Source organism: Streptococcus pseudopneumoniae (genome assembly GCF_001072925.1).
Lineage (GTDB): Bacteria > Bacillota > Bacilli > Lactobacillales > Streptococcaceae > Streptococcus > Streptococcus pseudopneumoniae_Q.
Genome location: NZ_JVHE01000082.1, coordinates 1 through 42097 on the forward strand (window position 1 = coordinate 1; position 42097 = coordinate 42097).

A 42097-nucleotide genomic window follows, 5' to 3' on the forward strand; every position below is an offset into this window, starting at 1 on the left:
TTTTTTCCCGAGCCTTGAAATGAGAGAGCGAGGCATGATTTTGTAAATCATTTTTTCCCGAGCTAAGAAATAAGAAAGCGAGGTATGAGTTTGCAGATTTTTAATCTTTCTAAAGCGGACGTTTGTTGGGCATACCAGCCTTTCTTGGGTATTTATTTGGAGTTTCTTTTTTCTTCTCGACAATAGTAATGTATCGAGGGTCTCCGTTAGGAAGTGTGTAACTGAGATTATCTTCAACCTTACTAAAGAGAAGGTTAAGGGCATTTTTTGCCTCGGTCAATTCCTCTGGGGCATTGCTGGCCTTCAGTGCTAGCAATTTTCCACCGACTTTTAAGTAGGGAATAGTCAACTCGGACAAGACCTGCATACGGGCAACAGCACGAGCCGTAACGATATCAAACTGAGCACGGAAGTTCTTATCTTGGGCGAAGTCTTCTGCACGTCCGTGATAGAAGTGGACATTTTCTAACCCTAGTTCTTGGGCTAATAGATTTAGAAAGTTAATTCGTTTATTAAGGGAATCAATAATGGTCACATCTAGCTGAGGATAGAGAATCTTCATAGGGAGGCTAGGAAAACCTGCTCCAGCACCAATGTCTAAGAGTTTAATGGGCTGGTTTTCAATCAATCCCTGTAAAATAGGAGCGATGGAATCATAGAAGTGTTTGAGATAGACTTCTTCTTTTTCTGTAATAGCAGTTAGGTTGATTTTTTCATTCCATTCGACCAAGAGTTCAAAATAACGCTCAAATTGAACTTTTTGCTGGTCAGAAAGATTGATATTTTGTTCAGCTAGTAGTTGATAAAATGTTTCTGGTTTCATAGTAGTTTCCTTCTTTAGTATCATCTTATTTTACCACAAAAAGATGGAAATTTGATATACTGGTACTAATCTAAAAGCAGAAAGGAATTATATGATGACTTGGATTATTCTTGGAGTTCTTGCTCTTATTGTTACTTTCGTAATTGTTAGTTATAACGGTTTGGTTAAAAATCGCATGCAAACTAAGGAGGCATGGAGTCAGATTGATGTTCAGTTGAAACGTCGTAACGATCTCTTGCCAAACTTGATTGAGACCGTGAAAGGATATGCAAAGTATGAAGGTTCAACGCTTGAAAAAGTTGCAGAACTTCGTAATCAAGTAGCCGCAGCAACTTCACCAGCAGAAGCTATGAAGGCTAGTGATGCTCTTACACGTCAGGTTTCAGGAATCTTTGCAGTTGCAGAAAATTATCCAGACCTAAAAGCGAGTGGCAACTTTGCACAATTGCAAGAGGAACTAACTAATACTGAAAATAAAATCTCATACTCTCGCCAACTTTATAATAGTGTTGTTAGCAATTATAATATCAAATTGGAGACTTTCCCAAGTAACCTAGTTGCTGGACTCTTTGGTTTTAAAGTGGCTGATTTCCTTCAGACTCCTGAAGAAGAAAAGGCAGTACCCAAGGTTGATTTTAGTGGTTTAGGTGACTAAGATGCTGTATGATCAAATCGCGAGTAATAAGCGAAGAACTTGGATTTTACTACTAGTATTCTTTTTACTTTTGGCTTTGGTTGGATATGCAGTTGGTTACCTCTTTATGCGGTCTGGTCTTGGTGGCTTAGTTATCGCTCTGATTATCGGCTTTATCTATGCCTTGTCCATGATTTTTCAATCAACAGAGATAGTCATGAGTATGAATGGTGCGCGTGAGGTGAATGAGCAGACTGCACCAACCCTCTATCATGTTGTGGAAGATATGGCTATGGTGGCGCAGATCCCTATGCCACGTGTCTTCATCATCGATGATGCCAGCTTAAATGCCTTTGCTACGGGTTCAAATCCCCAAAATGCAGCAGTAGCAGCAACTTCAGGACTCCTTGCGATTATGAATCGTGAAGAGTTAGAGGCGGTTATTGGTCATGAAGTCAGTCACATTCGTAACTATGATATCCGCATTTCTACTATCGCGGTTGCCCTTGCCAGTGCCATTACGCTTTTATCAAGTATGGCTGGACGCATGATGTGGTGGGGAGGTGCAGGCCGTGGTCGTAGAAGTGATGATCGAGATAGTGGTGGACTTGAAATTATTATGCTAGTTGTTTCTCTCCTAGCAATTGTTTTGGCGCCCCTAGCAGCAACCTTGGTACAACTAGCCATCTCTCGTCAACGAGAATTTTTAGCAGATGCTTCAAGTGTAGAGTTGACTCGTAATGCTCAAGGGATGATCAATGCCCTTCGTAAGCTGGACAATAGTCAGCCTATGAGTCGTCATGTGGATGATGCTAGCAGTGCACTTTACATCAACGATCCTCAAAAACGAGGTGGCTTGCAAAAACTCTTCTATACCCATCCGCCAATCTCAGAACGGATTGAGCGTCTGAAACATATGTAAAAACATCCAGAGATTTTCCTCTGGATGTTTACTATTTTCTACAGTTATAAATCTTGTAAATCAACTATTTCCAAACCATTCTCTGTCAAACGATAGATACTCCTGCAGACTTCTTTTAAGAAACGTCGATCATGTGAAACAGTGATGAGGCCCCCAGGGTAATTGGCAAAGAGTTTTCTGATTTCGGGTTGAGAAGTTGGAGAAAAGTTTCGTGTGGGTTCATCCAGAAGGAGAAAGTTTGGTTTTCGCAGAACTAAATTCAAAAGAAGGAGTTTGCCTTGTTGACCTCCAGATAAGGAGTGGATTTGGTGGTGCATTTCTGGAAAGCTGAAATTAAGGCTGGCTAAGTGAGATTGAATTTTCTGTAATTCCTTTTTGTGTCCAGTTTGGCTGAGAAATTCTACTGGAGATAAATCCAATTGCAATGTTTCTTGGTAATTTTGTGGCATAAATCCAAGTGAAATCTCACTTTTGCTACTTAGTAGTTGTTGCAACTTGGCTAACAGAGTCGATTTGCCAATTCCATTGGGACCGATGATGCCGATTTTATCTTGCCCCCAAACAGTTAGTTGGAGTTTTTGAGACAAAATTCGTTGGCCAATGGATAAAGTCTCCTTTTCCAGTCGAAGTAAGACTTTAGAAGCTGCTAATGGCTCTATATCTGAAAAGAACAGTTGGATTTCTTCCTCTTCAAGTGGCTTTTGGGTCATGGACTGAGCTGCTTTTTCGTAGCGTTTTTCTTGAGAAAGAACATTTTTCATCTTTTTAGCCAGTAGTCGTCCGGCAGTACTGTCTTTGGTAGCTCGAAGTGCAGTTTCTACCTTTTGCTTGACTCGGCGATGCTTTTCCATGGTTTTATCATAGGATCGTTGGTCGTTGGCAGCTTGCTGGCTTTGTCTGGCAAAGTTAGCCTTTCTCTGTTCACTATAGCGATCATAGTCTAAGTGCTCGACTAGGGTTTCAGCTTCCTTTCGATGCTTGACCAGTCGCAAGTGGATAATGGTGTCTGCAGTTTGAGAGAGGAAGTCTTCATCATGAGAAATGAAAATAACGGTCTGCCTGATCTTCTGAATCTGAATTTTTAGCCAATCAACTGTCTCAAGATCTAGGTCATTTGAAGGTTCATCTAAAAATAGAATCTCAAAGGGTTTGGATAATTCATGGATGAGCTGAATTTTCAAAGCTTCGCCACCCGAGAGGCTACCAATCTCTTGGTCACTAGCAAAACGACTGCTATCAAAGTGCAATTCCTCAGCCAAACGATAGAGAATACTGAAGTCCAAATCAGCAGACTCTAAAAAGAAGTAGTCCTGTAGAGATTTTTTCTTCAATTCTTCAGGGAGATGTTGGGGAATGTAGGCCAAGGACTGAAGGTCAGACTGGATTTCTCCACTGATTGAGAAATCAGCTAATCTTTCGCCCATTAAAGTTTTAAGTAAGGTTGATTTTCCATTTCCTTCTTCGCCGATAATAGCGACCTTTTCTCCGTCTTGGATAGTAATATTTAAATCGGAAATAAGGTCTCGTAGGTCTTTATTTTGTGTTATAGTTAGATGATTAATTTTTATCATATCATTGCCCTTTCTAAATTTGGATAATACATAACAAAAGCTCTACTTTACCTAGTAGAGCCAATTGTCTATGTCAAAAAATCCTCTTTTAAAAGGGCTGCAAAAAGCAGCAGAAAAAAGAGCACACAAAAAGAGACAGAAACAAGATCTACTAAATAAAGGTTCTTTATTTGATAGACTTAGTTGTTCATGTCTCCCTTACCTCCGAAAATTATTATGTTTATTTTATACCTTTTGGAACACTTTGTCAAAAGAAATGAGAAATTCAAATCTTTCTAGAAACCAAAAACGGGTCCATAGAGAGTCAAAACGTGTTTGACTTGATCGTAGTGGAATTTGTCATAGTTTCGCCAAGCTGTGCGAGCTTCTTCATTGAGTTTAAGGGTGCCAAGTCCAATCAAGAGACTGGTACTTTGGTAAAATTTCTCCAGATCAATTAAGATAGAGTTATCTAGTTTCTCTGTCTTTTTAAGTTGTTTGAGTAGCTCGTCAATATTTTGTTGCAAGCGCAGATCATCAGGCAATCCTTGTTTGCAAGTTTGGTAAGCTTTGTTTAACTCGGAAATGAGTTGATAAGCTTCTAAGATTAGTTCTTTGTCTTCCATATGAGCGTCCTCCTTTGCTCATGTATTGATGTCTATAGTATAGCACAAAAAGAAAAATTGTAATAATAAATATATCAAAAAATAGTGAAAAATATTTAAAATGTTTAGATACCTTGTTTGAACTTTTTTCATGGTATAATCAAGATAGTAAATCTTTATGGAGGAAGTATGAAATTAAATATTCAAGAAATTCGTAAGCAGCCTGAAGGTTTGCACTTTGAGCAAACTTTAGACTTAGCAGCTGACTTGCGTGCCCGTAATCAAGAAATTTTAGATGTAAAAGATATTGTCGCTATTGGAAAAGTTCAGTACGAAGACCTTATGTTTTTCCTAGATTATCAGTTGTCTTATACAATCGTTCTAGCCTCTAGCCGTAGCATGGAACCTGTAGAATTGAAAGAGTCTTATCCAGTGACAGAAGTCTTTATGGAAGGTGCTACCAATCAACTGGATCAAGAAGTGCTAGATGATGACTTGGTTTTACCGATTGAAAATGGGGAAATTGACCTGGCTGAAAGTGTTTCAGATAATATCTTGCTCAACATTCCAATCAAGGTCTTAACAGCTGAAGAAGAAGCTGGCCAGGGCTTTGTTTCTGGAAATGACTGGCAAATCATGTCCGAGGAAGAGTACCAAGCCCAACAAGCAGTCAAGAAAGAAGAAAATAGTCCTTTTGCAGGTTTGCAAGGACTGTTTGACGGAGACGAATAGATGGTTTTATCCAAGAAACGTGCCCGTCATGTCATTGAGGAAATCATTGCTCTTTTTCCAGATGCAAAACCAAGTCTAGATTTTCGTAATCATTTTGAACTTCTGGTTGCTGTTATGCTGTCTGCTCAGACGACAGATGCGGCAGTCAACAAGGCTACACCAGGACTTTTTGCAGCTTTTCCAACCCCACAAGCCATGGCAGAAGCAAGTGAGAGTGAGATTGCTAAACATATTTCTCGTCTAGGTCTCTATCGCAATAAGGCTAAGTTTCTTAAGAAATGTGCCCAGCAGTTATTAGACGATTTTGACGGCCAAGTCCCTCAGACTAGGGAAGAATTAGAGAGTTTGGCAGGAGTTGGCCGAAAAACCGCTAACGTAGTTTTGAGCGTAGGATTCGGTATTCCAGCCTTTGCAGTAGATACTCACGTAGAGCGAATCTGTAAACACCACGATATTGTAAAAAAATCAGCTACGCCACTTGAGGTCGAAAAACGTGTCATGGATGTTTTGCCACCAGAAGAATGGCTAGCAGCTCATCAGGCTATGATTTACTTTGGTCGTGCTATCTGTCATCCGAAAAATCCAGAATGCGATCACTATCCACAGTTATACGATTTTAGTTCGTTATAAAATTGATTTCTTGTGTTTTTTCTTGCATCGATTACTACTTTGTGATATAGTAGTAGCAATCAAATATTCCTTTAATCCTGTCCCGTGAGGCAGGCAAGGAGCTCGATTAAGTAGAAGAGTAAGTCTATACTGTTTACAGTAAGGCTCGCTTAGTTATACATTCTCAAGTCTCCTTGAAAAAGGAGACTTTTCTTTTTGGAGGTTTGTCATGAAGACAAAAGAAGTTGTAGACGAATTAACCGTCAAGCGAGCGATTACTCGGATTACCTACGAGATTATCGAGCGAAACAAAGATTTGAACAAGATTGTATTGGCTGGGATAAAAACACGAGGTGTCTTCATTGCTCACCGTATCCAAGAGCGTTTGGAACAATTAGAAAATATCTCTGTCCCTGTTGTAGAATTAGATACCAAACCTTTCCGCGACGATGTCAAAAGCGGTGAAGATACTTCTATAATCTCTGTTGATGTGACAGAACGTGAGGTCATCTTGGTGGACGATGTGCTTTACACAGGTCGGACCATCCGAGCAGCTATTGATAACATCGTTACCCATGGCCGTCCTTCTCGTGTGAGTTTAGCTGTTTTAGTTGACCGTGGACATAGAGAATTGCCAATTCGTCCAGACTATGTAGGGAAAAATATCCCAACCAGTCGTTCAGAAGAAATCATCGTAGAGATGACTGAACTAGATGGACAAGATCGTGTTCTTATTACCGAAGAAGCTTAGATAGCCAAAGGAGTTAGACATGTCAGAAAATCAACAAGCCATTCAACATGTAGTCTCAATGGAAGACCTTACTGTAGAACAAGTCATGAAATTGATTAAACGCGGGATCGAATTTAAAAATGGAGCAAAGGCTTCTTATGAAGACCAACACATCGTCTCTAATCTCTTCTTTGAGAGTTCGACTCGTACCCACAAATCTTTTGAAGTAGCAGAGATTAAACTGGGCCTTCAGCTACTGGACTTCGATGTGAAAACAAGTTCAGTCAACAAGGGTGAAACACTCTACGATACAATTTTGACCTTGTCAGCCTTGGGAGTAGATGCCTGTGTCATCCGACATCCAGAGGTAGATTACTACAGAGAGTTGATCGATAGTCCGACGATTACGACTTCGATTATCAATGGTGGCGATGGTTCGGGGCAACACCCAAGCCAGAGCTTGCTTGATTTAATGACGATTTATGAAGAATTTGGACACTTTGAAGGACTCAAGGTAGCCATTGCTGGTGACCTTGACCATTCGCGTGTGGCCAAATCCAATATGCAAATCTTAAAACGCTTAGGAGCAGAACTCTACTTTGCTGGGCCTGAGGAATGGAGAAGTCAAGAGTTTGCAGACTATGGACAGTTTGTAAGCATTGATGAAATCATTGACCAAGTTGATGTGATGATGTTTCTCCGTGTTCAGCATGAGCGTCATGAAAGTGGAACAGTCTTTTCAAAAGAGGGCTATCATGCCCAGCATGGTTTGACTCAAGAACGCTATGATCGCTTGAAAGAGAAGGCTATTCTGATGCATCCTGCTCCTGTAAATCGCGATGTTGAAATTGCTGATCACTTGGTCGAAGCACCAAAATCACGTATTGTTCAACAAATGACCAATGGTGTCTTTGTCAGAATGGCAATTTTAGAATCTGTACTGACTTACAGAAACGCAAAATAAGACACAAAACGTTAAAAGATGCCTGTGAGCATCCACGAGAGGTGAATTTATGACTAAACGACTTCTAGTTTTAGAAGATGGAACAATTTTTGAAGGAAAAGCCTTTGGGGCTGATATTGATGTAACTGGTGAAATTGTCTTTAATACTGGGATGACTGGTTACCAAGAATCCATTACAGATCAGTCTTACAATGGACAAATCCTAACCTTTACCTATCCCTTGGTTGGGAATTATGGGATTAACCGTGATGACTACGAGTCTATCAGTCCAACCTGTAAAGGTGTAGTAGTATTTGAAGAAGCTCGTAGAGCCAGCAACTGGCGCAACCAGATGACACTGGATGAATTTTTGAAGTCTAAGAAAATCCCTGGTATTTCAGGTATTGATACACGTGCTTTGACAAAAATCATTCGCAAACATGGGACTATGAGAGCGACTCTGACACATGTGGGAGATAGTATCGATCACATCACAGATCAGCTTCAAGCAACTGTTCTACCAATTGACAATATCAAACAGGTTTCTACAAAAACTGCTTACCCAGCTCCAGGAGTAGGTTTGAGCGTGGTACTTGTAGACTTTGGTCTTAAGCATTCAATCTTAAGAGAGTTGTCTAAGAGAGATTGTAATGTAACGGTCGTTCCTTATACTACAACAGCAGAGGAAATCCTCCACCTAAATCCAGACGGAGTTATGTTGTCAAATGGACCGGGAAATCCAGAAGATGTACCAGAAGCACTCGATATGATTCGTGGTATCCTCGGAAAAATTCCAATCTTTGGTATTTGTATGGGGCACCAGCTCTTTGCGATGGCAAATGGTGCCAAGACCTATAAGATGAAGTTTGGTCACCGTGGATTTAACCACGCTGTACGCGAAATTGCGACAGGGCGCGTGGACTTCACGAGTCAAAACCATGGATATGCAGTGAGTCGTGAAGATTTTCCAGACCATTTGATGATTACTCATGAAGAAATCAATGACAAGTCAGTTGAAGGTGTACGTCACAGATACCAACCAGGTTTCTCTGTGCAATTCCACCCAGATGCTGCACCAGGTCCGCACGATGCAAGTTATCTATTTGACGAGTTCATCGAGATGATGGAAGCCTTCAAACAAACAAACTAAAGACGAGTGTGAAATCGTCGGAGAATTTATTTAATGTCGCCCTGTGAGGCGACGAATAGAAAGGAGAAGGGTGAGCCGTATTTGCTGAACTGAATACGGGCTACGGACGGTGCTAAAAAGATAGTTATTCCTAGAACTGACAGTTCTTCGTCATAACTCCTATTTTATCTTTGTCCGCTTGACGCCCTTAATATCTTATAAATGCCTAAACGTACTGATATTCAAAAAATTATGGTGATTGGTTCTGGTCCGATTATTATTGGTCAGGCTGCTGAGTTTGACTATGCTGGGACTCAGGCTTGCTTGTCTTTGAAAGAGGAAGGGTATGAGGTTGTCTTAGTAAACTCAAACCCTGCAACTATCATGACTGATAAGGAAATTGCAGACAAGGTTTATATCGAACCGATTACACTTGAGTTTGTGACTCGTATTCTCCGTAAAGAACGTCCAGATGCCTTGCTTCCAACTCTTGGTGGTCAAACAGGGCTTAACATGGCCATGGAATTGTCTAAAAATGGCATTCTTGATGAATTGGGAGTAGAACTTCTCGGGACTAAATTGTCTGCCATAGACCAAGCTGAAGACCGCGATCTCTTTAAACAATTGATGGAAGAATTGAATCAACCTATTCCAGAATCTGAAATTGTTAACACTGTGGAAGAAGCCGTTGCCTTTGCAGCGACAATTGGCTACCCAGTGATCGTCCGTCCAGCCTTTACCCTAGGTGGTACTGGTGGTGGTATGTGTGCCAACGAGGAAGAATTGCGTGAAATCGCTGAAAATGGGTTGAAGCTATCACCTGTTACTCAATGTTTGATTGAGCGTTCGATTGCTGGTTTTAAGGAAATCGAATACGAAGTCATGCGTGACTCGGCTGACAATGCCCTTGTTGTATGTAACATGGAAAACTTTGACCCAGTCGGGATTCATACAGGGGATTCCATCGTATTTGCCCCAGCGCAAACCATGTCAGATTATGAAAATCAAATGCTTCGTGATGCCAGCTTGAGCATTATTCGTGCCCTCAAGATTGAAGGTGGATGTAATGTTCAGCTAGCACTTGATCCCCACAGCTTCAAGTACTATGTTATCGAAGTAAATCCTCGTGTATCTCGTTCGTCAGCCCTTGCTTCCAAGGCGACAGGTTATCCAATCGCAAAATTGGCTGCTAAGATTGCAGTCGGTTTGACCTTAGATGAGGTCATCAACCCAGTTACAGGTTCAACTTATGCCATGTTTGAGCCAGCCCTTGACTACGTGGTTGCCAAAATTCCGCGCTTCCCATTTGACAAGTTTGAAAAGGGTGAACGCCGTCTTGGTACTCAGATGAAAGCGACTGGAGAAGTTATGGCCATTGGTCGTAACATCGAGGAGTCACTTCTGAAAGCTTGTCGCTCACTTGAAATTGGGGTTCACCACAATGAAATGCCTGAGCTTGCAGATGTTTCAGATGATGCCTTGATTGAAAAGGTTGTTAAGGCTCAAGATGACCGTCTCTTCTACGTATCAGAAGCCATTCGTCGTGGTTATACACCTGAGGAAATTGCTGAGCTTACAAAAATCGATATCTTCTATCTGGATAAACTCTTGCATATCTTTGAAATTGAGCAAGAATTGGGCTCACATCCACAAGATCTTGAAGTTTTGAAAACAGCAAAATTGAATGGATTTTCAGACCGTAAGATTGCTGAACTATGGAAAACGACAGCTGACCAAGTTCGCCAGCTTCGTTTGGAAAACAAGATTGTCCCAGTTTACAAGATGGTTGATACCTGTGCGGCAGAATTTGAGTCAGAAACTCCTTACTTCTATTCAACCTATGGTTGGGAAAATGAATCGATCAAGTCTGAAAAGGAATCTGTACTGGTCCTAGGTTCTGGTCCAATCCGTATCGGTCAAGGGGTAGAGTTTGACTACGCAACTGTTCACTCTGTTAAGGCAATCCAAGCTGCTGGCTACGAGGCTATTATCATGAACTCGAACCCAGAGACAGTTTCAACCGACTTCTCTGTATCGGATAAACTTTACTTTGAACCATTAACATTCGAAGATGTCATGAATGTCATCGATTTGGAGAAACCAAAAGGTGTTATCGTTCAGTTTGGTGGTCAAACAGCTATCAACCTTGCTGAGCCATTAGCAAAAGCAGGTGTGACTATCCTGGGTACGCAGGTTGCTGACCTAGACCGTGCCGAAGACCGTGACCTCTTCGAACAAGCCCTCAAAGACTTGGATATTCCACAGCCACCTGGACAGACTGCTACAAACGAAGAAGAAGCAGTACTTGCAGCCCGCAAGATTGGTTTCCCAGTCCTTGTTCGTCCTTCTTATGTCTTGGGTGGACGTGCTATGGAAATTGTAGAAAACGAAGAAGATCTCCGTTCTTACATGCGCACAGCCGTTAAGGCAAGTCCAGATCATCCAGTTCTTGTAGACTCTTATATCGTCGGTCAAGAGTGTGAAGTCGATGCTATCTCAGATGGACAAAGTGTCCTCATCCCAGGTATCATGGAACATATCGAACGTGCCGGTGTTCACTCAGGTGACTCCATGGCTGTTTACCCTCCACAAACCTTGTCTCAAAAGGTTCAAGAAACAATCGCAGACTACACAAAACGCCTAGCAATCGGCCTTAACTGTCTTGGTATGATGAACATTCAGTTTGTCATCAAGGATGAGAAAGTTTACGTTATTGAGGTGAATCCACGTGCCAGTCGTACCGTACCGTTCCTATCAAAAGTAACCAATATCCCTATGGCTCAGGTAGCGACCAAGCTCATTCTTGGTCAAAGTCTTGAAGAACTTGGTTATCAAGATGGGCTTTACCCAGAAAGTAGTCGTGTTCATATTAAAGCACCAGTCTTCTCATTTACCAAGCTAGCGAAAGTAGATAGCTTGCTTGGCCCTGAAATGAAGTCAACAGGGGAGGTTATGGGTTCTGATACGACTCTTGAAAAAGCTCTCTACAAGGCCTTTGAAGCTTCTTATCTTCACTTGCCAACCTTTGGAAATGTTGTCTTTACTATCGCTGATGATGCCAAGGAAGAAGCTTTGGATTTGGCTCGTCGTTTCCAAAATATTGGTTATGGTATCCTTGCGACTCAAGGAACAGCAGCTTTCTTTGAAAGTCATGGCTTGAAGGCTCAACTCGTTGGTAAGATTGGTGATGATGAACATGATATCCCAAGCTATGTTCGTAAAGGGAAAATCCAAGCTATCATCAACACAGTTGGTACTAAGCGAACTGCTGATGAAGATGGTGAACAAATCCGCCGTTCAGCTATTGAACACGGAGTTCCTCTCTTTACAGCTTTGGATACAGCGGATGCTATGCTTAAGGTACTTGAAAGCCGTAGCTTCGTTACAGAAGCCATTTAGTTTCTTGTTAAATGATCTAAGTAGCTTTTATCCAGCGTCAAAAGACGCTGGTTTTTCCTCTTTTATAGAGAAATCGAGTTAGAAATAATAGTTACAGTTCACCATTAAATGTCAAAGTTTATCAATAGATTTATCATTATCGTTAATGAGTAGACTTATTCTGACTTTCCCTAAAATTTTGTTGAATTTTCTTAAGTTTTTATCATATTTTTTATAATTAAGGTGCCTTAAGAAAAATAATGAAAAAACTAAATGTTTTTCATATAGTTTTCATTTTTTGTGTTATAATTAAGGTGCCTTAAGAAAAATATTAAGGTGCCTTAAGAAAAATAATGAAAAAACTAAATGTTTTTCATATAGTTTTCATTGTTTTAATAGTTTAAAGTCAATCTTATTTTTCTCTAATAGAAAATAATGAAAAAGTAGGTTTAGAAAGAGGTAAGTATCTATGTCTTCTCATAAAAAAGTGTCACTCTCTGAGATCAATCAATCTATCGATACTCCAAATAATAATCATTTCTGGCAAAATTTAAAGGCCTTTTTAGGTCCGGGTGCTCTTGTCGCAGTTGGTTATATGGATCCAGGAAACTGGATTACCAGTGTAGTCGGTGGTGCTTCCTATAAGTATAGTCTCTTGTTTGTTATCTTGATTTCATCTCTCATTGCCATGCAACTTCAGCAAATGGCAGGAAAGCTAGGGATTGTAACCCAGATGGACCTGGCTCAAGCAACAGCTCATCACTCACCAAAATGGCTTCGTTATAGTCTATGGGTGATTTTGGAGTTGGCCTTGATGGCGACGGATTTGGCAGAAGTTCTAGGTTCAGCCATTGCACTCAATCTTCTCTTTAAGATTCCGATTATGATAGCCATCCTTTTGACGGTTCTAGATGTCTTTCTCTTATTGCTTTTGATGAAATTTGGCTTTAAGAAGATAGAAGCTATCGTGACCACGCTGATTTTAACGATCTTAGCAATCTTTACTTACCTAGTAGCTTTGTCACATCCAAGTATCCAAGGAATCGTTGAAGGTTATCTGCCAAATGCAACCTTATTTGAGAGTCCTTTGCCTGGTCATGAAAGTCAATTAACCTTGGCGTTAGGTATTGTGGGTGCGACAGTGATGCCCCACAATCTCTATTTGCATTCTTCCTTGTCTCAGACTCGGAAAATCAATCACAAGGACAAGAATGATGTTCGAAAAGCCGTGCGCTTTATGACCTGGGATTCTAATCTCCAATTATCCTTGGCCTTTGTGGTTAACTCCCTCCTTTTAATCTTAGGGGCGGCTCTCTTTTTCGGACATGCATCTGAGATTTCTGCCTTTTCTCAAATGTATAACGCCCTGCAGGATTCAACCATAGCGGGAGCTATAGCTAGCTCAACCTTATCAACCTTGTTTGCCTTGGCCCTATTAGCCAGTGGGCAGAATTCGACTATCACAGGTACCTTGACTGGACAAATCGTTATGGAAGGTTTCTTGCATATGCGATTGCCTCAGTGGTTCATTCGTTTGACGACTCGTCTCTTTGCCTTACTGCCTGTTATGATAGTAGCGGTTCTGTTTGGTCATCAAGAAAAAACCTTGGATCAGTTATTGGTTTATTCACAGGTCTTTCTTTCAATCGCTCTTCCATTTTCAATCTTTCCTTTGATTTATCTAACTTCTAAGAAATCACTGATGGGAGAATTTACCAATGCCAAGTGGAATACTATCCTTGGTTATATTGTTTCCATTATCTTAACTGTTCTCAATGTGAAATTGCTATTTGATATTTTTTAAGACCTTTTAACATGAAGTAGAAAAAATCACCCTAGAGTTGAATTCACTGGATTCCAAAAAGTTAGATAAAGAATATACAAAAGGGATTTCGTCCTGTGCTGTACAGGGTGAAGTCCTTTTTTAAATGTTAAAAATTGTGATTTTATGATAATATAGGTAGAGAATTTGTATTTGTAAGTAATTTTATATCTTAGGAAATTTTTTATTTTCCTCACTGTTTTTACAAAATAATAAGGCAAATTTATTGATATAAATATAAATCTAAAAATTGAATTGGTTTCATAGTATTCTTTTCTTAAAGTAAGGGAGTATTTTACAGGAATATTAAAAGTATTTGTTTTGTTACGAAATGTAAAAACAGTTTACATTTTTACCAATCAAGACATTATAAAAACCATTGAAGATTTACAACAATTTAGTTTCCATAGTTTTGATAAGATAAGAGTAATAGAAGGAGGCTAAATATGAAAGACTACATTTTATATCAAGATAGAGCTATCGTAAAGGTACCACTCTCTAAAATTTATTATGTTACAACTCACCCAACAAAAGCTCATGCTGTTCTTTTTGTAACAGCCGAAGGGAATTTTGAAGCTTCAACCTCACTATCTAAAATTGAAGCAGAAAGTACAGAAGAACTTATTAGATGCCATAGAAAGTTTCTTGTGAATAAAGATAAAATAGCAGGATTTAATCATGAGACAAGAACGATTATGTTTCTGGATGATAGAGTATCAGACATCGCTTGTTCTAGAAGACACTTTACAATATTAAAAAATCAGTGGAAAAATATATAGGAGTGAAGTAGTGAATATTTTTATACTAGAAGATAATTTTTTACAACAGACTAGAATTGAAACTATTGTCAAAAAAATTTTGGTGGATAATAAGGTTGAGTATAGGCATTTTGAGGTTTATGGAAAACCTCAACAGCTTTTAGAGGACATTTCAGAGAGAGGAAATCATCAATTATTTTTACTTGATATTGAAATAAAAGATGATGACAAAAGAGGATTAGACGTTGCTAGAGAAATTAGAAAACTTGATTCTCAAGCAGTGATTGCTTTTGTAACATCACATTCTGAGTTTATGCCTGTATCTTTTGAATATTTAGTATCAGCTATTGATTTCATTGATAAAGAATTACCTGAACCATTATTTATCAAACGAATTGAAAATGTTATTTCAAGTGTTAGAGATAATCAAAGAAGAACAGTATCTGAGGACTCTTTTATATTTACAGGATCCAAAGCTCAAATTCAAGTCCCTTTTAAAGATTTATTGTATATTGAAACATCAACAATTGCTCATAAGTTGACTCTCTATTCCAAACGAGACATAGTTGAATTTTATGGACAATTGTCAGATATTCTTAAACAGGAACCACGTTTATTTCAATGTCATAGATCATTTATCGTAAATCCTTATAATATATCTTTAATTGATAAAGAAAATCGATTAGTTCATTTTCAGAACGGGTCCTCTTGTATTGTCTCTAGATTAAAAATTCGTCCACTTATGAAAGCTATCGAAAGACTTCATGACTAAGGAGATTTAGATGATATTTTTTCTAAATATTATAGGTGTTTTTCTATTGTTATGTATCCATACTAAGGTTGTAGGTGAGAAATTAAATCTAAAAAAAGTAGTAATGTCCATTATTCTGTTCCATCTTTTATCATTCCTATTTATTGTTTTATTTAAATCAACTGGATTTTACTTTCTTGGGTCATTATTGCTTTATCCCACCTTTTTTATCCTATATACTTTGTCTATTAGTAAATTAAGAAGTAAGGTTTCTTTATTACTTTTTTACTCATTATTTCCACTTGGATTTTGGGATGTCATCAGAAATTTTTTAGGTTACTTTATAATTTCTAAGATTCCAATATTGTATAGACTATATGAAACTAATCTAGGAACAATGATTTTCTCTTTATTAGCTGAAATTATTGTGTTTTTTCTTATTAGTCTCTTTCGATATAATTTTAGTCATTTAAAAATAAAGAACTTGGATAGAAAGACAAAATTTATTTTAATTACTGCGGATATTTTAATGCTAGCCTATTTTATCTTACCATCTTATATAAACTACAGTGATAAAGTAAGTTGGGATAGAATGTTGGATTATAAAGAATTATTGACAGCAGTTTACTTTTTATTGTTTATTTGTTTTGTTAATCTCTTGGATAGAAGATTACTTCAAGAACTACAGGAGAAAGTCGTTCTACAAAAAGAAATTCAATTGCAAAATCTTAGTAATTATAGTCAACAAGTTGAGGGGCTGTATCAAGAAATTAGAAGCTTTAGACATGATTATGCTAATATTTTATCGAGCTTAAAAATAGGTATAGATCAAAAAGATATTAATCTGGTTTCTCAAGTCTATGATAGTGTTTTGAAAAATTCTGGTGAAAAATTAAAAGGTAAGCGTTTTGATGTAGCACATCTAAGAAATATCAATGATTTGGCGCTAAAGAGTTTACTATTATCTAAGTTATCGGAGGCCCAAAACTTATCCGTTCCAGTTTCCCTGGAGATTGGTGAACAGTTCTCTATAAAAAATATGGAACAAATTGACTTCTTAACAATTACTTCTATCTTGTTAGATAATGCTATTGAGTCCGCAGCAGAAGGAGGAATAGCAGTTTGTTTCCTTGAGGATACAGAATGGAATAAATTAGTCATGATTGTAAAAAATTCTACTTTAGAAAGAGAGATAGAATTGAGAGATATATTCAAGCGTGACAATTCTTCAAAAGAAGAAGGTCGGGGTATAGGATTGGCCAATGTTCGGAGAATTTTAAAATCTTATCCAAATGTATGCCTGAAAACCACAAGTAAAAATTATGTTTTTACACAGATTTTGGAAATAGAACTTTAAAAGAACGGCCACTCTTAGGATATTCTATTGAATATTTTAAGGAGTGCCTCAAGCTTACTTGATTTGCGCTGTAGGGTGCTACCGTAGGTAGCCATTTAGCTTCTGAATTGAGATCACCAAAATAGTTTAAAAAAGAAGAGGTTTTACTATGTCAAATGAAACTATGATTCAACTTATACTCATTGCAATTTGTTGTGTATACATTATTTTTAATACTAAGTCTGATAAAAATCCAAAGAGAGGATATCGTACAGCTTTGTACCTTTTCGTTATGGCTGGTATTATATCCTATATTATGAAATATCTAAATTGGTTAGATTTTTTCTTACTAATAACTCCGATAATGTGTCTATTTAAATTTGAAGATAAGTGGAGTTAGCAACATTTGACTCTTCATTAGGCTATCAGCTCTTTTGATATTAATGTATTTTAAAAAGTTTTGAGCATGTTACATAGAGGCTGGGCAAAACCCTACTTCTAACTATCAAAAAACGAGTATTCCGTAGTTGGAGATACTCGTTTTCTTATGTCATGGTTTATAATTAAAATAAAATGAATGGTTACAAATCATGAAAAAATACGTTTCGTGATGAAAAAAGTACATTTAAAGACTTTGCGGTAAAAATCTCTTCTTTCCTGCTATACTGAACTTGTCAAGGTTACAATCTGACAAAAATATCTATTATATAGGAGTTATTATTCCATAATGAAAAAACAAGAGATATTAAATCTTATTGATAACTTATTATTGTCTGATGAAGTTTCTCATGATGTTCAATTAAAAAAATATTTTTGAATGGACAAACCTCAATAAAAAATGATGAATTTGGAGCTATAGGTAGATTAAGTAATGACTTGTCTATTTATTTGATGACTCATCAATATCTGGCGCCGAAAAATGTGATAGAATTTGCTGGCTTAATTGCAAAGATACCTCATCAAGAGAGAGGTAAAGGAGCTTTCTTAAATATGCTCGCTATGACACTTGCTAATTTAAAGTGAGTTAAAGAATCTATCTGCTATCTGGAATCGAATATAGTTTATTTACTATCAAGGTGCCGATTCAAATAAACAATATTACATAGGAGGTGTTTATCATGAATACAAAGTAATAGAAGAATTCAGAGTGTTTAATCTAAAGTAGAAGAAAGGAATTTATAAGTCTGTTGCGTACTATTTTGATATTTACAGAAAATAGTAAACACGACTTGCAATTAAATTGGAATTCTGGAAATAGAATTTGTAGGAACTGATGTTACATCACGATGGCTGTTATAAGAGCAGCTGGTGGTGCTTATGGATTTAGACAGTAATGAAAGTGTATTAAGATGAATCAACAATTTAGAACTCAATGTTTAGATGCAATCGCAAAATTTGAATCTAGTTTTAAAGAAATGAACTTACCTCAACAACAATATTTTCACGCTTATAGTCTGGTTAGTAAAATAGTCTCTGAAATGAAATTAGATGGTGTTGCATTTGCTCAATCTTTCAGATATTTTTATGAATTCTTTAGTCGCGAATTATTTCCAGGGGGAATTGTTTTATCTGAACAAGCTCGTAAAGATTTTAGTAGAGTATCAGATTTGGCGAATTCTGCGGAGTTACTAAGAACAATCCATAGTCCTATTAAAATATTTTGGTAAATAGAGAATGTATTATAATGACATGAATTGCAACTTGATTTTAAATTAGCTATTTACTAAACGTTTCAAAGTTAGATGATGACCATAAAAAACGCATAATATCAAGTGTTGACAAACATTGATATTATGCGTTTTTTATGCAGAGATTTACTGGATTATTTCCTTGTGGTGAGTTTTTGTCAAGCAAATTTTGCAATCCTAAATCTAAATGAAAAATCCATTATAAAAAGCTGCATCAAGATGCAGCCACACTATAGCTACGGAAGACATGGGATTCGAACCCACGCACGCTTTCACACGCCTACCGCGTTTCCAACACGGCCTCTTAAGCCTCTTGAGTAATCTTCCAATACTTACTAAAATAGTTTATCATAAAGGCAAGTATCTTGCAAATAAAATTCAAACAATTGGCAAAATGATAGAAAATGAAAGAAAATGACAAAAAGTGCTTGACTTTGATTTTTTTTGTGTTAGAATGATTATTGTAATCGTTAACAGGAGGTGAGTAAGTGCTAAAAACTGAGAGAAAAAAGTTGATTTTAGAGGAGCTGAGTAAACATAAAGTCGTAACTTTAGAGAAATTAGTAGGCTTGCTAGATACTTCAGAATCAACAGTTAGACGTGATTTAGATGAATTGGAGTCTGAAAATAAACTTCGCCGAGTTCATGGAGGAGCAGAGTTGCCTCACTCCTTGCAAGAAGAAGAAACCATTCAAGAAAAATCTGTCAAAAACCTTCAAGAGAAAAAATTGATTGCGCAAAAGGCAGCTTCCCTCATCAAAGAAAAAGATGTTATCTTTGTGGATGCAGGAAGTACAACAGCCTTTCTCATTAAGGAATTGGAGCGAAAAGACATTACTGTTGTGACTAACTCCATTCACCATGCGGTTCAATTAGTGGATAAGCAAATCCCGACAGTTATTATTGGCGGTGGGGTTAAAATGACAACTGATGCCAGCATCGGTGGTGTCGCGCTTAATCAGATTAACCAACTTCACTTTGATCGTGCCTTTATCGGAATGAACGGTGTGGATGAAGGTTATTATACAACTCCAGATATGGAGGAGGGAGCTGTTAAGCGTGCTATTCTAGAAAATGCCAAACAAACCTATGTCTTGGCGGATTCGTCTAAGGTTGGTCAGTCTTGTTTCGCTAAGGTCGCCCCTATAAAACGAGCTATTGTCATTACAAGCAAGGGTCACGAACTCTTGTCAGCTATCAAAGAGAAAACGGAGGTTATCGAAGTATGATTTATACAGTCACACTAAATCCATCTATTGACTACATTGTCCGTCTGGATAAAGTGGAAGTTGGTAGTGTCAATCGTATGGACAGTGATGATAAGTTTGCTGGTGGTAAGGGAATCAATGTTAGCCGTGTCTTGAAACGCTTGGATATTCCAAATACAGCGACAGGCTTCATCGGTGGCTTTACAGGTAAATTTATCACTGATACTTTGGCTGAAGAGCAAATTGAAACACGATTTGTCCAAGTGGCAGAAGATACGCGTATCAACGTCAAGATAAAAGCAGATCAAGAAACAGAAATCAATGGGACTGGTCCTACTGTTGAAGCTGAACAACTTGAAGAGTTAAAAGCTATTCTTTCAAGTTTAACAGCAGAAGATACAGTTGTCTTTGCGGGTTCGAGTGCAAAAAACTTAGGCAATGTCATTTATAAGGATTTGATTGCCTTGACTCGTCAGACAGGCGCTCAAGTAGTCTGTGACTTTGAAGGTCAAACCTTGATTGATAGTTTGGATTATCAACCACTTTTGGTCAAACCAAATAATCATGAACTGGGAGCTATCTTTGGAGTTAAGCTTGAAAGCCTTGATGAAATAGAGAAATACGCTCGAGAGTTGCTGACTAAAGGTGCTCAAAACGTGATTATTTCTATGGCTGGTGATGGTGCCCTTTTGGTAACATCAGATGGAGCATACTTTGCTAAACCGATCAAGGGAACAGTGAAAAACTCAGTTGGTGCTGGTGACTCTATGGTTGCTGGATTTACGGGTGAGTTTGTCAAATCAAAAGACGCAGTAGAAGCCTTCAAGTGGGGAGTGGCATGTGGAACAGCAACCACCTTCTCAGATGATTTAGCAACTGCAGCATTTATTAAAGAGACTTATGAAAAAGTTGAGGTAGAAAAAAGATGAAAATTCAGGATTTATTGAGAAAAGATGTGATGTTGCTTGATTTGCAAGCAACTGAAAAAACAGCAGCTATCGAAGAAATGATTCATAGCTTGGTTGAACACGAATACGTGACAGATTTTGAAACTTTTAAAGAAGGAATCTTAGCGCGTGAAGCTTTGACTTCTACAGGTTTGGGTGATGGTATTGCAATGCCACACAGCAAAAATGCTGCTGTCAAAGAAGCAACTGTTCTCTTTGCTAAATCAAACAAGGGTGTTGACTACGAAAGTTTAGATGGACAACCAACTGACCTCTTCTTTATGATTGCTGCTCCAGAAGGTGCCAATGATACTCACTTGGCCGCCTTGGCAGAATTGTCACAATATTTGATGAAAGACGGCTTTGCTGACAAACTTCGTCAAGTAACATCAGCTGATCAAGTTATTGACCTCTTTAACCAAGCTTCAGAAAAAGCTCAAGAACCAGTACAAGCTCCTGCGAATGAATCTGGTGACTTTATCGTTGCTGTAACTGCTTGTACAACAGGAATTGCCCACACATACATGGCACAAGAAGCTCTTCAAAAAGTGGCCGCGGAAATGGGTGTCGGTATCAAGGTTGAAACCAATGGTGCTAGCGGTGTTGGCAACAAATTGACAGCAGAAGATATCCGCAATGCCAAAGCTGTTATCATCGCTGCAGATAAAGCAGTTGAAATGGATCGTTTCGATGGCAAACCATTGGTAAATCGTCCAGTTGCAGATGGTATTCGTAAGACAGAAGAGTTGATTAACTTGGCTCTTTCTGGTAATGCTGAAGTATATCGTGCTGCTAATGGAGCGCAAGCTTCAACAGCATCTAATGAAAAACAAAGTCTCGGTGGTGCCTTCTACAAACACTTGATGAGTGGTGTATCACAAATGTTGCCATTCGTTATTGGTGGTGGTATCATGATTGCCCTTGCCTTCTTGATTGATGGTGCTATGGGTGTGCCAAACGATAGCCTCGGAAATCTTGGATCTTACCATGAACTCGCTTCTATGTTCATGAAAATTGGTGGTGCGGCCTTTGGTTTGATGCTTCCAGTATTTGCAGGATATGTTGCTTACTCAATCGCTGAAAAACCAGGTTTGGTAGCAGGTTTCGTAGCTGGAGCTATTGCCAAAGAAGGTTTTGCCTTTGGTAAAATCCCTTACGCTCAAGGTGGTGAAGCAACTTCAGCTCTTGCAGGTGTATCATCAGGTTTCCTAGGAGCCCTTGTTGGTGGATTTATCGCTGGTGCCTTGGTACTCTTGGTTAAGAAATACGTGAAGGTTCCTCGCTCACTTGAAGGTGCTAAATCAATCCTTCTCTTGCCACTTTTTGGAACAATCTTGACAGGATTTGTTATGCTGGCTGTGAACATCCCTATGGCTGCTATCAACACCGGTATGAACAACTTCCTTGGTGGTCTTGAAGGTGGTTCGGCTGTTCTTCTAGGAGTCGTTCTTGGAGGAATGATGGCTGTCGATATGGGTGGACCTGTCAATAAAGCAGCTTATGTCTTTGGTACTGGTACTCTTGCAGCAACAGTGTCAACAGGTGGTTCAGTAGCTATGGCAGCAGTTATGGCTGGAGGAATGGTTCCACCACTTGCAATCTTTGTCGCAACTCTTCTCTTCAAAGATAAATTCACCAAGGAAGAACGCAACTCTGGTTTGACTAACATTGTTATGGGATTGTCATTCATCACTGAAGGTGCGATTCCGTTTGGTGCAGCTGACCCAGCTCGTGCTATCCCAAGCTTTATCCTTGGTTCAGCAGTAGCAGGTGGACTGGTTGGTCTTGCAGGAATCAAACTGATGGCACCTCACGGAGGAATCTTCGTTATCGCTCTTACAACAAATGCCCTTCTTTACCTTGTCTTTGTCTTGGTAGGAGCACTTGTTAGTGGTGTAGTTTACGGTTACCTTCGTAAACCATTAGATAAATAATCACAAACACATTCAAATGACTGAACACGAAAGTGGGCAGTCATTTTTTTGATAATGAAGTTAGGGAGACCTATCTTTAAAGTGATATAATAGAAGTAGATATTAGAGAATTTTTCTTCATCCAAATGATAGAATGCTAAAGTTCTACAAATACCTTAGAGGAGAAAAGTGTCATGAGTGATTCTAGAAAAGAAGAGATCGACAAATTTGTGAAAGAAAATATCCCTCACCAAAATCTTACAAAAGAAGAGTTACAAGAGACCTATGCCAGCTTGGTGGAGGAGAATTTTCCTGATTCTAAACGAATTCATTTTATAGCTGATTTAGGTAGGAGCCCAGAACTTGCCTTTCATTTTGAGCTCATTTGCAAAGATTGGGAGGAAGAAACTGACCTGAATTTTGAAGCGAGTTTTGACCAGCATGGGCAGGGGGGAATAGACTATCTGTTGGAAATTCTCGATCAAGAGAAAGCAGAGGGTCAACGCGTTTTGATTGTATATCTTCTAGCGAAGATCCTCTCCAAAACAAGACATAGAGATTTTTATGCGTCTTCTTGCAAGCAACTACTTCCAGTTATGCTCTCTCTTTTGCCTAATTCTGAAGTTTCAAATCGTAGAAAGCTAATCATTGCCCTTGGTTGGATTGGTTCAACAAGTGAGATAGAAATCTTAGGACAACATCTCTTGACTGACAAAGATGCACTTTGTCGTGCCTGGTCTGCCAGTAGTTTGATGCAATTATCTTTTCATCAAGTTGAAAAAGAAGTCTTGATAGAGAAAACAAAGGATTTGTTTGGTGAAGCTATTGCAGAAGAAAAGGACTTTCGGGCTTGTGCTCTGATGATAGAAGCAGCTCAAGTTTTATTTGGGAAAAAATGGATTCCTACATCTGCTGTAGAGAAGTTGGAAATTGAAAAGATTGAGAAGGCAAGAAAATCAGCAATTAGATTTTTGAAGAAGTAGTGAGACAAGGTTGTTGAAAAATCACATAGAATAGAAAATTCAGAAATATCAACGAAAGATGATTGTGTCTAGTAGATGCAGTCATTTTTTTGATTTCTCTAGATGTTTCTGAAATATGGTATAATAGAAGCATGGCAAACAAAAATACAAGTAAAACAAGACGGAGACCGTCAAAAGTTGAATTAGAAAGAAAGCAAGCTATCCAACGGATGTTAATTTCCTTAGTCATAGCTTTTTGCTTAATGTTCGCTGCCCTGAAATTAGGAGCAGTGGGACTCACCCTTTATAATCTCATTCGTCTATTAGTAGGAAGTCTGGCCTATCTGGTCATTTTTGTCGTCCTAGTCTATCTTTTTTTCTTCAAATGGATTCGGAAGCAAGAAGGTCTGATCTCAGGTTTTCTTTGCATTTTTTCAGGCTTATTGCTGATTTTTGAAGCTTATCTTGTATGGAAATATGGCTTAGAGCAGTCTGTCTTTAAGGGAACTTTAGCCCAAGTTTTGACAGATTTGACAGGTTTTCGTGTGACTAGCTTTGCTGGGGGAGGGCTGCTAGGTGTTGCCCTTTATATTCCAGTCGCCTTTCTTTTTTCAAATATTGGTACTTACTTTATCGGAGCCATCTTAATCTTGATCGGTGCTCTTCTAGTTAGTCCCTGGTCTGTCTACGACGTTGCTGATTTTCTTGGAGCACGTTTTTCGCTTTGGATGGAGCGACGCGAGCTGAAGAAACAAGAACGCTTCATCAAACGGGAAGAAGAAAAAGCGCGTAAGGAGATAGAAGAGCAGGAAAGACTTGAGAAAGAACAAGAGGAGCAAGCCTTGTTGGACATACCTCCTGTTGATATGGAAACTGGCGAGATTTTAGAAGCGCCCCCTGTTCATTTTGATGATTTACCACCTCTTCCTGAGGAAGAATGGATAGAACCTGAAATTATTCTCCCTCAAGCAGACTATGATCTTCCTAGCGAAGTTGATATTCCAGAGGAAGCTGAGTTCTTAGATGATGAGGATGTTGAGGTAGATTTTTCTGCTAAAAAAGCTTTAGAGTACAAACTCCCCAGCTTGCAACTCTTCGCACCCGATAAGCCAAAAGATCAGTCAAAAGAAAAGAAAATCGTACGAGAAAATATCAAAATTTTGGAAGAAACCTTTGCGAGTTTCGGTATCAAGGTAACGGTTGAACGTGCTGAAATCGGTCCATCAGTTACCAAGTACGAAGTCAAGCCAGCAGTTGGTGTTCGTGTTAATCGCATTTCCAATCTAGCAGATGACTTGGCTCTGGCCTTGGCTGCGAAAGATGTCCGTATCGAAGCTCCAATTCCAGGGAAATCCTTGGTCGGGATTGAAGTACCTAACTCTGAAATTGCGACCGTATCTTTCCGAGAACTCTGGGAACAGTCCCAAACTAAACCTGAAAATCTGCTAGAAATTCCTCTTGGAAAAGCCGTTAACGGAACTGCACGTAGTTTTGATTTGGCTAAAATGCCTCACTTGCTAGTAGCTGGTTCGACAGGTTCTGGTAAATCTGTTGCAGTCAATGGTATCATTGCAAGTATTCTCATGAAGGCACGTCCAGACCAAGTCAAGTTTATGATGGTGGATCCGAAGATGGTTGAGTTGTCAGTCTATAATGATATTCCTCACCTCTTGATTCCGGTCGTGACGAATCCTCGTAAGGCCAGCAAGGCCCTTCAAAAAGTCGTAGATGAGATGGAAAACCGTTATGAACTCTTTGCCAAAATTGGGGTTCGTAATATTGCTGGTTTCAATGCCAAGGTGGAGGAATTCAACGCTCAATCTGAGTACAAACAAGTACCTCTTCCTTTGATTGTTGTGATTGTCGATGAGTTAGCTGACCTCATGATGGTAGCTAGCAAGGAAGTAGAAGATGCCATTATCCGTCTAGGACAGAAGGCGCGTGCGGCTGGTATCCATATGATCCTTGCGACTCAGCGTCCTTCGGTGGATGTTATTTCTGGTCTGATTAAGGCCAATGTACCGTCACGTGTAGCCTTTGCTGTATCTTCTGGAACGGATTCGCGAACTATCTTAGATGAAAATGGTGCTGAGAAATTGCTTGGTCGAGGGGACATGCTCTTTAAACCAATCGATGAAAACCACCCTGTTCGTCTGCAAGGCTCCTTTATCTCTGATGATGATGTTGAGCGTATTGTTAGTTTTATCAAGGCTCAAGCAGATGCTGATTATGATGAAAGCTTTGATCCCGGAGAGGTTTCTGAGACAGAAGGTGAGTCTGGCACAGGAGATGAAGGTGGAGATCCACTATTTGAAGAAGCTAAGGCTCTGGTCATTGAAACTCAAAAAGCGAGCGCATCCATGATTCAACGTAGATTATCAGTTGGTTTTAACCGAGCAACTCGCTTGATGGAAGAATTAGAGATGGCTGGGGTTATTGGTCCAGCAGAAGGAACGAAGCCACGAAAGGTTTTACAACAATAAAAAACGTAAAAATAGTATAAAAATGCATGGAAACTTTATTGAAAAGTTAGTCAAAAATGGTCTAACTTTTACGATGAAGTTTCCTTTTTATAGCGATTTCTTTAGAAATAAGGCTATCTGAAAATCGTTTCAGACTTGCCTAATAATCGGATTTTACTTTTACTAGTTTTACCTGTTAAAGTATTGATTTTTTAAACTGTTTTTGATATATTAATTTGGTATAGAAAAAATTATATGTTTATCCAGAAGTGTTTAAAAATTGAGGAGGATATTTTTTTAAAATAAAATGCAAACGCTTACCTGGTAAACTGAAAGGAACAAAAAAACCGATGGATAAAGGATTATTTGAAAAACGTTGCAAATATAGTATTCGGAAATTTTCATTAGGGGTTGCTTCTGTTATGATTGGTGCAGCTTTCTTTGGAACTAGCACTGTTCTCGCAGATTCTGCACAAACAGGTTCAACAGCGAATATGCCAGCTGATTTGGCGGCAGCTCTTGCCAATGCTAAAGAGGATGATGGGCATGACTTTGAAGCACCAAAGCCAGGTGAAGATCAAGGCTCTCCTGAAGTAACTGAAGGACCAAAGACTGAAGAAGAATTGCTGGCCAAAGAAAAAGAAACTGCAACAAGCTCAGCAACTTCAGATACTCTTCCTGAAGAACTACGTGGAAAACTTGATAAGGCTGAAGAAAATGGCCGCACTGCCTCAAAAGAAGAACTAGAAAAAGAAGATAAAAGTTTAGTCCCAGAAGATGTTGCTAAAACAAAAAATGGAGAATTAAACTACGGTGCGACTGTCGAAATTAAAAGCCCTGCTGGACTCGGTAGTGGTATCGTTATCGGGGAAAATCTCGTTTTGTCTGTTTCTCATAACTTTATCAAAGATGTTCCAGATGGCAATAATCGTAAGGTAGCTGATAATGTTGAAAGTGATGAAGATGTTTACACAATTTCTTATCAAGGAGCACCAGACGTCAAATTTAGTAAAAATGATGTGAAACACTGGGATCGTGAAGGATTCCTCAAAGGGTATAAAAATGACCTGGCAATCGTGAAACTTCGTACACCTCTCGCAAATGCTCCTGTTGAAGTGACTGATAAGCCTGCGACAACTAAGGTAGGAGATAAGGTCCATGTATTTGGATATCCAAAAGGAGAGCTTGATCCAATTTTGAATACAACTGTTGAGGATATTAATAATCACGGAGAAGGTGTTCGTGGCATTAGCTATCAAGGAAGTGAACCAGGTGCTAGTGGTGGCGGTATTTTCGATGAAAATGGGAAATTGATTGGTATTCACCAAAATGGTGTATCTGGTAAACGTAGTGGAGGTATTCTCTTCTCACCTGCTCAGCTGGAGTGGATTCAAAACTACATCAAGGGTATTGAAACAACGAAACCAGCTGGTCTAGATGCTCTCGATAAACAAGTTGAGGATAAGGAAGAAAAACCAAAAGAGGATAAACCTAAGGAAGATAAGCCAAAAGAAGAAACACCAGCAGAAAATAAACCTGCTGAAAACAAGCCAGCTGAGAATAAACCAGCTGAATCAAAAGAAGTTTCTCCAGAATGGAAAACAGTTGAAAATAAAGACCAACAGGGAACAGTAACAATCCGTGAAGAAAACGGAGTTCGTTACAACCAATTAGCTTCAACTGCTCAAAATGACAATGGTAAGAAACCAGCCTTGTTTGAAAAAGATGGTTTGACAGTCGATGCTAATGGAAATGCCACAGTTGATTTGACCTTTAAAGAAGAATCTGAAACAGGTAAATCTCGCTTTGGTGTCTTCATGAAATTTAAAGACACTGATAACAACGTTTTTGTAGGGTACGACCAAGGTGGATGGTTCTGGGAATACAAGTCAAATGGAAGTGGACTTTGGTACCAAGGTGGACGTGTTGCAGCTCCAGTAAATGGTTCTGAAAACCACTTGACCATCAGCCTCAAATCAGATGGACAGCTCAATGCAACTAACAATGATGTCAAACTCTTTGACACAGTGACTTTGCCATCTGCAGTTAATGACAAACTCAAAGATGAGAAGAAAATCGTTCTTAAAGCTGGAACCTATAACAGCAGCGAACGTACCATTGTCAATGTCAAAACTGATGATCAAGAAGGTGTGAAAAACGATCAAGAAGCCGCTGAAAAAGAAAAGGGCGACACAGTAGATGATAGCAATGTCAAATACGACACTATCGAATCTACAGTATTGAAAGCAGTCATCGACCAAGCCTTCCCACGTATTAAAGAGTACGTCCTCAATGGCAACAAGCTTCCAGGTCAAGTGCAACCGATTAATCAAGTTGTGATTAATAAACACGCTGTGACTCCTGAAGTTACCTATAAGAAGGTCAATGCAACGACTGCCGAGTATGAAATGAAACTCCGTGATGAGGAAAACCTCATCAATGCAGATATGACAGTTCGTTTGCAAGTGGTGGACAACCAACTTCACTTTGATGTGACTAAGATTGTCAACCATAACCAAGTTACACCAGGACAAAAGATTGATGACGAACGTAAATTACTTTCTTCAATCAGCTTCCTAGGAAATGCCTTGGTATCTGTTTCAAGCGACCAAGCGGGAGCTAAGTTTGATGGGGCAACCATGTCAAACAATACTCACGTCAGTGGTGATGACCATATCGAAGTAACAAATCCAATGAAAGAATTAGCCAAAGGCTACATGTACGGATTTGTTTCAACAGACAAACTTGCAGCAGGTGTATGGAGTAACTCACAAAATAGCTACGGTGGTGGTTCTTACGACTGGACACGTTTGACAGCTTATAAGAATACGATTGGCAATGCTAACTACGTGGAAATTCATAGCTCTGAATGGCAATGGGAAAAAGCGCACAATGGAGTTGTCTTCCCAGCATACACTCAAGAACTTCCAAGTGCAAAAGTTGTCATCACTGAAGATGCCAATGCTGACCATAAGGTTGACTGGCAAGATGGTGCGATTGCTTACCGTAGCATCATGAACAACCCTCAAGGTTGGGAAAAAGTTAAAGACATTACTGCTTACCGTATCGCTATGAACTTTGGTTCACAAGCGCAAAACCCATTCCTCATGACCTTGGATGGTATCAAGAAGATCAACCTCCATACCGATGGTCTTGGCCAAGGTGTACTGCTTAAGGGATACGGAAGTGAAGGACATGACTCTGGACACTTGAACTATGCGGACATCGGTAAACGTATCGGTGGTGTTGAAGACTTTAAGACTCTTATTGAGAAAGCTAAGAAATATGGTGCCCACCTCGGTATCCACGTCAACGCTTCAGAAACTTATCCAGAGTCTAAATACTTTAATGAAGATATTCTTCGTAAAAATGCAGATGGTAGCTATAGCTACGGTTGGAACTGGCTTGACCAAGGTATCAACATTGATGCTGGTTATGACCTCGCTCATGGGCGTCTAGCTCGTTGGGAAGAGTTGAAGAAAGAGTTGGGTGAAGGTCTAGACTTCATCTACGTCGACGTATGGGGTAACGGTCAATCAGGTGACAACGGTGCCTGGGCAACTCACGTTATTGCGAAAGAAATTAACAAACAAGGTTGGCGCTTTGCTATTGAGTGGGGCCATGGTGGTGAATATGATTCTACCTTCCAACACTGGGCAGCTGACTTGACATACGGTGGCTATACAAATAAAGGTATTAACAGTGCCATCACTCGCTTTATCCGTAACCACCAAAAAGATTCTTGGGTTGGTGACTACAGAAGTTATGGTGGTGCAGCTGACTACCCACTTCTAGGCGGTTATAGCATGAAGGACTTTGAAGGATGGCAAGGACGTAGTGATTATAACGGTTATGTAACAAACTTGTTTGCTCATGACGTTATGACTAAGTACTTCCAACACTTCACAGTCAGCAAATGGGAAGATGGCAAACCAGTAACCATGTCTGATAATGGTAGTACCTATAAATGGACTCCAGAAATGAAAGTCGAGTTGGTCGATGCTGCAAATAACAAAGTTGTGGTAACTCGTAAATCTAATGATGTCAACAGTCCACAATACCGTGAACGTACAGTAACGCTCAACGGACGTGTCATCCAAGACGGTTCAGCTTACTTGACTCCTTGGAACTGGGATGCAAATGGTAATAAGCTTGAGAGTGACAAGGAAAAAATGTACTACTTCAATACTGAAGCAGGTGAAACAACTTGGACACTTCCTAGCGACTGGGCAAATGGTAAGGTTTACCTTTATAAACTAACTGACCAAGGTAAGACTGAGGAAAAAGAAGTTGCCGTGAAAGACGGTAAGATTACCCTTGACCTCACTGCAAATCAGCCATATGTTCTCTATCGTTCTAAACAAACAAATCCAGAAATGTCATGGAGTGAAGGAATGCACATCTATGACCAAGGATTTAACAGTGAATCTTTGGATCATTGGAAGATTTCGGGAGATGCTTCTAAGGCTGAAATCGTGAAGTCTCAAGGTGCAAACCAAATGCTCCGCATCCAAGGTAATAAAGAAAAAGTTAGTCTTACTCAAAAATTGACTGGCTTGAAACCAAATACGAAATACGCAGTGTATGTCGGTGTCGACAACCGTAGTAATGCTAAAGCAAGTATTACTGTTAATACTGGTGAAAAAGAAGTAACCAACTACACTAACAAGTCACTAGCACTTAACTATGTAAAAGCCTATGCTCACAATACTCGTCGAAGCAATGCAACAGTTGATAACACAAGTTACTTCCAAAACATGTATGCATTCTTCACAACAGGTTCAGATGTATCAAACGTAACCTTGACCTTGAGTCGTGAAGCAGGCGATGAAGCAACTTACTTCGATGAAATTCGTACCTTTGAAAATGAATCAAATATGTACGGTGACGGTCACGATACTGCAACAGGCGTCTTCAAACAAGACTTTGAAAATGTCGGACAAGGTATCTTCCCATTTGTCATCGGTGGTATCGAAGGCGTTGAAGACAACCGTACTCACTTGTCTGAAAAACATGGACCATACACACAACGTGATTGGAATGGCAAGAAAGTTGATGACGTTATCGAAGGAAATTGGTCACTCAAGACAAATGGACTTGTAAGTCGTCGTAACTTGGTTTACCAAACAATTCCACAAAACTTCCGCTTTGAAGCAGGCAAGACCTACCGTATTACATTTGACTATGAAGCTGGATCTGACAATACTTACGCCTTTGTAGTCGGTAAGGGAGAATTCCAATCTGGACAAGCAAGTAATTTGGAAATGCATGAATTGCCAAATACTTGGACAGATTCTAAGAAAGCGAAACGTGCAACCTTCCTAGTAACAGGTGCGGAAACTGGCGATACATGGGTAGGTATCTACTCTACAGGCAATGCAAGCAACACTCGCGGAGACTCAGGTGGTAATGCTAACTTCCGTGGCTACAATGACTTCATCATGGACAGACTTCAAATCGAAGAAATTGTCTTGACTGGTAAGATGATGACAGAAAATGCTGTCAAGAACTATCTTCCAACTGTTGCGATGACTAACTACACTAAAGAAACAATGGATGCTTTGAAAGAAGCTGTCTTCAACCTCAGTCAAGCAGATGATGATATCAGTGTAGAAGAAGCTAAGTCTGAAATTGCTAAGGTCAATGCTCTTAAAGACGCTTTAGTGATGAAGAAAACAGCTCTTGTAGCAGATGACTTTGCAAGTCTTACAGCTCCTGCTCAGGCTGGTGAAGGTCTTGAAAATGCCTTTGATGGCAACGTTTCTAGCCTATGGCATACATCATGGAGCGGAGGAGATGTTGGTAAACCTGCAACTATGGTCTTGAAGGAACCAACTGAAATTACTGGCTTCCGTTACGTTCCACGTGGTTCAGGATCAAATGGTAACTTGAGAGATGTCACTCTTGTGGTTACTGATGAAACAGGTAAGGAACATACCTTCAATGCAACCAATTGGGCTAACAATAATAAACCAAAAGATATTGACTTTGGTAAGACTATCAAGGCTAAAAAGATTGTTCTAACTGGAACAAGAACCTACGGTGATACAGAAAACCAATATCAATCAGCTGCAGAATTGATCTTCGCTCGTCCACAGGTTGCTGAAACTGGTCTTGACACTACAGCCTATGAAGCAGCCTTGGCAAAAGCTCAAAAATTGACTGATAAAAGTAATCAAGAGGAAGTAGCAAGTGTTGTTGCCAGCATGAAATTTGCAACAGATAATCATCTCTTAACAAATAGAATGCTTGAATTCTTTGCAAATTATCTCGACCAATTGAAAGACCAAACACCTACTCCAACTCCAGATCCAGAACCAACTCCAGAACCTAAACCTGAAGCTCCAACTTCAAGCAAGGGTGACGAAGCTGCGCCAGTTGTTGACCTTCCAGAATTCACAGGTGGTGTAAATGGTGTTGAAGCCGCAATCCATGAAGTACCAGAGTTTACTGGAGGTGTGAATGCAGCTGAAGCCGCTGTTCATGAAGTTCCAGAATACAATGAAGTTGAGGGAACCGCAGGAAATGAAGTAGCTATCCACGAAGTACCAGAATTTACTGGAGGTGTAAATGGAGCTGAAGCCGCTGTCCATGAAGTACCAGAGTATACAGGTGCGATTGGAACAGCAGGTGATCAAGCCGCACCTACTGTAGAAAAACCAACTGAAGGTGTTCGTGTCTTGTCAGATAAGACTACAGGAGTTGTAGTTGCAGGACTAGCAAGAGATTTGGCTACAGATCTTAATCTTAAAGTTCAAAAAGTAACAGACCAAAGTCTACAAGGTGTGAAATTTGATGCTTATGCTCTTCATTTAGTTGATAAAGATAAGCATGAGGTTCAAGCGAAGGGTGTAGTGCTTGTTCGACTTCCAGTTTCTAGTGAAGTAGCTGGAGTATACTACACTGCATCAGGTGAGGCAGTAAGCTTTACAAATGGTCAAGGTACAGTTGAGTTTACAACTAGTCAGCTAGGACATTTTGCAGTAGTTTATAAACAAGTTTCTAAACCACAAACGCCATCAGTAGGAGAACCAGGTCATAAACCACAAACTCCATTAACTGAGGAACCTGGAAGTCAAGTACAGACTCCATCAACAGAGAAACTGGATCATAAACCACAGGATGCAGCAGTACAAAAACTCGATCAGAAATCAGATGATACTGCTAAACCAGAAATGAAGGAAGTAGCAGCTAAACAAGAAGCGAAGGATAAACTTCCAGAAACTGGTACTAGCAAGTCAGATCATCTCTTCTTCCTTGCCAGCCTCAGTCTAGCAATGTCTGCTCTATTTCTTGCAAAGAGAAAAGAAGATTAAAAAATAAAAAGTTTTCAATAAAAGAGAGCTTAAAACTCCACAATCACTGTAGTGGAGAAAAAGAAAACCCAGAGAGGACCCTCTAGGTCCTCTCTTTTTCTAAAGGGGAATGATAGCGCTTACTCCTTGTGAGCGTATGAAAGGAAATAGGAAAAAATGGGAAAACATTTTTTTGAGAAACGGTGTCATTACAGTATACGTAAATTTACAATCGGCGCAGCTTCTGTTATGATTGGTGCCAGTATCTTTGGAACTGGTATGGTTCAAGCTGCTGAAACAGAAGGACCTGCAGAGACAGAAGGTACGGTAACACAGGCTCAGCCTCTGGATAAACTGCCAGCAGATATAGCAGCAGCTATTGAAAAAGCAGAAGCAAGTGCTGGAACTGTAGATGAACAACCTGCAGGGTCAGAAACTGGGGCAACTGCAGCTGAAACAACTACTCCAAAACCAACTGAAACTCCTGCTCCTAAGGAAGAAGTAGCTTCAAAACCAGCTACAAATCCAAAAGAGGAAGCAGCTTCTGAAGCGAAACCAGCTGCAAGTCCTGCGACTAAAGATGTAGTAGATACACCAGATGTCAATCATTTAGAAAAAGCTTCTGCTACAGCATCAAACCATGAAGCCAACACACAATACACAGCAGAAAAGGCGATTGACGGAAAACCTGATACTCGTTGGGCTACTGACCAAAACGTTGAGAAACCAACAATCGAATTTACTCTTGAAAAGACAACAGTGATTAAGCATGTTGAGATTGATTGGGACCGCCGCGTTCGTGGTGAACAAAATGATCCTAATATCAAGTCATGGAACCTCTATTACGCCGGCCAGGATGATGTGAATGGTTCAGGAGTTAAAGAATGGAAGTTGGCTTATCAAAGAACAGGGAATCCTCTTCTTGATGAAAAAATTGACTTGAAAGAAGCTATCCAAGCCAAATACCTTAAACTTGAAATTACAGACTATCAAGCTGGTACAATGAATTGGAAAAATGTTGGGATTCAAGAAATTCGTGCCTACTCAAACATTCCAGACGCTAGCAAACCAACAGATATTCGCCAAGTGACAGAATTAGCTGTTGCTGAAGATGGAAAATCTCTTATCTTGCCTAAATTACCAGGTCAAGTCAGCTTGATTGGTAGCAACAAACAGGGTGTTGTTGACCTAAATAACAAAATCTATAAACCCTTAACAGATCAAACTGTTAAGGTCATGGTCCAACAAGTCAAGGATACTCATACCTTCACAAAAGAATTTGAAGTCCTTATTAAAGGCTTACATGCAGACGAAGGCGTTGGCACTAAACCAGCAGTTGCTCCAGCAGTTCAACAATGGTATGGAACTGAAGGAAAAACTTCTATTACAGCTGATACTGTGATTTCAGTTGGCGATTCTGGATTTGGTCAAGAAGCTAAATTCTATCAGACTGACCTTGAAAGTCGTGGGCTAGAAATCGCTACAGGTGATCAAACAGCTCAAAAACGGATTGAATTTAAAAAGGTTGAAGATAAGGGTTATGGTAAAGAAGGCTATGGTATCACTGTAAAAGATGGTGTTATTACTGTAGAAGCTGCAACCAACGCAGGAGCCTTTTACGCAACTCGTACTCTTCTACAAATGGGCGAAAATGATTTGCAAAACGGAGAAATCCGTGACTTCCCAAGCTTTAGCCACCGTGGCTTTATGCTAGACACAGGTCGTAAGTTTATTCCTTATGATACGCTTGTAGACATCATGCTCAACATGGCTTACTACAAGATGAACGATCTTCAGTTGCACTTGAATGATAACTATATCTTCTTAAAAGATCACTTGGCTGGTAAAAATCTTTCTCAAGATGAAGAACTAGACTATGTCCTCAAAAAAGCTAAGACAGGCTTCCGTGTAGAGACTGATGTTGTTGGTGAAAATGGTGAAAAATTAACATCTGACGAGCATTACACTAAGGAAGAAATGCAAGAAATTATCAAGTTGGCAAAAGCCTTGCATATCAACCTTGTTCCTGAAATTGACACGCCAGGTCACGCTCTTTCATTTGTTAAGGTTAGACCTGACCTTATGTATAAAGGCAGTCTTAGCGACTATAGAGGTAAGCACAATGTTGAACGAGTTGCCATGTTGGACTTGGATAACAAGTACGAAGAAACGCTTGCTTTTGTTAAATCAGTCTATGATAAATTGTTGGATGGAGAGGATGCACCACTTCATGGTGTCTCAACAGTTCATATCGGAACTGATGAGTACTACGGTAGTCGCGAAAGCTATCGTCGCTATGTCAATGATATGATCCAGTACATCAAAGGCAAAGGCCTAACACCGCGTATTTGGGGTTCCCTCAGTGCTAAACAAGGAACTACACCTGTTGATTGGAAAGATGTAGAAGTTGATATCTGGAGTATTGGTTGGCAACGACCAGCAGCGGCCATTGCTCAAGGTGCAAAAATTATCAATATCACAGATATTCCAACCTATAGTGTTCCAAGTGGAAGCAATAGTCAAGGTGGCTATGGAGATTATGCAAACTATGAAACTCAATACAATCGCTGGACACCAAATGATTTCTCAACAGGTGGAGGACCACGTCTAGAAGCCTCTAATCCAAATATCCTTGGTGGTGGTCATGCAGTATGGAATGATAATATTGACCTCCATGAAACTGGACTCACTTCTTACGATATCTTTAAACGCTTCTTCAAGAGTATGCAATCAACTGCAGAACGCACTTGGGGTTCAGACCGTGCAGCCAAGACCTATGCAGAACGTGTTCAACCAGCAAGTGTCTATGCACCACAATCTAACCCAGATAAGACCGTAGCTGAAGAAGACTTGTTCAAGATTAATCCTGAGACTGTCAAAGATTATCTTGCTAAGAAAGTACAGAAGACTGAAGCAGGTTTGAACTTCGAAAAAGATAGCACTATCGAAGGCCTAGTTGGTGATGCTGGACCAAGTCATGTCTTGAAATTGGATGTGACAGTGACTGGTGATGGCGAGCAAACCTTCTCAACAAGTGGAAACAATCAACTCTATCTTGCGGACAAAGATGGCTATCTTGCCTATACTTTTGAACAATTCCATATTCAATTTAACAAGAAACTTGAAAAGAACAAACGTTATCAAATTTCTGTTGTAACCAAACCTCAAGTGACTGAAGTTTATGTGGACGGTGAAAAGGTTGAACGGATTGCGAATCCAGCTAATCCACGTTTGGCTCATAATAGCTTAGTCTTACCACTTGAAACAGTCGGTGGCTTCAAAGGAATCTTGCATAGTGCTGAGTTGTCAAATGAAGCATTTGTAAACCCACGTTTGATTCCAAATGATCATTTTACAGTTTCTGCAACAAGTCAGGAATTGCCAGGAACCAATGCAGAAGGTCCAGTCGAAAAAGCCTTTGACAATGATCCAAATACCTTCTGGCATTCAAAATGGTCTGGTCATCAGGCTCCATTTACAGTGGCAATGAACTTGAAAGCAGCTGAAACAGTTAATGGTTTGACTTATCTTCCACGTCCAGGTGGAGGCAACGGTGTTGTGACATCTTATGAAATCTATGCTCAGAAAGATGGTCAAATGGTTAAAGTTGCTTTAGGAACTTGGGAAAATAATGCCAAAGAGAAAACAGTTAACTTTGATGCCATTGAAACCGATAAGGTAGAATTTAAAGTTCTAGCTGGTGCTGCAGGATTTGGTAGTGCTGCAGAAATTCAACTTCTGAAACCAGTTTCTTCTAACAAGGTGGAAGAGCCAGTTAGTCCAGAGAAACCTGTGACACCAGAAAAACCTGAAACTCCAGAAAAACCTAAAGTTGAGGAAATGGGCGATGGTACAACTGAACTTGCTGATAGCTTTGTAGCTACGAAACCTACAAGTGACGAAGCAGTTGCCGCAGCAGCTCAAAGTCAGGATTATCTCAAGAAAGAGTACAAGGTCTTCCCAACACCACAAAAAGTAACTTATGATGAAGGTGTTACGAAACTCCATAAACAAGTCAATCTTGTCATGGGCGATCAATTAGATATCTATACTCGTAACCGCTTGAAGAGTGTCCTACAAGATCATCAAATCTCTTACACAAGCAGTCAAACAGCAGTGGCAGGTGCTACCAACATCTACCTTGGTGTTCATGGTCAAAATTCACAGGCTGAAAAAGAAGTGTCTGGCATTTCTCAAGGACTCTTTGATAAGATTGATGCCTATGCCTTGTCTATCAAGAACAATACAATCTCTATCGTCGGAAAGGATACAGATGCTGTCTTCTACGGTTTGACAACTCTCAAACACATGCTTAATGAAAGTGAAGCTCCAGTCTTGCGTAATGTGACAGTTGAAGATTTTGCTGAAATTAAGAACCGTGGCTTTATCGAAGGATACTATGGTAACCCTTGGAGCAATGCTGATCGTGCTGAATTGATGCGCTATGGTGGTGACTTGAAGTTGACGCAATACTTCTTTGCACCAAAAGATGATCCATACCACAACAAGAAATGGCGTGAACTTTATCCAGAAGAAAAATTAGCTGAAATCCGTGAATTAGCGCGTGTCGGAAATCAAAACAAGACTCGTTATGTGTGGACCATCCACCCATTCATGAACAACCGTATCCGTTTTGGCAACGATGCTGACTACCAAAAAGACCTTGAAACTATTAAAGCTAAATTCACTCAATTGATGGATGTCGGTGTTCGTGAGTTCGGTATCCTAGCTGATGACGCTCCAAGTCCAGTTGGTGGCTACAATAGCTACAACCGCTTGATGAAGGACATGACAGACTGGTTGACTGAAAAACAAGCAACTTATGTTGGTCTTCGTAAGGAAATGATCTTTGTTCCAGGTCAGTATTGGGGTAATGGACGTGAAGATGAGTTGAAATCTCTAAATGAAAACCTTCCAACTTCAACTTCTATGACCCTTACTGGTGGTAAGATTTGGGGTGAAGTATCTGAAAGCTTCCTCTCTAACCTTAAGAATAACCTGACTGCAGGAGGTAAGACCTACCGACCAGTTTCTCTATGGGTAAACTGGCCTGTTACAGATAACTCTAAACAACACTTGATCTTGGGTGGTGGTGAGAAATTCCTTCATCCGAATGTTGACCCTAGTCTCCTTTCAGGTATCATGTTGAACCCAATGCAACAATCTGAGCCATCGAAGATTGCCCTCTTCTCTGCAGCCCAATATGCATGGAAACAATGGAAATCAGAAGAAGAAGCTAAGAAAGTAAATGACATCGCCTTCAACTTTGTTGAGAACGGTAAGTTTACAGATAGCGAAGCATCTCTTGCCTTCCGTGAGCTTGGTAAACATATGATCAACCAAAACATGGATGGTCGTGTTGTGAAATTGGAAGAGTCTGTTGAACTTGCACCGAAATTAGATGCCTTTATGACTAAGCTAAAAGCTGGTCAAGATGTCGGTGCAGAGCGTGAAGGATTGCGTGCAGAATTTGCTAAACTAAAAGCAGCAGCTCAACTTTATAAAGCATCTGGTGATGAAAAGATGCGTGCTCAAATCCACTACTGGTTGGATAATACCATCGACCAAATGGATGCCTTGAGTGCTCTTCTTGATGGTACAGAAGCTATCGAAAAGAACGATTCTGCAAAACTTTGGGATAGCTACTATAAGGGATTAAAACTTTATGAACAATCACAAACTTATACTTTCCATTATGTAGATCATGATGAGAGAGCTGAGTTGGGTGTTCAACATATCCGTCCATTCTTGCTTGGACTTCGTGAAATCCTCGCAACAGAAGTTCAAAAAGCCTTGCATCCTGACCAAGTCCTTAGTACCTTTATCACGAACCGTACTGGTGTCGAAGGTGGACTTGCTGAAGTGACTGACGGAGATTTGGGAACACATGCTTTGATCAAATCACCAAACAGCATTCAAACTGGTGACTACATTGGCTTGAAATTTAACAAAGCTGTTCCAGTTCAAAACTTGACCTTTGCAATGGGAACTCAAGCAAATCCTCGTGATACCTTCAACAACGCTAAGGTTGAATACCTCAATGAAAATGATGAGTGGGTAACCCTTTCAGAACCAAGCTACACTGGTAATGAACCACTGCTTAAATTTGAAAACCTCAACATCAACGCCAAAGCTGTTCGTATGATTGCGACTTCAGATCGTGGAAACACTTGGTTTGCTGTACGAGAAATTGCTGTGAACCGCCCTGTAGAAGTTACTCGTGCTAAACAGTCAGCTACTGTGACTATCAGTCCAAATCTTATGTACAAGTACAACACAACGGTTGGGCAAATTACAGATGGACGTGATAATACTGAAGCCATGCTTGCAAATGCTGATAGAACAGACACAACTCCAGTAAATGGTTGGGTACAACTTGACTTGGGTGAAGTTAAACCTGTGACCAAGGTTCGTTTGGTTCAAGGATCAGGAGATAAATTGGCAGAAGGTGTTCTTGAATATTCTGCAGATGGTAGCTCATGGCAAGAGTTGGATCGCTTGACTGGTGAACAAACAAAAGAAATCGAAACTCCAATTTCAGCTCGCTACGTTCGTGTTCGCAATACTAAGAACATCAACCTATGGTGGCGTATCGCTGACTTCTCAGTTGAAACACGTGCAGGCAATAGCGAATTGACTGATACAAACGTTGAGAGCTTGAAGTCAACTCCAGTTTATGACAGCCTAGGCCGTTATGACCTTCAAATTCCAAGCGGAACTAAGCTTCCAGCTAATAGCTACTTGGGTATGAAACTTGATCGTCTTCACCAAGCTGAAAGCATTCAAGCACTTGGTACAGAAAATCCATCTCTCAATTTGGAATACTCTCCAAATGCTCAAGAATGGTATCCAGCTGATCAAGTGACAGATAAGTCCTTGGTACGTTATGTTCGTTTGGTTAATAAGACTGACCAAGAACAAGCAGTGACAGCAACTTCTCTACTTGTTCAGACAAAAGAAGTTCAGCCAACCACACTTGATTCTACATCAATGGGAATCCACCAAACATACGGTAGAAACGACGTTCGTAAGATCAAGAACTTGGATCAGTTGTTTGACGGTGTCTACAATAACTTTGTAGAGTTCTCAGACTATGCTCGTAAAGACGGTCATATTACCTTGAAACTTGGTAGCGAACGTGATATTAAGAAGATTAGAGCTTACATCCAAGACGGCACTCAAAACTATCTCCGTGATGGTAAGATTCAAGTCAGTCAAGATGGCAAGACTTGGACGGATGTTGTGACAGTTGGTGACGGCCTTGCTAATGAAACACGTGATGACTCCTTGACAGATGGCTGGACACATGATTCTAAGATGCCAGGAAATCGCTATATCGAGGGTGAACTTTCAAGCCCAGTTAAAGCTAACTATCTCCGTGTTCTATTTACAGCAGACTATGATGCTCGTTTTGTAGGATTCACTGAGTTGGTGATCAATGATGGCGAATTCGTGAAACCAATCAATGACCCAACTGTAGAAGGAAACAGTGGTGAAAGCCAAGGCAACCTTTACACTAACCTCGTGGATGGTAAAGTATTGACAAGCTACAAGGCTGAGAAAGAACAAGGTGAGCTTGTCTACCACTTGTCAGAACCAACAGACGCAAACCATATTCGCCTTGTTTCAAGTCTTCCACAAGGAGTGAAAGCGCGTGTGCTTGCTCGTACTCTTAAAGAAGATAAAAAAGATGCTTGGACAGATCTAGGAGCAATTACCTCAAGCTTCCAAACATTTGCAGTGAGAGAAAAAGCGCCATTGTTAGATGTCAAAGTTGTTTGGGAAGGTGGCAAACCTGAGTTTTACGAAATGACGACCTTCCACCAAGAGCTTCCAGAAGAACCAGAGAAACCAGCTTTAACTACAAGCAAGGGTGATGAAGCAGCACCAGTAGTAGAAGTCCCAGAATTTACTGGTGGCGTAAATGGTGTTGAAGCAGCTGTTCATGAAGTTCCAGAATACACTGAAGCTATTGGCACAGCAGGTGATGAAGCAGCACCAGTAGTAGAAGTTCCAGAATTCACAGGCGGCGTAAATGGTGTCGAAGCAGCTATCCATGAAGTACCAGAGTATACTGAAGCTACGGTAGAAGCAGACAAGATTCCAGCACCAGTAGTAGAAGTCCCAGAATTCGCAGGTGGCGTCAATGGAGCAGAAGCAGCTGTCCACGAAGTCCCAGAATATACTGGTGGTGTGAATGGTGTTGAAGCGGCTGTCCATGAAGTCCCAGAGTTCACTGGTCACGTAAATGGATCAGAAGGAACTACTCACGAAGTTCCAGAATTTACTGGAAGTGTGAATGGTTCAGCTCCAACTACACGTGAAACTCCAGCATACACAGATGAGCAGTCTCTTGTAGCTCTTGCTATGTCACAAGATAAGACCTACCAAGCACCTGCAAGTCATCCATACAAGCTCCCAGAGACAGGTACTAAAGAAAATGCCGGCCTTGCAGCCGTTGGTGTTGTAGGTGCACTTCTTGGTATGTTTGCTATGGGAAAGAAAAAAGACGACGAATAAGATGATGTAAAAGCATCTAATACTCAATGAAAATCAAAGAGCAAACTAGGAAACTAGCCGCAGGTTGCTCAAAACACTGTTTTGAGGTTGTGGATAGAACTGACGAAGTCAGTAACAAAAATATACGGCAAGGCGACGTTGACGCGGTTTGAATTTGATTTTCGAAGAGTATAAGTCATAGAGATTGGATCAAGAGACTAATCTCGAATATAAAAAGCGGACAAAACTAGTTTTCTGATAAACAGAATCTGGTCTTGTTCGCTTTTTCTTAAAGTGAGGAAGCTGATGGTCATTGAAGTTCTTTGAATAAAACATTCCGGCTCTTTGTCAACTGTAGTGGGTTGAATAAAAGCTAACATCTGGAGAGGACAATCGTTGTC

The 42097-nt window shown here is 39.8% G+C and carries 25 protein-coding genes and 1 tRNA gene; 21 read left to right on the plus strand and 5 right to left on the minus strand.

The annotated features are described in order from the left end of the window. Nucleotides 1–109 precede the first annotated feature (109 nt). Nucleotides 110–823 (minus strand): 16S rRNA (guanine(527)-N(7))-methyltransferase RsmG, encoded by a 714-nt coding sequence (rsmG, locus tag ADH81_RS04635; RefSeq protein ID WP_049526840.1) that lies wholly within the window; start codon nt 821–823, stop codon nt 110–112. A 94-nt stretch (nt 824–917) separates the two neighbouring features. On the opposite strand from rsmG, the gene ADH81_RS04640 reads away from it, so the two are divergent. Continuing rightward, nucleotides 918–1478, plus strand: a complete 561-nt coding sequence (locus tag ADH81_RS04640) for a LemA family protein (protein ID WP_049526842.1) — start codon at nt 918–920, stop codon at nt 1476–1478. A 1-nt stretch (nt 1479) separates the two neighbouring features. Next, a complete protein-coding gene (gene htpX / locus ADH81_RS04645) occupies nt 1480–2379 on the plus strand; it encodes a zinc metalloprotease HtpX (RefSeq protein ID WP_049526844.1) in 900 nt (299 codons plus the stop codon). 44 nt (nt 2380–2423) lie between these two features. On the opposite strand, the gene ADH81_RS04650 is transcribed toward htpX, so the two are convergent. Both ADH81_RS04650 and ADH81_RS04655 read right to left on the minus strand, forming a co-directional pair. Next, nucleotides 2424–3950 carry an ATP-binding cassette domain-containing protein gene (locus ADH81_RS04650; RefSeq protein ID WP_049526846.1) on the minus strand — a complete coding sequence of 509 codons (1527 nt, stop codon included), beginning with the start codon at nt 3948–3950 and terminating at the stop codon, nt 2424–2426. A 275-nt stretch (nt 3951–4225) separates the two neighbouring features. Then, a complete protein-coding gene (locus ADH81_RS04655; protein ID WP_049526848.1) occupies nt 4226–4555 on the minus strand; it encodes a helicase BlpT in 330 nt (109 codons plus the stop codon). Nucleotides 4556–4723: 168 nt separating this feature from the next. Here ADH81_RS04655 and ADH81_RS04660 point away from each other — a divergent pair, with 168 nt between their 5' ends. From ADH81_RS04660 to ADH81_RS11440, 12 genes are all read left to right on the plus strand, one after another. Then, a complete protein-coding gene (locus ADH81_RS04660) occupies nt 4724–5266 on the plus strand; it encodes a YceD family protein (protein WP_049502643.1) in 543 nt (180 codons plus the stop codon). After that, nucleotides 5267–5896 carry an endonuclease III gene (gene nth / locus ADH81_RS04665; RefSeq protein WP_049526850.1) on the plus strand — a complete coding sequence of 210 codons (630 nt, stop codon included), beginning with the start codon at nt 5267–5269 and terminating at the stop codon, nt 5894–5896. 208 nt (nt 5897–6104) lie between these two features. Continuing rightward, complete coding sequence (gene pyrR, locus ADH81_RS04670) at nt 6105–6626, plus strand: bifunctional pyr operon transcriptional regulator/uracil phosphoribosyltransferase PyrR (RefSeq protein ID WP_045763808.1); 522 nt, start codon at nt 6105–6107, stop codon at nt 6624–6626. A gap of 19 nt (nt 6627–6645) precedes the next feature. Continuing rightward, the gene (locus ADH81_RS04675) at nt 6646–7569 is read left to right on the plus strand and encodes an aspartate carbamoyltransferase catalytic subunit (RefSeq protein WP_049526851.1); all 924 of its coding nucleotides are present in this window, start codon (nt 6646–6648) and stop codon (nt 7567–7569) included. A 49-nt stretch (nt 7570–7618) separates the two neighbouring features. Beyond that, entirely contained in the window at nt 7619–8698 is a 1080-nt protein-coding gene (locus ADH81_RS04680; protein ID WP_045763806.1) for a carbamoyl phosphate synthase small subunit, read from the plus strand. 201 nt (nt 8699–8899) lie between these two features. Beyond that, nucleotides 8900–12076, plus strand: coding sequence for a carbamoyl-phosphate synthase large subunit (gene carB, locus ADH81_RS04685; protein ID WP_049526853.1), 3177 nt, complete (start codon nt 8900–8902; stop codon nt 12074–12076). Between the two features lie 448 nt (nt 12077–12524). Continuing rightward, nucleotides 12525–13859, plus strand: a complete 1335-nt coding sequence (locus ADH81_RS04690; protein WP_049526855.1) for an Nramp family divalent metal transporter — start codon at nt 12525–12527, stop codon at nt 13857–13859. 464 nt (nt 13860–14323) lie between these two features. Next, nucleotides 14324–14656: a LytTR family DNA-binding domain-containing protein gene (locus tag ADH81_RS04695; RefSeq protein WP_049526856.1), complete on the plus strand. Its 333-nt coding sequence runs from the start codon at nt 14324–14326 to the stop codon at nt 14654–14656. A 10-nt stretch (nt 14657–14666) separates the two neighbouring features. After that, a complete protein-coding gene (locus tag ADH81_RS04700) occupies nt 14667–15407 on the plus strand; it encodes a response regulator transcription factor (protein ID WP_049526859.1) in 741 nt (246 codons plus the stop codon). A gap of 10 nt (nt 15408–15417) precedes the next feature. Then, nucleotides 15418–16743, plus strand: a complete 1326-nt coding sequence (locus tag ADH81_RS04705; RefSeq protein ID WP_049526860.1) for a GHKL domain-containing protein — start codon at nt 15418–15420, stop codon at nt 16741–16743. Between the two features lie 792 nt (nt 16744–17535). Further along, the gene (locus tag ADH81_RS10995) at nt 17536–17745 is read left to right on the plus strand and encodes a hypothetical protein (RefSeq protein WP_049526862.1); all 210 of its coding nucleotides are present in this window, start codon (nt 17536–17538) and stop codon (nt 17743–17745) included. A gap of 326 nt (nt 17746–18071) precedes the next feature. Continuing rightward, the gene (locus ADH81_RS11440; RefSeq protein WP_239682084.1) at nt 18072–18389 is read left to right on the plus strand and encodes a hypothetical protein; all 318 of its coding nucleotides are present in this window, start codon (nt 18072–18074) and stop codon (nt 18387–18389) included. 260 nt (nt 18390–18649) lie between these two features. On the opposite strand, the gene ADH81_RS04725 is transcribed toward ADH81_RS11440, so the two are convergent. Next, a tRNA-Ser gene (locus ADH81_RS04725) sits at nt 18650–18737 on the minus strand. A 161-nt stretch (nt 18738–18898) separates the two neighbouring features. On the opposite strand from ADH81_RS04725, the gene ADH81_RS04730 reads away from it, so the two are divergent. From ADH81_RS04730 to ADH81_RS04760, 7 genes are all read left to right on the plus strand, one after another. Beyond that, nucleotides 18899–19639 (plus strand): DeoR/GlpR family DNA-binding transcription regulator, encoded by a 741-nt coding sequence (locus ADH81_RS04730; protein WP_049526865.1) that lies wholly within the window; start codon nt 18899–18901, stop codon nt 19637–19639. After that, nucleotides 19636–20547: a 1-phosphofructokinase gene (pfkB, locus tag ADH81_RS04735; protein ID WP_049526866.1), complete on the plus strand. Its 912-nt coding sequence runs from the start codon at nt 19636–19638 to the stop codon at nt 20545–20547. Before ADH81_RS04730 ends, pfkB begins: the two co-directional genes overlap by 4 nt. Next, nucleotides 20544–22499 (plus strand): PTS fructose transporter subunit IIABC, encoded by a 1956-nt coding sequence (locus tag ADH81_RS04740; RefSeq protein WP_049526868.1) that lies wholly within the window; start codon nt 20544–20546, stop codon nt 22497–22499. The genes pfkB and ADH81_RS04740 overlap by 4 nt, the downstream gene beginning before the upstream one ends. Nucleotides 22500–22672: 173 nt before the next feature. Beyond that, the gene (locus ADH81_RS04745; RefSeq protein WP_049526870.1) at nt 22673–23461 is read left to right on the plus strand and encodes a HEAT repeat domain-containing protein; all 789 of its coding nucleotides are present in this window, start codon (nt 22673–22675) and stop codon (nt 23459–23461) included. Between the two features lie 131 nt (nt 23462–23592). Further along, the gene (locus ADH81_RS04750; protein ID WP_080979276.1) at nt 23593–25923 is read left to right on the plus strand and encodes a DNA translocase FtsK; all 2331 of its coding nucleotides are present in this window, start codon (nt 23593–23595) and stop codon (nt 25921–25923) included. Nucleotides 25924–26252: 329 nt separating this feature from the next. Then, complete coding sequence (locus ADH81_RS04755; RefSeq protein ID WP_080979277.1) at nt 26253–33218, plus strand: SpGH101 family endo-alpha-N-acetylgalactosaminidase; 6966 nt, start codon at nt 26253–26255, stop codon at nt 33216–33218. A gap of 156 nt (nt 33219–33374) precedes the next feature. Continuing rightward, on the plus strand, nt 33375–41717 hold the full coding sequence (locus ADH81_RS04760) for an SIALI-17 repeat-containing surface protein (protein WP_049526872.1): 8343 nt from the start codon (nt 33375–33377) through the stop codon (nt 41715–41717). A 197-nt stretch (nt 41718–41914) separates the two neighbouring features. Here ADH81_RS04760 and ADH81_RS11390 read toward each other — a convergent pair. After that, nucleotides 41915–42097, minus strand: a 183-nt coding sequence (locus ADH81_RS11390; protein WP_204374225.1) for a hypothetical protein, incomplete at its 5' end; no start/stop codon positions are given.

Bases quoted from the DNA above. Each gene is read 5' to 3' on its own strand.
- ADH81_RS04680 (WP_045763806.1), top strand. From the start codon at position 7,619: ATGACTAAACGACTTCTAGTTTTAGAAGATGGAACAATTTTTGAAGGA.
- ADH81_RS04690 (WP_049526855.1), top strand. From the start codon at position 12,525: ATGTCTTCTCATAAAAAAGTGTCACTCTCTGAGATCAATCAATCTATC.
- ADH81_RS04755 (WP_080979277.1), top strand. From the start codon at position 26,253: ATGGATAAAGGATTATTTGAAAAACGTTGCAAATATAGTATTCGGAAA.
- ADH81_RS04640 (WP_049526842.1), top strand. From the start codon at position 918: ATGACTTGGATTATTCTTGGAGTTCTTGCTCTTATTGTTACTTTCGTA.
- ADH81_RS11440 (WP_239682084.1), top strand. From the start codon at position 18,072: ATGAATCAACAATTTAGAACTCAATGTTTAGATGCAATCGCAAAATTT.
- ADH81_RS04655 (WP_049526848.1), bottom strand. From the start codon at position 4,555: ATGGAAGACAAAGAACTAATCTTAGAAGCTTATCAACTCATTTCCGAG.
- htpX (WP_049526844.1), top strand. From the start codon at position 1,480: ATGCTGTATGATCAAATCGCGAGTAATAAGCGAAGAACTTGGATTTTA.
- pfkB (WP_049526866.1), top strand. From the start codon at position 19,636: ATGATTTATACAGTCACACTAAATCCATCTATTGACTACATTGTCCGT.
- ADH81_RS04745 (WP_049526870.1), top strand. From the start codon at position 22,673: ATGAGTGATTCTAGAAAAGAAGAGATCGACAAATTTGTGAAAGAAAAT.
- ADH81_RS04675 (WP_049526851.1), top strand. From the start codon at position 6,646: ATGTCAGAAAATCAACAAGCCATTCAACATGTAGTCTCAATGGAAGAC.
- ADH81_RS04750 (WP_080979276.1), top strand. From the start codon at position 23,593: ATGGCAAACAAAAATACAAGTAAAACAAGACGGAGACCGTCAAAAGTT.
- pyrR (WP_045763808.1), top strand. From the start codon at position 6,105: ATGAAGACAAAAGAAGTTGTAGACGAATTAACCGTCAAGCGAGCGATT.
- ADH81_RS04705 (WP_049526860.1), top strand. From the start codon at position 15,418: ATGATATTTTTTCTAAATATTATAGGTGTTTTTCTATTGTTATGTATC.
- ADH81_RS04660 (WP_049502643.1), top strand. From the start codon at position 4,724: ATGAAATTAAATATTCAAGAAATTCGTAAGCAGCCTGAAGGTTTGCAC.
- ADH81_RS04695 (WP_049526856.1), top strand. From the start codon at position 14,324: ATGAAAGACTACATTTTATATCAAGATAGAGCTATCGTAAAGGTACCA.
- ADH81_RS04740 (WP_049526868.1), top strand. From the start codon at position 20,544: ATGAAAATTCAGGATTTATTGAGAAAAGATGTGATGTTGCTTGATTTG.
- ADH81_RS04760 (WP_049526872.1), top strand. From the start codon at position 33,375: ATGGGAAAACATTTTTTTGAGAAACGGTGTCATTACAGTATACGTAAA.
- carB (WP_049526853.1), top strand. From the start codon at position 8,900: ATGCCTAAACGTACTGATATTCAAAAAATTATGGTGATTGGTTCTGGT.
- nth (WP_049526850.1), top strand. From the start codon at position 5,267: ATGGTTTTATCCAAGAAACGTGCCCGTCATGTCATTGAGGAAATCATT.
- ADH81_RS04650 (WP_049526846.1), bottom strand. From the start codon at position 3,950: ATGATAAAAATTAATCATCTAACTATAACACAAAATAAAGACCTACGA.
- rsmG (WP_049526840.1), bottom strand. From the start codon at position 823: ATGAAACCAGAAACATTTTATCAACTACTAGCTGAACAAAATATCAAT.